Below are 57,671 nucleotides of genomic sequence, written 5' to 3'. Positions count from 1 at the left end.
AATGTCGAAGCTAACGGCATTTTCAATGCAGACTTCACCTTCACCGTTGCCGATGATGCCGAACTGGGCGTGGCCTACAATTTCATCATCACCGTTACATCAGGCAATTACGAACTCGAATACAGCGAAGTGCTTCCATTGGGCAATGTCACCGAAGGCTTTGAAACAGGCGATTTCAGCAGTTTCGACTGGAGCCTCAACGGTTACACGAATCCTTGGAGAGTGGTTTCCGAAAATCCATTTGAAGGCGATTATTGCGCCAAATCAGGCGACATCAATAGCAACCAGAAAGTGGAACTCAGCATCGAAATCACAACGGCCATGAACACCGAAATCAGTTTTTATAAAAAGGTGTCGTCGGAAGCCAATTACGACAAACTGTTTTTCTACATCGATGGTCAGGAAAAAGGCAACTGGTCAGGCGAAGTGGCATGGAGCCAAGAAACATACGCCATCACCGCAGGCACGCACGAATTGAAATGGAGTTATTCGAAAGATGTTGCCATGGACAGCGGCAGCGACTGCGCCTGGATTGACAATGTGGTCTTCCCACCAACTACAGTCATTACAAATGTTGAAGAAAATATCTGTAGCACAGTCGTTTATCCTAACCCGAACAAAGGCAACTTCAGTATCGAACTGCCTAATGAGGCTTGCGAGATTGCCATCTATAACAGCCTCGGCCAAATGGTTTACCAAGCCCAAGGCAATGGTCGCACCGAAATCAATTTGGAAGGCATTGAAAAAGGCATGTATTTCGTGACCATTTCCTCAAATTCAGTGAGCATGACACAAAAGATGATTGTGGAATAAGCCACTGATATTTCGATAATTAAAACGGGGCAAGACCTTTTGGTTTTGCCCCCGTTTTCTAAATTAAGTAATAACACATTAAATTTGATATGGACAGAAGAGAATTATATAATAGAATTAGTGAAATGATACCTGTAGAACACCCAAAAGAAAAAACATTTAAAGATGTTCTTGGGGAAGCACTTGGGCAATTTGAAAGTTGGATTTCTGAAGTTGATGAAGACGCAAATTTGACAAAAGAAAAACTTGGAAAAGCAATAGACAATATCAAAAACACGAACCAGAAAATTCTTAATACTGTTGATCTTGTATCTAAAGGCAAACATGCTGAGGCGTCAAGGAACATGTATTCAAATCTTTGTGCAAAACCTCTTTTTACAGAACCTATTAAAGAAGGAACTATTTTTTATCGAATGCGTACAAATGAAAAGAAAGAAAGATTTACAAGAAAAGACTTGTTCCATATTCCACTAAATAAGCGCGGCTTGGTTTCCACTCAACGGTATAGTATGCCTGGATACCCATGTTTATATCTCGGTAAGAGTCTTGCCGCATGTTGGGAAGAAATGAACAGACCGTCACTTGACAATTGCATGTTTAGTTGTTTTAAAACTGAAAAAAACATGAGAGTACTGTCTCTCCGTTTCCCAGATGCAAAAGAATGGGGAGAAGATGTATACTTGGATCAGAAATTAGAAATAATGCCTTTTATTATTGCATGTATGATAAAAGTAGATGACCCCAATAATATATATAAGGTGGAATACACTATTCCTCAATTGATTATGGAATGTCTTTTCCCTAGTGATGTTAAAATCAAAGGAGAACCTTTAATGGGAATTATTTATTCGTCAGTACATTTAAACAAAGATTTTAATTTTCCACGTTCAATATATGATAATATTGTTATTCCTGTCCAAATTGTTGACGGAAAAACAAAATATTGTCCCATGTTAAATGATTATTTTGAATGGACTGAACCGACGAGCGAAGAATTTGAAAGAATCAAATACGGAACTCTTATGGGATTGGGAAAAATAAATGAAAATGATCTTGATAAATATAACAATTCTCTTTTCGGATTACTTGAAGAAATAATTAGTGATGATAAAAATTACGAATTCGATAATCTTTCACTGTAAAATTTTGGAAATTCGTTGGAATTTAAAAACATAAGACCGTGTATCTCTAAATCTTTTCCATCAACTTCCTTTGCTTTTGCTTAATCCATAATGCAGTTTTTAATCAAAATTGCATTATTTTTAGTGCAATTTTTATAATATTTGCATATTATATCATGCAATTTATGTATTTTTGCAGCATAAAAACGTAAATATCATGCAAAGTCTATTCAAATCGTTTCGCGTCATGCTGGAATTGGCCCCGATGAAATTTTTCAGGTCGTTTCATGAAGCCATCAATTGGAACAGTCGGCTGATTGGCATTTTAGGGCCAAGAGGTGTCGGCAAATCAACTTTGATGCTGCAACATATAAAACGGGAAAATCCGATTGACGAGACACTATATGTGCAAGCTGATGATTTCTATTTCAGCACGCATCGTCTTTTTGATTTGGCTTACGAATTTTTTTCAAAAGGCGGTAAGTTCCTTTATATTGATGAAATCCACAAATACAAAGGTTGGTCATTGGAAATCAAACAGATATACGACCAACTACCAACCTTGCATATCGTTTATTCGGGCAGTTCAATATTGGATTTGGAGAAAGGCGGTGCCGATTTGAGCAGACGTGCTTTGGAATATCACATGCCAGGATTGTCATTTCGCGAGTATCTCAATCTTTCCCAAGGATGGAACCTGAAACCATCAAATTTAGATGAAATACTGCACGGAAATGTCGATTTTCCATACGGTGAGGAACGCCCTTTGAAATATTTCAAGGATTATCTTCGCATCGGTTATTATCCGTTTTTCAACGAACCGGAATTTCTGCAACGCCTGAAGCAAGTCGTCATGATAACCGTGGAAAATGATATTCCGAAATATGCTGAAATGACGATAGCATCGTCATCGAAGCTAAAGAAACTCATGTATATTCTGGCGCAAAACGTGCCGTACAAACCTAATTATTCCGAATTGGAGCGTGATTTGGACATCAGCCGCAACACTTTACCGGAATATGTGGAATATCTTGAAAAAGCGAAACTCATCACAGCCTTGCGGACAAAGGCTTCGGGGATAAAAATCTTGCAAAAGATAGAAAAACTGTACCTCAACAATACGAACATAGCTTACGCATTATCAGACACTTTGCCAGATATTGGCAATATGCGGGAAACACTCTTTTTAAGCCTTATGAAGGAAAAATATGAAGTTACAGCTTCCGCTGTTTCAGATTTTGAAATCAACGGCATAACATTTGAAATTGGCGGCAAAAACAAAACCAAAAGGCAAATCAAAGACACGCCCAACGCATTTGTCGTAAAAGACGACATCGAATATGCCTACGAAAACATCATTCCGCTGTGGATGTTTGGAATGGCGTATTGATGCTAATCCGTTGATGTTGAGGATGAATGCGAAAGCAAAAATTGATATATCTCTTCAATTTCGTAAAATTTTCATCGTCTGGTATTCCTCAAGTTGCTATATTTGCAAATCGAAAACTCTAAAAGACAACGCGCTATGGAAGAACAAAGGAAATGCTTGTATTGCGGTGAGCCGATTTTAGGCCGCTTGGATAAGAAATTCTGCTGCGACTCGTGCCGCAACAGCTACAACTACGAAAAGAATCACCAGCAGACCAATCTGGTCAGGAATATCAATGCCATTCTTTCGAGAAACTACAACATCTTGAAAGAACTGAATCCCAAGGGAAAGGCTTTCGTCAGCAAGCAACAGTTGGATGAAAAAGGCTTCGATTTCAAGTATTTCACGCATATCTACATCACAAAAACTGGTTCGGTCTATTATGTGGTTTACGACCAAGCATACGTGAAAAAGGAAAACGACAAGGATCATTTCATTCTCGTCGAAAACGCTGATTTGTAATTGTTTGAGATTTCTTAATTCAGCAAAACTTCCGCAGCCTTAATGGCTTCGGGTGTTATCTTGTCGTTGCTGAGCATCTTGGCAATTTCCGTGATGCGTTCTTCGGCTTGCAAAGTCTTGATGTTCGATTTGGTTTTTTCTCCGTTGTTGTCTTTGAAAATGAAGAAATGATGCAAGGCTTTGCTGGCCACCTGAGGCAAATGCGTGATGGCAATCAGTTGCAAGGAATGTCCCATCTGTTGCATGATGCTACCGATTTTTGCGGCCACTTCACCCGAAACGCCCGTGTCGATTTCATCGAAAATGAGCGTCGGAATGTAGTTGTATTGCGAGACCACACTCTTGATGGAAAGCATGAGCCTCGACAATTCGCCGCCCGAAGCAACGCGGTCAATGTCGTTGACTTCTATGCCTTTGTTGGCAGAGAAAAGGAAACGGATTTCATCGGTTCCGTTGGCGTTGAATGTGTCTGTCGGTTCCACGGCAACTTTGAAAACAGCATGCGGCATGGCTAACTGTCTGACTAAATCCGTGACGCGGTTCTCAAAATCGGTTGAGGCCTTTTGCCGTATGACATGAAGGTTGTCGGCTAATCTTCTAAGCTCTTTTTCGCTGGTTTGCAGTGCTTTTTCTGCTTTGGCAATTTCCTGGTCGATGTTTTCGTAGGCATTGACTTTTTCAGCCAATTCATTCTTGAAACGTATCAGCTCATTAAAATCGTTGATGCGGTGCTTCATCATGATGCGGTTGAGCAGGTCGAGGCGCTCTTGAAGGGTTTGCAGTTGCTCTTCGTCAAATTGGGTGTCGCCTTCCATGCGGTCGAGGTCGTAGGCAATGTCTTTCAGCTCGATTTTCAGGCTTTCGATGCGTTCGCTCATGCCTTGTGTGGCGGGCAGTAATTGCTCCAACCGGCTGAGTGAAGCCGATAAATCGCTGATTTGCGGCAGAATGGCAGTCTCCGAATTTTCCAATAAAGCATTGGCGCCGACTAACAGATTTTTGATTTCCTCGGAATTCTCCATCACTTGAAGCGTCTGTTCGATTTCGGCATATTCGCCTTCCTTGAGCTGCGCCTTTTCAAGTTCTTCGTATTGGAATTTGAGGAAATCGTTTTCAGCGGCATTCTTTTCCGCCATGTCTTTCAATTCCTGCAACTTCCGTTTGCAGGTGTTGAATTCGGAGTATTTTGATTTATAAGATGATAAGGTTTCTTGGTCTTGCGCGATTTCGTCCAACAGCCGCAACTGGAAGTTGGCATCGGTGAGTAGGAGAGAGTCGTGCTGCGAGTGAATATCGACAAGCAGGCTCCCGATTTCTTTCATAGTCTGCAACGAAACGGGTGTGTCGTTGATGAATGCACGCGTTTTTTTCGTAGGACTCAGTTCCCTGCGAAAACTACATTCCGTTTCAAAATCGAGGTCGTTTTCTTCAAAAAGCGGTTTGAGCGAGTCGTCGTTCAGTGAAAATGATGCTTCCACAACGCATTTCTTATCCTTGTCGTAAAGCACATTGGTGTCGGCACGGTCGCCGAGGACAAATCCCAAAGCGCCTAAAAGAATAGATTTTCCTGCGCCGGTTTCGCCTGTGATGACGCTAAAACCTTCTGAAAAATCAACGGAAAGGCTTTCGATAAGGGCGTAATTGCTGATGTGAAGCTGCTGTAACATTACCTTTTGGGTTTGGGACTATTGCTTTTTAGTTTTCAGAATAGATGTTCAAAAAGTTCAAATAGCATTATTCTTTAAACTTTCAACGATTAAACAAATAAACTTCAAACGATTCAACCATTCAATGACTAGTACTTGCCGTTGTTTTGCAGGATAGCGTCGTAGGCCGTTGATTGCGATGGGTCGATTTCCTTCAGGAGGTTGACGACACGGGTTTTTTCCTGCTGTGGGGCTTGCGAGTAAACGTTGATGATTTCATCACGTTTGGTGTCCATGAGCAGTTGCAAATAATAGCAGGTAGGATAGGTCGTGTGGATGGTTTGCAAATATTCCAATGACTTGGTAATGGCAGCGCGTCCATCTTCCGGCTTTTCTGACATGACATCCAAACCAAGACGGTGGTATTCGTAAAGGAACTGACGCAGAGGCTGATACACGCTGTTTGTCATGTTTTCGCACAGCCAGTAGCGGTTTTGGCGGTTCTTTGTGGAGACCCAACCGGCTTCATCGGTGTTTTGTGCCATATTGACCACATTTTCAGCAATCTTGTAGAAGTTTTCGCCGCCGTAAAGCGAGAAGGTGTCGAATTCGTAGCCGAGCATCATGTAAATGTAGAAACCGATGGTCTCGGTGAGATCGGAATTGAACGAAGTAGTGCTGAAATCCAAAGCTTCGCCATCCATGTAGCTGAACAGGAAATGCGAGTCGATGTAATTGAAAATCGGGGTGGTGTAGGTGGCTTTGTAGGTTGGTCTTCTCAACACAATGTTGAGGTCGCCGGAAAAGTTGTCGTCGACTTTTTCCTTGATGTTGATGGCGATGCTGCACTCAATCTTTTCGTTGGTCTTGAAATTGATGTCGGTCCAGCGGGTGTTGTTGATGAACTCGTACAAAGCGGTTTGCAGACTTTCGAAAACGGATTTGTCGGTGCCTGCAATCTGGTTGGAGTTGATGCGGATTTCGCACTTAATTTCTTGGGCCTTAATGGATTGAACGGCAAACAAGCCGACAAAAAGTATGACGAATCTGATAAGTCTTGTCTTCATTTTTAAATGTTTTGAAAGAAAACGCAAATATAGTGTTTTTCTTGTGTGTGGGTTCCTTTTTCTTGGGCAAAAACTAAGAGTTTTTTTATGTGAATTGTTTTCAAGATAATAGCATTTCAAATTGTTTTCTTATTTTTGCGGAATGAAGAAACAGACAATATTTCATGGCAGTTATGTGGCGGTTGAAAAACCTCTGATTGTGAAAAGCCGTTTTGCAAAGGATTTCGGCGAGGGCTTTTATTGTACGATGATTGAAAAACAGGCTGTGCGTTGGGCGAACCGCTATGAAACGCCTGTGTTATCGAAATATGAATATGAACCAAATCCAAATTTGGATGTTCTTGAATTTGATGAATTATCGGACGAATGGCTCGATTTCATGGCTGATTGTCGTGCGGGAAAGACTCATAATCATGATATTGTAATTGGAGCAATGGCTGATGACCAGATTTATAATTATGTTTCGGATTTTATCAGTGGGGTCATTTCAAGGGAACAGTTTTGGGTTTTGGCAAAATTCAGATATCCGACGCATCAGATTTGTTTTTGCACCGAAAAAGGATTGGAAACTTTGACTTTCATTTCATCGGAGGAATGTGCTTATGAAGAATGAAAAGACATCTGAACAATTGAGAAACTTGTTTTATCTTTGCTCGCTGATAGAATACATAGGGCGGATGACCAAGAATCCTCGTTCGGTAGTCGTCAATGCTATAGGAGAAAAGAAATTAAGGCATATCTATGATTTTGCTGATGTTTATCATTGCGAAAACATTGAAAAAATCGCTACTGAATTAATTGAAAGACATGATATTGCGGTTGGTCAATATGACAATACTGTCAATTTGGGTGATATTAGTCTGCCGACATTTTGGGATATGGGAAAGGTCTACAGCCGTCTTATTGGTTCGATTGCCGAAGAAAGCGGAATGGATTCAATCAAAGTGCTGATTTCTGTATATGATTCTTGGCTTGCACTGAAAATTGACAATTACCGCAGTTCAATGTATTACGAGAACAACAGTTATTTGACTTGTTCGTACAAGGCAGGACATGCCTTGTGATTTTTTTTCGTAGATAACAAAAAACACCGTCACTTTTCCAATGGCGGTGCTTCTTTTGAGTTTATCAGAGTGACTTAGAATTCGTCCTGAACTTCCTTGTGAGGGTTGCGGAAATAAATTTCGTCGTGCAGGAATTCGTGAACGGCAATCAAAGTGGGTTTCGGAAGACGTTCGTAGAATTTTGCGATTTCGATTTGTTCCCTGTTTTCAAACACTTCTTCCAGGCTGTCGTTGGTGTTGGTCGAGAACTCTTCAATCTTTTGCGTGAGTTCTTCCTTCATTTCGGCAGCAATCTCGTCTGCTCTTTTCGACATGATGGCAACGGTTTCGTAGATGTTGCCTGTTCCGCGATAGAACTGGTCTTTTTGACGGGTTACAACCGTCGTTTCGGTTTTAATTTTTCTGAAATCCATTGTTTCGTTTATTGTATGTTTTCTAATTTCTTTCTTGCTTTCTCCGAGATGCCTTCCAACTGCTGAACGTACTTGCTTTCGGGATAGAGGTACGAAAGCGTGTTGTACCTTTCGATGCAGGCTTCGTAACGCTCGCGCTGTTTTTCGGCAACGCTGTTTTCGGCATAGTCGTAGTAGGTTTTGGCCATATCGTAAAGAATTTCCTCACGGTGTTTCGTGTTCGGATAATTCTTCAGCAGGTTCTCAAATGAGGTGATGGCAGCGTTGTAACTCTCCATTTTATAGAAAAGCTGGCACATGTTGTAGTCTTTTTCCTCCAGTTTGTCGTTGAGGTTTTCCAACAGCTGCTTGGCGCGGTCGAGGCTGTCGCTTTCTGGGTATCTCTCGGTGAATGATTTCAATTGCTTAATTGCCGTGTGGGTATTGGTCTGGTCAAGACTTGCAACAGGCGAAAGCAGATAGCTGCAATAGGCACTCATGTAAGCGGCTTTTTCGGCATCAACAGAAAACGGGTAGGTCTGCACAAATTTATTGTAATAATAGGATGCAATTTCGTAATCGTCTTGCTGATAGTAGCATTGCGCGGTGAGGAAGGTGATGTCTTCTCCTTTGGGAGTGTTGCGGAACGAGGCCTGTAGCAGGTCGAAAAGCTGAAGTGCCCGGTTGTAATCTTGCCTGTCGTAAAAGTCCTTTGCCATCTCGTATTTCATTTCACTGTCCGTGCTTTTAATGATTCGGGTGAACTGATTGCAGGATGTGCAGACAGTTGCGCATAAAAAAACCAATATCAGGAGTCTATTTTTCAACATGGCTGCAAAATTATACTTTTTTATCGTATGCGTAACGTAATTTCTCCGCTTTTATTTCAAAAACAGAAAAATTTAGCTATGCTTCCACAATCCATTTGTCAATATTCTGACATGCAGTGCTGTAATTTACGCCGACTTTAATGATATTGCGACCATCGTTCAGGAAACGCTCGGCATATCCCTTTTCATTGATTTGCTGCAAGGCTTCTTCCGCCGACTTGTTGAACTTGAATTCAAAGATGTAGATATAATTCTTTGTTTTAACCGTCATGTCCATGCGGCCTTTGTTGGTATGGCTTTCTATTTCAACATAATAGCCACACAAGGCTGTGAGAATGTACATCACGCTTTGGAAATGGCGTTCCTGTTCGGGTTCAAGTTCGTAGGGACAGGCACTCAAAAAGGATTGCAGGCGATCCATGAAACCGTCGATGTCGCCCTCGCGCAACGAGCGCACGAAACGGCTGATTTCAAAGCCAGAGCCGACCTCGTCCACATTGGTATAGCTTGGAATGAGGAAACGTACAAAACCCTCACGCACTTCCCTGTTCGGGAAACCAAGTTTGTAGAGGCCAAACTCTTTGTCATAGCCTTTAATGGTCAGGTAGCCACTTTGGTAGATGACGGGCAAAGGGTTAGTCGAAGCAATGTCGACACTGTTCAGCACATCGCTCACAACTTCCTCGTTCTCGATACGGGAAAGGTTATATTGGTGAATTTTCAGCAATTCAACAAGATAGGTCGGCGTACCAGTCTCAAACCAATAGGCACCGATTTCACCTTTGGCGAAAGCATTGAATAGACTGAAAGGATTATAGACCCCAGGCAGGTTTCCATAGTGAAAGTGGTAGCCGTCATAATTCTCCCGAAGTTCGCTGTAGGTCTCCTCAACGGTCTTGTCTAACTTTGATGCAAGTTCCGAGATTTCCACTTGGAAATTTTCACTAAGCTCTGCTTCCGTAATGCCGCAAATATCGTAGTACGCAGCATCCATCGAAATGTCGCGCAAATTGTTCAAGTCGCTGAAAACACTCACCTTTCCGAATTTTGTCACGCCGGTGAGAAAGGCAAACCTAATGCATCCATCCATCGACTTCAAAGCTCCGTAGAAACCTTTCAAAGTGGCGCGGTAGACCTCTTGAAGTTCAGGATTTCCGATGGCCTGAAGCAATGGCTTGTCGTATTCATCCACCAGTATCACCACCTGACGGCCTGTCTTTTCGTAAGCACGTCGGATGATGCCCTCAAACCTTGTCGCAAGTGACTTTTCGTGTTCATCGCTGCCATAAAGAGATTCCCAGCGGCTAAGGCTTGTGTTTAACTTGTCATGAAGAACTATGGGGCCGTCATACTTTTCCGTATTCAAGTCCAAATGCAGCACGGGATATTCAGTCCAATCGTGTTCTAATTCCGCAATGGCGAGACCGTCGAACAGTTCGCGTTTTCCCAAGAAATACGATTCCAAAGTATTGAGGAACAGACTTTTCCCGAAACGGCGCGGACGCGACAGAAAGTAATACTTGCCTTCTGTTACCAATTTGTATAAAATGGCACTTTTATCCACATACTTGAATCCCTTGTTTCTCAAGTCTTCAAAACTCTGTATGCCAATCGGCAGTTTCTGTCCCATATCCGTGTCGGTTTAGTCGTTTGAAATGCAAAGTTATAAAATAATTGGTTTTTGGATGTAAATCTTTCAATTTCTTATTCAACAACAATCTTCTGAATCGAAGATGCAGTTTCGTTGGAAAGTCTCAGGAAATAAACGCCTTTTTGTAAGTTTTGGGTATCGATTTCTGCTTTTCCATTGAGAATTTCGCCAGAAATGATTTCCTGACCGAGACTATTATATAAGGTGTAATTCACATCGTTTTCGCACGTAATGGTAAAATTGCCTTTTGCTGGATTCGGGTAAACCGAAACGTTTTGCAAAGTGTTTTCGTTGATGCTAAGGCCGGGAATGCAGCTGATTTGTGCCGTCCAGCCCGTTCCATCTTGTAATCCGTCGGAAATGAAGCGGAAAGTCAATGCGCCTTCGGGATTTGTTGCGGTAACGGTGCCCGGACCGTGATTGCCGGAATAGCTGCCAATCAGTGGCGCATTGAGGCTTGTGCCATCGTAAACGAAGATTTTGTCGCAATTGGCCTCGGTTTTGAAGTTGATGAAATCGATTTCAAGTCTGGAGTTTTCCGAACTTGGCAAAAAGGTCATCGTGTAGTCTTCGCCATTTTGGTATGGATTTTCCGCCCCGCCTGAGTCGTAGAAAATGGCGTTGCAGGTGCTGATGGTGCCGTTGTGCATCAGGTAGGCTTCGGCAACGGTGATGTAAGCGTGTTTCGTGATGCTTTCGCTTTGTCCGTCGGCATTGGCGACGGTTAAGGTGACATCGTAATCGCCTGGTTCGCTGTAATATATTCCTGTTGGATTTTGCTCATTCGAGAAACTCGGTGTGCCGCCTTCGAACTGCCATTCCCAACTTGTGAGGTTGGCTCCCCAAGTCAAGTCGGTGAAGTCGATGCCTTGTCCGATGGCGACATTGGTCTGATTGGCTTCGAAATTCGGAATGATGTTTTCGCCTGCAAACAGTTTTATGTCTTGAATAATGGTTTCGTGGTCATTTACTGAGAGTGTGATGGTCTTTGGGTGATAGCCGTTGGCTGAATAAGTTACCTGATAGGTCCCGCCATTTATGGGACGATGGTAGTCACCGACTTCGTGTGAAGTGACGGATGAACCGTGGTGGTCGTGGTCTTCGATTGTGACTGTCGCTCCGACAATAGGTTGTCCCGTAAGGCTGTCAGTGACAGTGCCGTGAATGCCATAAAGGACTTCTTCGAGATAGGTTATGATGCTGTTGTGGTTGTAGTTCCAATATGTGGGCATCATGCTGCTGCTTGGCATCCAGGCCATTGAACATTCGATGGTAACTTCGCGACATTCCTGATAGTAATTCATGTAATCCTGTCGCCCGCCTGCCACTGGATACCATTCCACGCCATGAATAATACCATCATGAAATCCGTCCATATAGCTTGTGTCCCACTCATGGCAAAGGTCGGCATATTCGCGGCTCACCAACTGCCACCAGGCATCATCGGCAGTGAGTGGATGGTAGTTATCCCAAGGGTAATTCACCACTTCGTTGCCACCGTGAAAAGTGGCAGCCATGGTAAACTTATATTCATCTGCAAGTTGCATCATCATCAGCGTTTCTTCTTGATAGGGGTTGGCATCAGGATGAGGGCCGTCGACGAAATCGGGATAATTTCGGTTGAGGTTGACATTATTTCCGTTGTTTCTGGTTGCGCCAGACACGGTGTTGTCGCCGCCATGGTAAGTGCCGTCGGGATTTGTGCAAGGACAAATGAATAAATCTATGTTGTTGATTATGTTAAGAATGTGGTCATCATTGCTGGTGCAGAGTTCGTCGAGGAAACGCAACATGAGCATCATGCCTGTCACTTCGTCGCCGTGTATGGTCGAGGTGTAGAGAAATTTCGGCTTGCCTTCCGGTTGGCCGTTGTTGATGCGGCAAAACATGAGCTTGTGGCCGCTTTGCAGGGTGCCGAGTTCAAAATAGGTACAGCGGTCGGGGTGCTCGGTGGCAAAGTTCTGCATCATGGAGGCGTATTGGCCGTAAGTAGGGTAGGTGTCCCAATCGTAGGTGCTGCGTCCGTCCCACATTTTCACTTCGTTCTGCATCGATGGAGGCAAAAGCAGATTCGGCTGGTAGCCAAGTTTCAACAGATTGTCATATTGCTTTTGGTTGGCATAACAAATGATGTTTTCATTCTCAATTTTGGCAACGGAACAAATGCTGTTGATGAATTGAATTTCAGAATCTTGCTTGGCGTTGAGACTGAAAAAATATTCGCCTCGCTCACGCATCATGGTCTGAAGGTCCTGTTGCGCAAAGAGGTTGCCGCTGATGAGGATTAGAACGAATAGTTGTGTGATGAGACAGTTGATTTTCATTTTGTTATGCTTTTTTAAAGGGAAAAGGAACCCCAAATTTATGCAGGGATTCCTTTTCCGTGGTTTAATGTATTTTTATTCAATGACAATCTTCTGAACCGAAGATGCGGTTTCGTTGGAAAGTCTCAGGAAATAAACGCCTTTTTGTAAGTTTTGGGCATCGATTTCGGCTTTTCCATTGAGAATTTCGCCTGAAAGGATTTCCTGACCGAGACTATTAAATAAGGTGTAATCTGCATTGTTTTCGCAAGCAATGGTGAAATTGCCCTTTGCAGGGTTCGGGTAAACCGAAACATTCTGCAAAGTGTTTTCGTTGATGCCAAGGTCGCGGATTTCGATGGTGATTTCGCCTTCAACCGTGCTGATGCCATCGCTGACCGTTACCTTGTAGGTGGTTGGCAGTTCAGGCGTTGCGATTGGCTCTGCAATAAATGGGTCGCTGAGACTTTCGGCTGGTTCCCACGAATAGGTGTATTCGCCGCTGCCGCCTTGGGCGATGGCCATCAACTGACTGCTTTCGCCTTCGTTGATGACTTCCGGCTCGGCTTTGACTGTGAGGGTCAGTGGGTCTGCGAAGATGCAGGTGAGGGTGGCAACCCAACCGGATGAGGTGGTGTTTTGGTCGGAGGTGAACCTGAATGTCAGTGAACCTTCGGCGTTGGTGGCTGTGATGGTGCCTGGATTGTCGCTTCCTGTGTATTTCCCGATTTGGGTGGCACTGGTGCTTGAACCGTCATAGATGTAAAGGTAATCCCAACCACTTTCGGTGCCGAACTCGCTGAAGTTGACTTGCAGCACGGCGTTGTCGTTGCCAGGTTTGAAGGTCATGGTGTAGTCCTTGTTGTTGCCGTAGTTGCTATCGGGACCATTGTCATCATAAAACAGAGCGTTGCAGGTGGTGACAGTGCCGTTCTGCATGTTATAGGATTCCCTGACGTGGATGTAATCGCTCTTTGTGATGCTTTCGGTCTGGCCATCGGCATTGGTGACGGTCAAAGTGACGTTGAAATCGCCAACTTCGTTATAGGTGATGTTGGTAGGATTTTGTTCCGTAGAAGTGCTTGGGGTTGCGCCTTCGAACTGCCATTCCCAGTTGACGAGGTTTGCGCCCCAGGTCTTGTCGGTGAAATTGGTGTTGCCGTTCAACGAAACGTTTAAGTTTGTGGCTTCAAAGTCAGGGATGAGGCCTTCGCCTGCACGCAACTGAACGTTTTGGATGAGTGTTTCATGGTCTGCAACTGAAAGTGTGAAAGACTTTGTATAATAACCATTTGCGGTATAAGTTACGGTGTAAGTGCCGCCTTTGATTGGACGGTGATAGTAACCGGCTTCGTGTGTGGAAACGCTTGAACCATGATGGTCGTGACCATCAATAGTGATGGTGGCACCTTCAATTGGTTGGCCGGTAACGCTGTCGGTGACAATGCCGTGGATGCCGTACAATGCTTCATGCATGAATGTCAGCATGGCTTCCTTGTTATAGTTCCAGAAATTAGGCAGTTGGCTTGCGCTTGGTGTCTTGTCGTTGGAACATTCGATGGTCACTTCACGACATTCCTGATAGTAGTTCATGTAATCCTGACGGCTGCCGGTGATGGTGTACCATGCATAGCCGTTCGTAATGCCGTCGTCAAAACTGTCCATATAGTTTTGGTTGACTTCGTGGGTGAGGTCGGCATATTCGTGGCAGACAAATCTCCACCAGTCGTCATCGGCGCAATGTGGCTGGTAGGTGTCCCAAGGATAGTTCATGACTTCCGATCCGCCGTGGTAGTTTGCACCGATTGTGAAATGGTATTCTTCGGCCAAATCCATCATCCATTGGGCTTCATTTTCGTAATGGCTGGCACCGTCAGGGTGAGGGCCATCATCGAAGTCTGGGAAATGGCGGTTCAAGTCAACGTAATTGGCGTTGTAACGTGTTGCGCCACTCACGCTGTTGTTGCCGCCGTGATAGGTGCCGTCAGGGTTGGTGTCGGGACTGACGAAGATATCCAAATTGTCCATCAAAAACTTGACTTCGTCATCGTTTGAAGTCAACAGATAGTCGATGAGGCGGAGTTGCATGATCATGCCAGTGACTTCGTCGCCGTGCATGGTGGAGGTCATCAGTACGCGCGGCTTGCCGGTGGTTTCGCCATTGTTGAGGCGGCAAACCATGAGCTTGCGGCCGCTGTTCAAGATGCCTAATTCCATGTAGGTGCAATGGTCAGGATGGTCGGTGGCAAACTGCTGCATCATGGCTTCGTATTGTGGATAGGTGAGATAGGAATCCCATTCGTAGGTGCCACGGCTGTTCCACATTTCGACTTCATTCTGCATTGATGGAGGCAAAAGCAAAGTGGGCTGGTAACCGTGTTTCAAAAGGTTGTCGAATTGTTTTTGGTTGGCATAGCAAATGACGTTGTTGCCATTAATTTGGTCAACGGAGCAAAGGCTGTTGATGGTTTGAACTTCGCTAAGTTGCTGAACGTTAAGGCTGAAATAGTACTCGCCGCGTTCCTGCATGAGTTTGCTTAGGTCTTTTTGGGCATAAAGGTTGCCGCCCATAACGACTGCGACCAGAAGCAAGGTGAAAAAACGTAAAAATTTCATTGTATTAAAGTTTTGATAAATTGTTTTCGTATTCGTTGATGATGTCCTGCTCAACTTTTTCGCAGACTGGAACGAGTGGCAGACGCAAGATGTTTTCGCAAAGTCCCATGCGTTGCATCAGACATTTGATGCCCGAAGGATTGCCATCAGCAAAGATTAACTGATTCATTTTCAGCATACCGAAATGCAATCGGAGGGCTTCTTCTATCTTGCCTTCCTTTTGTGCATGCATCATCTGTGAAAAAGGTTTGGTGTAAGCATTTGCAGCCACCGAAATCACGCCTTGGACCCCCAAAGCCATCAGCGGCTGCGTGATGCCGTCGTCGCCCGAAAGGACATCGAAATCGGCGGGCTTGTCGCGCAGTATCTCCATGATTTGCTGCAAGTTGCCCGATGCTTCTTTTACTGCAATGATGTTCGGATGCTTGGCCAATTCAACGCAAGTGGCGGCTTGCAGGTTGACACCTACACGGCCTGGCACGTTGTAAAGCACTACGGGAACGGGACTTGCATCGGCAATGGCTTCGAAATGCGCCTTCATGCCGCGCTGGTTCGGCTTGTTATAAAACGGAACGACACTCAGAATGCCCGAAATGCCCGTGAAATCCTGTGCTTTAAAGGCATCAATGACGGCTTGCGTGTTGTTGCCGCCCATGCCCAAAAGTATGGGAAGCCGGTTGCCGTTTGCTTCAAGTATGGTCTTGATAACCAGATTTTTCTCTTCGGCAGAAAGGGTAGGGGCTTCGGATGTCGTGCCTAAGACGACCAAAAAGTCTGCACCATTGTCAATGACATGATGAACTATCTTTGTCAATGATTCTGCGTCAACGGAATGGTCTGAATGAAAGGGAGTTATAAGGGCAATGCCCATGCCTTTGAATGGATTGTTTTTCATTGTGAAATGTTATTTTGGATTGCCGGCCAATGCGGTCAGGTAGTTGTGAAGGACCTGGATGTTCGACACAAGGCTGGCGTTTTTTGTGTTTTCGATCACTAAATCGTAAATCTTGATGTGTTCGCTTTGTCTGAAACTGACTCGGAAATCGGTCTTGGGCAAAATGCAAAGATAATCGCTTATGTCAGTGAGGTTTGTGGCCATGTTGACAATGATGTTCGATGAGGGTAGCTTTTTCAGGTATTCGTGTTTTTCGGGTTTCAGGACGCTCATGAAACCGAAATCTTTTGGCGTGATTTCGGTGTATAAATCGCTCTGCAACATGTTGTCCGACATTTGTTCGCACAAAATGATAAACCCACAGCGGCTTGAACCGAAAAGGCTTTTAACGGTGTTCTCGATATTCTTCAGGGTGGTCTTGTCACGCTCTTCAAGAATAATGATGACAGAGTTAACTTTCAGCATATTAGGCAGTTTCACCGGATCTTTTATCTCCGTGAAACGTTCCAAAGCCTTGTGCAATGCCCTGTATCTGATTTTGTCAATTATCTTCATGCCGCAAATGTAGCGTTTTTTATTTGAATGTCGGCTCAAATACTTAATTAAATAAGGTGTGTTGTTATTTGAGTTCGTTTTTAGTTAATGATTGTCAAATAAAAAATCCCATCAAACAGCACAAAAAAGTGTATTTTATTCTTGCATTTATATTAAGATGGTAATGCAGGTATGCTTTATAATAATGCTTCTATTTCACTGGCATCCAGTCCTGTAGCTTGAATGATGGCATCTATGTGTAATCCCATCTGTTTTAGATTGACAGCGATAGCAAAAGCCTTTGCTTTTTCCCCCTCTGCTAATCCTTCGGCTCTTCCTTCGGCTCTTCCTTCGGCACGACCTTCTTCGAGACCTTTAGCTCTTCCCTCAGCGCGACCTTCATTCCGCTCGTGTTCCATCACGGCCATGTTGGTTCGGAAGGAATCAAGGCTGATTTGGTAGAAGTCGCGTTCCTCTGGCGTGAGGGCTGCCATGTCGGCAATGTTTTCCAATTTGTGGAAAATCGGTTTCTGCTCCTGAAATGGTATCTGTGTTTTCATCGTTTCCATGTGTGTAATGATATATAGCCAGTAATCCTTGAAACTTTTGCAGTTTTTCTCTTTCATTTTCTTGAAATCGGGCAATTCGATGAGCCAGAACTGCATCTTGTCGGAAAAACGTTGGTGTGTCTCGGTTTCCGCAATGGCGAAATGGCTGATTTGCTTCGGATGCTTTTCGTCACGGTGGAAGTTCATGAAGAACACGCCGTAGACGGGATGCAGGTTGAATTTCCATTCGCTGTCGCCTCTTTCGCCTTGCGTGGCGATGGCGCGTGCCAGGTAATAGTTAATACGGTCGGTGAAATAGTCCTGCCCTCGGTTCTGCATCTCGACAATGATTTCTTCGCCAGAGCTTAGCCTGCACCTCATATCATAAATTACGCCGCGCTCGTATTTCGTTTCGGGCTGCATCTCCTTGTCGATGAATGTGACCTGCACAATGGGTGATTCGGGTTCAATCAAGTCGTTGAGGAACTCACGCATGATTTCCTCGTCGCCGAATACCTTCTTGAAGCCGAAATCGGTGAGTGGGTTGATGTAGCGCCGTGTCTTTTCCTTGCCGTTTTCCATGTTTCGTCTATTTTTCGGCAAAGGTAAGTGAAAATGATGAAATGTGAAGGTGTTTTGGCGAAAAAAATCTATATTCAGCGAGAAAAACTTATCTTTGCAAGTTTTAATGAATATCATGCAGTTTCTCTATCCATACATGCTTTGGGGATTGTTGGCTTTGGCCATCCCGATTGCCGTTCATCTTTTCAATTTCAGGAAGCACAAGCTGGTGTATTTCAGCAATACGGCTTTGCTGAAAACCATACAGCAGGAAAATGCCAAGACGCGCAAACTGAAATATTTCGTCACTTTGTGCTTACGCTGCCTTTTCATTGCGGCGTTAGTGTTGGCTTTTGCGTTTCCTTTCAAGACTAATGAAAGAATTGAAACCGATGCCGAAAACAACCTGATTGGCATTTATTTAGACAATTCGATGAGTATGAAGTCGCAGTCGGCACGCACGACCTTGTTTGAGGATGCGCGTGAGTCGGCGCGTGATTTGGTGCGGAAACTCAATCCGTCGAACCGTTATGTGCTGATGAGCAACAGCTTTGAAGTTCAAAACGAGTATCCGATGAGCCAGGATGAAATGCTCGACCAGTTGGACCGTATGAGTCAGGAAGGCAATCCCGTGGCCATGGGCGAGGTGCTTGAACGTTTCGCAATGTTGCGCAAACAGCATGGTTTCTCATCGTCGACATTGTTCGTGTATTCTGATTTCCAAAGAAATACGTTTGACCTTTCGGTAGCAGAAGCAGATTCCTCTTTGCAGATTGTCGCTGTCCCGATGATGCCTGAGTTCCTGTCGAATATCTGCATCGATTCGGTTTGGCTCAGTTCGCCCATCATGCAGACCGGCTTGACCAACGAAATCAATGTGAGGGTGGCGAATCTAGGCGATAAGGCTGTGAAAGGCTTGCCAGTCAGTTTTATGATGGATGGCCATTCGGTGGCTTCGGCGACTGTGGATGTGGAGAAAAACAGCGAGGCTGATGTCGCCATGCAGTTTTTGGTGGAGCATAATGGCGACCGGAAATGTACGGTTTCTTTGACCGATCATCCCATTGTTTTTGACGACGATTATTATTTTGTGCTTCATGTGAAACCGAGTCTTTCGGTTGTCGAGATTGGGGAAGAGGAAAGTCCTTGCGCCTTGCTTTTCGATGATGACGATCAGTTTGACTACTTGCTCATGTCGCCTTCGGGAATCGATTTGAATGTCTTGTCGAAAGCGCAGTTCGTCATTGTGAACGAGACGGCTGAGTTGAACGAAACCCTGCAGCAGACCTTGCTGGATTGTGCTGGCGATGGCGCCAGCGTGGTGATGTTCCCGTGTTCGGAAAATCCGAAAAACAACACCTATTTCTATGAGCAATCGAGCTTGCGCCTTGGCGAACTGGACGAAAATCCGACTTCGGCGGAAAACCTTGCCGTTCAGCACGATTTCTTTGCCGACATGATTTTGGATTTACCTCAAAACGCCGATTTGCCAAAGGCAGCGAAACACATTCGCCTGCAACCGACTGCTCAAACGGATGCCTTGCTCACCTTGCAAAACGGCGATGCCTTGCTGTTGGGCAAGAGCTTGGACAAAGGTCAGGTTTATGCGTTCTCCACTTGCCTCGATACGGTTTGGAGCGATTTGGCCGACAATTCGCTGTTTGTTCCGATGATGGTGAAAATGGCATTGGTGGGCGGAAAGGTTGGCGACATAGCCTACACTTTGGGAAGAGATAAAATGTTGGCATTGAATGATGTGAGTCTTGAAGGCGACCGCGTTTTCACCTTGCGCAATGTGGAAAACGGCTTCGAGATGATGCCATCTTCCGAACTTCATGCCAACAAAATCAGCCTTTACCTGAATGATGATTTGCCGGAGGCTGGTTTTTACGAATTGTTGCAGAACGATTCGGTGAAAAGCGTTCTTGCTTGGAACGATAACCGCATTGAGTCGCGCATGGATTTTGTCGGCAAACTGGATGTCGAAAAAGCCTTCAGGCAGGCAGGATTGAATGTTGCTGCCGTTCTGGATGCTGCTGATTTCGCCACCAACGACCTTGTGAATGTCATGGCGCACCAGTCGTCCATTTGGAAATGGTTTGTGCTGATGGCATTGTTGGCGCTTTTGTGCGAGGTGATGGTGCTGAGGTTGTGGAAATAAATTTTTTCACCAAAAATTAAAAACAAACTGTGAAGGATAAAAAATAATTCCTATATTTGCCGCGTCGAACTGGGAGAAATCGGTTTGACCAGAGAAAGCGCATTCTTCGCTTTGTTCCTTACAGGTGAATCTGGACAATTCGCGTGAATTATAAGGAATGATGAGATGAGGCGGCTTTCACTGTTTAATGTTTGTGTATTTATATATACTCAGCATAAACAGTGGAGCTTTACCGTATCCATTATTTTGATAATTCATGGGAGTCCAGACCCAACCTGTAGAAATAAGGATAAGTTTGGGAGGCTCCGCTCTGTTTGTCATTGAATAACGCAGTTCCTTTGAGCCAAGGACGCAAAAAAACTATTAACAATGGAAAACGGAGAAAACAAAAAAGAAGAAATCCAATCAAGAAGAGAATTCTTTAAGCGTACAGCAAAGGCAGCTTTGCCTGTAGTTGGAGCAATTGTATTGTCAAATGTTCCAGAAATTGTCAAGGCAAATTCTGTTGTGAATACAACTTGTACATCTCAAGGTTGCACATCGAAATGCTGGAGTGGATGTTACAATGGATGTAATTTTCAGTGTAGGGAAAGTTGTAAAACTTGGTGTGCGGAAAACTGTCAGGGACAAATGAATGGAAAATGGGTGTCAGGTTGTTATGGATGTCAGGGCCTATGTTATACCAATTGTGGAGCAAACTGCTATGGTGGTTGTAGTGGATCTTGTAATGGCTATGCATATCAAAAGTATTAATTAATCTAAATTCTAACTAATGTAATTTATTGGCTCTAGTATATTATGAAACTTAAGAGAAGATCGATAATTATTGGTTCTGTGATAGTGGCATCCGCAATTTCATTATCATCATGCAGTAATGAACCTTTTGTGTCCAAAACAGAAACTGTTGAGAGTTATAATTCTAGACTTCGATTTGTAAGTGAAGTGTCAGAATACGAATCATTATATGAAAATCATTATGCTAGCACTTATTACAAATATGTGCTAATCGATGGAAATGCCACTTGTCCAGTGATAAAAAGTTATAACACAGAGTTTAAAACAGAATCCGACAATTATAATGGACCTATTCATGTGAATGACATTTGTATTGATTGTGGTTATACTTGGAAAGAACATAAACACAGAAGATAATAAGGAGTGTTTGTATTGTTGCAACTGCAAAAGTATAGTACGATTACAACTTATACAACGTGCATTTTATCGCATGTTTGCTATTACTTAAAATTAGAGAAGTAACTTTTGTTATTCAAATATCTATGTCTATCATTAAAGACAATCAACAATCTTGGCAGTCTGGTATGGCGAAGAACATCACCTTCATCGTCACCAAAGACTGCCAATTGGCCTGCAAATATTGCTATCTTGTAGGCAAGAATGTGAAGGAACGTATGCCTTGGGAGGTGGCCAAGACCTTCATTGACTATGTGCTTGACCATGAGACCGACCCTGATTTCGCATACGAGTCGGTGGTGTGGGATTTCATCGGCGGCGAGCCGTTCCTCGAAATTGAGCTTATCGACAAGATTTGCGATTACATCAAGATGGAACTCTTCCGTCGCAACCATCACTGGTTCAACAGTTACCGTTTTTCCTTCTCCACCAATGGTATCAATTATCATGAAAAAGCCGTGCAGGACTTCATCAAGAAGAACCGCGACCATCTCAGCATCGGCATCACAATCGACGGAACGGAGAAGAAGCACGACTTGAACCGAGTCTATAAAATTACCGAGAAAGGCTCGTACAAGGATGTGGTGAAGAACATTCCGCTTTGGCTGGAACAGTTCCCCGGTGGCGGTACCAAGGTCACCATCTCGTCGGCTGACATTCCGTATATCACCGAGAGTGTGCTGCATCTCTATGGTCTCGGCATTCACGAAGTGAATATCAACGTGGTGTTCGAGGACGTATGGCAGGAAGGCGATGACCTCCGTTTTGAAGAACAACTGATGCAGTTGGCAGATGCCATCATCGATGGCGACTATTATCAAGACTATGCCTGTTCGTTTTTCTCTGAACACATTGGCAAACCTATGGATGTCGTGCGTGACAATCAGAACTGGTGTGGCGCAGGCATGATGCTTTCTGTTGATGCCGCTGGGAATTTCTATCCTTGCACCCGCTTTGCTCAGTATTCGCTTCGCGACAAGGAGACTTGGGTCATCGGTAACATACACGATGGCATCGACAAGAACAAATTGCGTCCATTCCTTACCCTCGACCGCACGACGCAAAGCACCACAGAATGCATCAATTGCGAAGTGGCAAGCGGATGCGCATGGTGCCAAGGCGAGAACTTCGATGCGGCTGAAACGCACACGGTTTTCCAGCGTGCCACAGCCATTTGCAAGATGCACAAGGCAAGAGTCCGTGCTAACAACTACTATTGGAACAAGCTCTACCGTAAGCTCGAACTTGAAGACCTGCGCGAGCAATACGAAGCTAACAAACGTGAAGTAAAACCCGAAATCTGCTAAGCCATGCTACAATACCTTGTAATATTATTAGACGACACCAGCGTGCCGTACTGCCATGCCGGCAATCCGCTGAAAGAGCGTAACTTTATGCCGGTTGAAACCCTCAAGAAAGGCATTCTTTTTGGAATGAAGCATAATTTGATGATACAGTATGTTTTCCCGAATTATGCCTTGTCCGAGGAATACGCTTCTGTCATTGAAAGCATCGACAATGTAAAGATTTACCCTATCGGTCATAAACCGGTTACGGGCATTGAAAGCGAAAACGAAGCTGATGTGGAAGTGGCCGACACCATTCCGGAAAAAGTGGAAACAAAGAATTTGGTTCTTCGCTTGACTTTCAGCGAAATGCTGAAACAAAAGGACAGAATCGCCAAACTCTTTGCCAATGGCAAGCGTGTCAATCTCTGCATCACCGATGTGGAGCAATTCACCGATGAGCAGATTGAAACCTACAGGCAAGTGCTGAACGAATGGAGCAAAGCCCTGCTCGAACTTTACAAGCAGGGACAGTCGCCGCAGTTCAACCTTTTGACCGACAGGATGATGTTGGAAAAGATGCACAATTGCGAAGCTGGTATAAGCAACATCACCTTGGCACCGAACGGGAAGTTCTACCTTTGCCCGGCCTTCTATTATGATGAGCGGATGCAGGTGTTCAACCAGATGAATCATCACCAGCCATCGTCGGACACTTCGGTCGGCGACTTGGAAAAAGGTCTGGAGATTCATAATCCCCAGCTTTTGCAACTCGACCACGCGCCTTTGTGCCGCAACTGTGATGCCTACCAGTGTCGTCGTTGTGTGTGGCTCAACCGTAAGCTGACTTGGGACCTCAATACGCCTTCGCGTCAACAATGTATAATGGCACATCTTGAACGCAACGCCAGCCGAAACCTTTTGAACGAAATCCGCAACTTTGGTGAGTTCATGCCACAAATTGACATCAAGGAAATCAGCTACTTGGATCCGTTTGAGGTCAGGAAGGAATTCTAACAATTCAACGAATAAACAATTAACAAATCAACAATGAAGAAATTAGTGGGTCAGGTGACTCCTGAAGAAAAAAATGAGATTCAGCAACTCTTTGAAAGAAGAAACGGACTGAATGAATTGGCGAAAATCCTAAACGCCGACAATGCCGAACTTTACGAGAAATTAGTAAAGGATATGGGCGAAACAGGCACCAAGTTCCAAGGCTGGTGGGACCGGATGGCTCAGAAATACCAATGGGAATCGGCAGAGAACGGCAATTGGGAAATCAATTTTGAAACCAACGAAATTTATCTGGTATCATGACACTGTTATTTATCGGTACAACGGAACTGCTGCTCATTGCCGGCGTAGCTTTGCTTATCTTTGGAGGAAAGAAAGTGCCAGAGCTTATGAAAGGCTTGGGTAAGGGAGTGCAGAGCTTCAAGCAAGGTATGAACGAGCCTGTGGAAAATTCTGTAAAAGCAGAGCAATCGGAACAAGAAGAAAACGAAGAAAAAGTTGAAGAGCCAAAAGACGGACAATAAGGTGACGACAGACCCGAACATGATGACATTCGGCGGTCACCTTGATGTGCTCCGCCGGATGCTTTTCCGCATTTTCGCAGTGGTGATGGCCTTGACAATTGTCATTTTCTGCTTCAAGGACAAGACCTTTGAACTGTTGCTTGCACCGAGCCAATGGGACTTTGTCACTTATCGTTACATTGAAAAGTTTTTGCATCGCCTTGGTTCGGATTTCGTTTTCAGTCAGTTTCATATCAACTTGATAGCCACGGAATTGTCAAGCCAATTCATGACGCATATCACAACTGCACTATACTTGGGTCTACTTGGTGCGTCGCCCTACATTTTAATTGAGCTGTTCCGTTTCGTTACACCGGCCTTGTACGAAAACGAGAAGAAATATTCTGTGCAGGTTGCTGTTGTCATTTATGTGTTGTTCGTCGTCGGCGTATTGATGTCGTATTTTGTGTTGTTTCCCATTTCTTTCAGATTTTTAGGCACTTACAGCGTGTCGGGAATGGTTGAGAGCAATATTACCTTAAAATCCTACATCAGCACATTCACCACCTTGACTTTAGTCATGGGCTTGGTGTTTCAGCTGCCGGTCATCGCTTTCTTTTTAGGAAAACTGGAAATCGTGACTTCAGAAATGCTGGCAAATTACCGACAATATGCGCTGATTGTCATTATGGTTGTCGCAGCCATCATCACTCCACCCGATTTGATGACCTTAATTTTAGTCACAATTCCACTCTACTTGCTTTATGAGGTGAGCATTGTTGTTCTGAAGAGGATGGAAAGGCGGAAAAATAGGCATAATTGAATGCCGAATGTGAAGGGTTATAGAAATTTCAAGATGCGAAAAATGCAAAATTCGAGTTATCGCCATGTGAAAACTGAAAATACTCGGCGATAACTCGATTTTTTTGCGTTTTTGCTATCTGTAGCATTATTCAAAATGTAAAGTTATCGGCAAAATTTCCTATCTTTGCATCTTTAAACCGTATTTTCGGCAAAAACAGAAGTTTTTATATGGATATGGAAGATAACGAAGAATTGGAAAATGGCGGTGAAGGTGCCGTTCAGGATGCTGACAGTCAGGAAAAAGAGTTTCGTGTGGTTCCCATCAAGGGAATGTTCGAGAACTGGTTTCTTGATTATGCCTCGTATGTCATCCTTGAGCGTGCCGTGCCGGCCATCGAGGATGGCTTGAAGCCCGTGCAGCGCCGCATCCTCCATTCGATGGACGAATTGGACGATGGACGTTTCAACAAGGTGGCCAACATTGTGGGTAACACCATGAAATACCACCCTCACGGCGATGCTTCCATTGGCGATGCTTTGGTGCAACTCGCTCAGAAAGACCTGCTTATCGACATGCAGGGTAACTTCGGCAATATCCTTACGGGCGACGATGCCGCCGCTCCGCGTTATATCGAAGCCCGCCTTTCGAAGTTTGCCAAAGAGGTGGTTTTCAATCATAAGACTACCGATTGGACGCGCTCCTACGATAACCGCAATGCCGAGCCTGTCTCGCTTCCTGTCAAGTTCCCGCTGCTTTTGGCGCAAGGCACCGAAGGCATTGCCGTGGGCTTGGCTTCCAAATTTTTGCCGCACAATTTCAATGAACTGATTGATGCATCCATTGCCTACCTCAAGGATGAGCCTTTCGTTCTTTATCCCGATTTCCCGACGGGCGGCCTGATGGATGTCACCAACTATAACGACGGTCTACGTGGCGGTCGCGTCAGAATACGTGCCCGAATTTCGCAATTGGATAAGAAAACGCTGGTAATCAACGAAATTCCATACGGAACGACGACAGGCAGCGTGATTGACAGCATTGTGAAAGGTAATGACAAGGGCAAAATCAAGATTAAGAAAATCGACGACAATACGGCTGAAAACTGCGAAATCGTCATATATCTCAATCCTGGCGTTTCGCCCGACCAGACCATCGACGCGCTGTATGCCTTCACCGATTGCGAGGTTTCAGTTTCGCCCAATGCCTGCGTCATCGTCAACGACCATCCAGCATTTTTGGGCGTGTCGGAAATCCTGCGCCTCAGCACCGACCGCACCATGGAACTGCTGAGTTTGGAACTTTGCATTCTGATAGGCGAATTGGAAGACAGCTGGCACTGGATTTCGCTTGAGAAAATTTTCTTCGAGAAAGGCATCTATAAGGAGTTGGAAAAGAAAGATTACGAAACTTGGGACGACCAACTCACTGGCATTGAACGTCGTTTCGACCCATACCGCAAGCTGCTGAAACGCGATGTGACGCGCGACGATGTGGAGAAACTCTGCGAAAAGCCGGTCCGAAAGATTTCGAAGTTCGACCTCAAGAAAGCCGACGAGCAGTTGTCCGACATCGAGGGCCGCATGGAGGAAGCCAAATACAACCTCGACCATATTGTTGACTATACCATCGATTATCTCCTGCACATCAAGGAGAAATATGGCAAGGGACGCGAACGCAAGACAGAAATCCGCAATTTCGACAATATTTCGGCTGCTGCCGTGGCTGCCAACAACGAAAAACTCTACGTCAACAAGGAAGATGGTTTCGTTTGCACGGGCGATGGCCTAAAGCGCGAAAAAGAGAAGGAAAAATACGAATTTGTCAGCGATTGCTCTGATATTGACGATATTATCGTGTTCCGCGAAAACGGCACTTACCTTGTTACGAAATTGCAGCCCAAGTTGTTTGTGGGTCAAAAACTGATTCATGTCGGCGTGTTCCGCAAAAACGATGACCGAATGACCTACAACGCGGTGTATCGTGACGGCAAGAGCGGTCCGTATTTCGTGAAACGTTTCTCGGTGACGGGGGTCACACGCGATAAGGAATACGACCTCACCCAAGGCAAACCGAACTCAAAGGTGATGTATTTCTCGGCCAATCCGAATGGCGAGGCGGAAGTCATCAAGGTGGTCATTAAGCTGATGAATCAGAAAACCAAAGTCACAGATTATAGCTTCGCTGACTTGGCCGTGAAGGGTAGGGGAAGCCGTGGCAATCAGCTCACCAAATACGGCATCAAGGAGATTTCGAAGCGCGAAGACGGTGTCTCGACCTTGACGGCACGCGACATTTGGTATGATGACACGGTGCGCCGCCTCAATGCCGACAAGCGCGGCAAATACATTGGCGCCTTCGAGGGCGACGACCGCATTTTGCAGATTTGCGCCAACGGCGATTTCAAGCTCTGCGGCTTCGACCTCAGCACGCATTTCGACGACGACCTGATTGACATCCGCAAGTTCGACCCCGAAGAAATCTTCTCCGTCGTTTACATTGAAGGCGAAACGCAGAAGATGTATCTCAAGCGTTTCTGCATCGAAAACGAGACCAAACTCAACCAGCGCATTTCGTTTATCGGCGAGAATGAAAACGCCAAATATCTCGATATGTCAACCGACATCATTCCGCGTCTGCTGCTCAGTTACAAGGTGAGCGAGGCCGGCAACAGTTTCCCCGACGATGAAATCAACGTGGAAGAGTTTATCGGCATAAAGAGCTATAAGGCGAAAGGCAAACGCTTGTCGACGCGAGAGATAGAAAGCTTCTCGTGGTTGGAACCGATTGAACCCGAAACGCCTGACGATGAACCTGAAAGCAATGATGAAGGCGATGAGCCGGAAACCCAGGAAACGGAAGCACCGGTTGTCAATCCGGCAGATGTGCCTTTGGAAATCAACGACACCCTTGACGATGACCGCAAGTCGGGCGATGGCGAACAGATGGAATTGAATTTGTTTTGAATATTCAAAAAATGAAACACACCTTATTATATATAATGTTTGCGGCAACGCTTTTCCTCTCAAGTTGCACGATTGAAAAACGTTATGCCAATTCGTTTGTCGAACAGAGCAAAGGAGCGCAAGTTGCTGTTTATTTTCCTGAATCTGCGAGTGTTACAAGTCAACTGAATATCGCTTTAAACCGCTATTCTACGGTTTTGGACGGCTTCAGTCAGGATGAGTTTCTCGACATCATGTATAATGCCTACGCCGAGCGTTTGCGCGATTACAATCTGAATGTCTACATTCCTGAAAACTCGGATGATGTACCAGTCGATTCCTTGCATTGGTTGGTGACGCTTTCGAGGGTCGAGATTACAGAGAAAATCATTGAGTATGAGGATGTGATGTTCTACAATAGCCATGAAAACTTTTACAAGCACAACCTGAATGCAGTGAATGTTGCCTCATGGTTTGAACTGAACAATGGCGACTGGCTGCCAGTCCAGTATGGCGAACACAGCCTTTTGGATGGCTTCAGCTCCAAAGCAGACGAAGGCTCGCTCCAAGCGTTGAATTACACTTATTCAATTGATACACTGAAAATTGAAGATGTCTACAATTATGCAGCCTATTTGGGAAAACTTTATGCAGGTTACACCTACGATAGCTTTATGAACCATTATATTTCCGATGAGCTGAAGAAACGTGCTGGCGAGCCGGCGCTGTTCCTGCGTTACGACCCTTACCGCAAGATGTATGTCTATCTATACATGGATGATGACGATAAGTTTATTGAAATGGAAAATCAGTAGTGTTTAACAGCTTGATAAACAAATGATTCTGATTAATTAGTATCGTTTCCCTTATCAGGATAAGATTTAATTGTTGAGGACGTATTTTTCGACAAAGAAAAACACTAATTTTGCCCGTTATTTTCGAAACGATGGCTACAAGAAACTTCAAAGGAAAACCAGTTGATATTCTGACGGATTTGCCGCCGAGAATATTTGATTTGTTGCCTCGTTATCTTGAAAAATACAGCTGGCGCGACTGCATGTATGCCGGTAAGGAGCATGGCGAATGGGTGAAATATGATGGCAAGACATTCTGTGCCTTGACCGATGCCATAAGTTTGGGGTTGCTCCATGTTGGTGTTCAGAAAGGCGACAGGGTGGCGATAGTGGCCAACAACAGTCCGCAATGGAACATGATTGACTTTGCCATTCAGCAACTTGGCGCCATTACGGTTCCGATTTACGCCACCATCAGCCATAACGATTATGACTATATCCTCAATCATGCCGAAGTAAAGGCTATCTTCATTGAAGGATCGAAAATCTATTTGAAAATCAAGGATTTGTTAGAAAAACTGCCGAGTCTGGAGCTGGTTTATTCGATTCATCCTGTTGAAGGACTGAAATCATTGGATGAGTTGGTTGCTTCAGGTAAGGAAAACACAAACCTGAAAGACAGGCTTAAAGAATTGGAAGCCAGCGTTCTGACCGATGATGTCGCTACCATTATCTACACTTCGGGAACTACCGGCCATCCTAAGGGTGTCATGCTTTCGCATCGCAACATTTTAACGGATATTCAGTTCTATTGTCCTCACTATCCCATTGATTATACGCATACTACGGTCAGTTATCTGCCATTGTCGCATATTTATGAACGCTCGGTGCTTTACGGTCATGTTTATCTTGGCTCACCGATTTATTATGTCGAAAACGTCGGTACCATTATGCGCGACATTCAGGATGTGAAACCTGAGCATTTTTCGACGGTGCCGCGCGTCATCGAAAAGGTTTATTCCGGCTTGATGCACAAAGGTGCGAAACTGAAAGGCTTCAAGAAAAAAGTCTTTTTCTGGGCTTTTGATTTGGCTGGCCGTTACGATGTGTCGAAACGCAACAACAATTGGTTTTACCTGCTGAAACTCGCAATAGCCGACCGATTGGTTTTCAAGGAAGTAAGGAATGCTTTCGGCGGGAAAATGAAACTTATCATTTCGGGCGGTGCGGCCATGCAACCGCGTTTGGTGCGGGTCTTCGGCGCTATGAGGTTGCCTGTCGTTGAAGGCTATGGCCTGACGGAAACATCGCCGGTGATGTGTACCAATAGTTTGGTGACGGGCGTCATAAAGGATGGTGTGGTCGGTGTGCCATGCGGTGATCTCGATGTGAGGATTGACGAGGAAAACGGCGAGATTTTAGTGAAAGGCTCAACCGTGATGAAAGGCTATTACAAAGACCCGGAACAGACGCGCTTGGCTATCGACAAAAACGGCTTTTTCCATACGGGCGACAGGGGCGAATTCGATGAAGACGGCATGTTGAAAATCACGGGCAGAATCAAGGAAATCTTTAAGGATTCGATGGGAAAATTCATTTCCCCGGCCTTGATTGAAAACAAGTTTGCCGAATCGAATTGGATTGGCAACATGATGGTTGTCGGTGAAAACCAGAAATTTGCTGGTGCATTGATTGTCCCGAATTTCGAACAGCTCAGGCATTGGTGCAGGGAAAACAACATCGTTTATACGACCGATTCGGAAATGACCGAAAACAAGACTGTAATTAAGCGTTTCCGCGAAGAAGTGGATGGGTATAATAAGTTTTTCGGTGATTTTGAACAAATCAGGCGCTTCAAACTGCTCGACCACGAATGGACAGTTGATTCGGGTGAATTGACACCAAGCCTGAAAATTCGCCGTAAGGTGATAGCTGAACGCTATAAGGAAATCATTGACAGACTTTTCGCCGAATAAGGTTTGATTGCTCCCTGAGCTTGTCGAAGGGCGCATTGATAATTTCTGTGTAATCTGTAGAATTTGTAGTTTGTTGAAAATCAGCGTAATCAGCGGTTTTTCTTGTCTCCACGTATCGCGCGTATCTTTTTATCAATTTATCGTCAGTCCATCTGTGTTAATTTATGCGCAAGGCGCATTAATAATTTCCATGTAATCTGTAAAATCTGTAGTTTGTTGAAAATCTGCGTAATCAGCGGTTTTTCTTGTCTCCACGTATCGCGCGTATCTTTTTATCAATTTATCGTCAGTCCATCTGTGTTAATTTATGCGCAAGGCGCATTAATAATTTCTGTGTAATCTGTAAAATCTGTAGTTTGTTGAAAATCTGCGTAATCAGCGGTTTTTCTTGTTTCCACGTATCGCGCGTATCTTTTTATCAATTTATCGTCAGTCCATCTGTGTTAATTTATGCGCAAGGCGCATTAATAATTTCTGTGTAATCTGTAAAATCTGTAGTTTGTTGAAAATCAGTGTGATTTGTGTAATCTGTGGTTCGAAAAAGCCTCTGCGGAAGTCAGCGGCATCTGCGGGAGAAAGAAATCATGTTCCGCCAAGGCGTGAGAAAGTAAATGCGGAGTAAATTTTCCGAGTAAATTATGAGTAAATTTTTTTCATGCACCAGCCATCTGTGGAATTCAATGTGCTTGCGCATTCTTAAAATCCGCGTAATCCGCGAAATCTGCGGTTTTTAAATTATATTCCATAAAATACTGTTTCCCAATTATTTACAAGGATTTACTTATAATTACTTATAAATTTTATAAATCATTGCCATTCAAATTGTTGCAACAAAACACTTATAATTGCTTATAAAATTTTCTGCCATAAAATGTTGACAAGGTTTAAATAAGCGATAAATTTGCAAGATGTAATTCATAAAAACAAACTATCATGCTCAAATCTTTGTCTCTTTTGGCTGTTTTTCTTTTAGCTTCGGCTTATGCACAGTCACAAAATTTCATTCATGGCGTTTGCCTGAATCAGGATAAGAAACCGATTGAAAACGTCGGCGTTTACTGCCACGATTCTCTGCTGATGTCGATTACTGACGAGTCGGGTGCTTTCTTGATTCGCTCGGCCAAGGCTGGCGACACGGTGAAATTTGTCCACCTTTCGTTTGAACCCGTAAAACGCATCTTGAAACAAAGTGATTTTTCCGATAAGGCGTTGAATATCACGATGAATTACCGCTCCAATGAGTTGCCATCGGTCGATATTGTGGCCAATGCGCCTCATGTCGTTTTTGACAATCCTGTCCAGTCTGTCGTCGATTTCGAGTTCAATAGCGATGGCATTTACCTGATTGCCTGGCGCAAATTGAATTGCAGCCTACTGCATTTGTCCTACGATTTCGACACCCTGCACGAAATGAAACTTTCTTCCAGCATGAAGCATCTGTACCGCGACAAAAGGAATTACATGATGATTTACGGCGACAACGACCGTGCTTATCAGATTCATTGTTTCGGTTCAGGAAAGCCGAAATCGAATATGGAACTGATAAACCGTATGACGGTGAATAAGTTAAGGAATGAATATGCCTCGATTTTGGCCGCTTCCGATACTCTTTTGATTACGGGTCGATTCTTTTTCTATAACAAGCAAATGGGACTTTATTGCCATGATTTAAAGGGCGATAGTCTCGACATGTTGCGTTTCGTCATTGATGAAGAGGCGAGCGATGACATTGAACTGATTTTGCGCACGGGCGGATTGAGAAGTTTGCATGGCATTTCGCTGTTTACGCGTCCAATCTATAATCCTGTCTTTTGTGTTGATAATCAATTGTATCTGCTTTCGTTTACGGAACATAAAACCTTTGTCTACGACCATGCAGGCAGATTTGTCGCCGAATATCCGCTGACTTGCCATTTGCTGAAAAACTGGAATGGAAAGCTGAATCCCGACCGCAGTTGGAAGGAAAAAGTCTTGGTTGATGAGGCACGCAAGGAGTTTTATGCCCTGTTTGTCAAAGATGGCGCGACGATTCTGAAACGTATTGATTTAGAGCATGGAACGGCCACAGAAGCCTTCAATTTGAGCGGTTATCCTTTTGCCGAAAAAATCAGGGTTCACGATGGGAAAGTGTATTTCCTTTATCCTACTGGAACGAACCGCCGCAAGTGCCTTTATGAAGTGAAAATGAATTGATTGAAACTAATTGAATATGAAAAGATTCTACTTTTTATTCCTATTCTTCCTCCCGTTTGCGGCCTTTGCCCAAACTCCTATGAAAATCTATGGCAATCTCGGCCTTGAGAATGTGAACATCTCGGTGCTGAACACGCAATATGGCACTTCTACCGATGCCCGAGGCAATTATTCGCTTCTGCTTTTCGCCAAGGACAAACCCGTTGACTTGCTCTATTCCAGCATCGGCTATTGCGATACGGTGGTGAGCCTGATTCCGAGGCAGTTGCAGCAGGATTCGTTGCGCGTGAGTTTCCGAATGCGCGAAAAGGAATACGACCTGCCCGAAGCGGGCGTTGTGGCAAACCGCGATTTCTACCGCACCGAGCGCGGGCGAAGGATTGCCGACGTTGCTTTCGCCGATGACTGGATTCTGGTCTTGGAAAATCGAAAAGACAAGTCGGATTTGATGGTTCTGAATGCTGATGGCGAAACGGTTTCGCAGGCGCAATTCGACAGCCTTTACACCAAAATTCACATCGATTGTTTCGGCGATTATATTTTGGTGGGTGAGAATTTTTGTCAGCAGATTTATTTTGATGATGTCAGTAATCCGTTGCCAGTGAGTCATTTCTCTCGAAAATCGTTTGATGAGAAACTGCAAAACCTGCTCTTTGAATTTCACGATGCCTACATTTTCAAAAGCCAGACTTATCAGCTTGATTGGCTCGTCCACAAAGATCATAATCAGAGCCAGACCTATTTCTGCGTGATGAAAAACGACACTTTGCACGAAAAGAAAATGCTGGTTCAGTTTTACGATGCTGAGGCAATGAAGGTGTGCCAGTCGGTGCTTTCGGAGATTATTTCAATTTATAATCAGGTTGTGCCGGAAAATGAGAATGTGTTTGTGTTAGGAACTTGGAAGGGAAGCCTTACGCAATTGGCTGAACCAAAGCTGGATTTGATGAAATGGATAGGTTGGTATGAAAATGTAGCTGCGGCAGAATATCACACTACGGCCTTGAAATTCGCTCATAATATGCAGTTTATTGATTTGGAGAAATATCAGATTGTTGAGGTCGGAAAGGATTTCGAACCTCGTCCAGCCCGAGAGCTGAAGGTTTTGTCGGGCAAGGAGTTTTTCGAGAATCAGTTCCTTGAAGATGAAGCTTTGGGAAAGAAATACGGCTTGTTTATCCAAAACGGAATCAGTTATGTAGGGCTTTACAATCCCGAAACGGGCAGCCTCGGCGGAATCCAGAAAGCCAGCAACTCCATTTATCCCGATGTCTTCAAGATAAACGGCGGCTACGCCTACAGCGTGCATTTCGACAAAGAAAGGCAAATTGGAATTATCAATAGGGTGAAACTAAACTGATTGGGGAAATTTTTGGCTGTTATGGAAACATTTGCAAGTAAAGCAAAAACGTTTTTTTAAAAATGAAAAACACAAACATTTCCGTATTTTTGGACTTTTTGCGCTAAAACATTTCGGTATTTTTGGACTTTTTGCGCTAAAACATTTCCGTATTTTTGGACTTTTTGCATAAAAACATTTTGGTAATTGAAATAAACGCATTACTTTTGCACCGAAAATCAAGTGCATTTTTGTAATGGAACGGATATTTAAACGTAAGTTGTATGATCGTCTTCTCGAATGGAAACGAGTGCAAAACGGCAAGACGGCTATCTTGGTCGAAGGTGCGCGGCGTGTAGGAAAATCGACGCTTGTCGAACAGTTTGCCAAAAACGAGTATGAATCGTATATCCTTATCGACTTTAACGAGGCTTCGAATGAAGTGAAGTCATTGTTCAATGATTTGATGAACAAAGATTTCATATTTCTTCAGCTTCAATCCTTGTATAATGTGGTCCTGAAGGAACGTAAGTCGGCCATCATTTTTGACGAAGTGCAGAATTGCCCATTGGCACGGCAAGCCATAAAATACCTCGTCAAGGACGGACGTTATGACTATATCGAGACAGGGTCGCTTATCAGCATCAAGAAGAACACAAGCCAGATAACCTTGCCAAGCGAAGAAGAGCGGGTCACGCTATACCCTATGGATTACGAGGAATTCCGCTGGGCTTTGGGTGATGAAGCCACCATGCCATTGCTTCGCATGTTTTACGAAAAAAGCCTGCCGCTCGACAAGGCGCATCGCGACAAAATGCGCGACTTCAGGTTGTATATGCTGGTCGGGGGAATGCCGCAAGCCGTCAATGCTTATTTGGAAACAAACAATTTCAGCATGGTGGATAGGGCTAAGCGTGGCATTATACAAATTTATTTGGACGATTTTCAGAAACTCGATCCGGCCGGGCGTATGGAAACGCTTTTCAAGGAGATACCGTCGCAGTTGAGCCAGACAAATAACCGTTTCAAGCCATACGCCATACTCGGCGATGTGAATGAGGAAAAACTGCTGGAACTGATGCGGAATCTTGAAGATAGCAAGACGGTGCTTTTCTCCTACCATTCCAACGACCCCAATGTCGGCATGTCGCTGACTAAGGATATTTCCAAATTCAAAATATTCTGTGCTGATACCGGCCTGTTTGTGACGCTTGCTTTCTGGGATAAAGACATAACGGAAAATGTCATTTACCAGAAGTTGTTGAACGACAAACTCAGCACCAACCTCGGTTATGTGTATGAGAATGTCGTTGCCCAGATGCTGGCTGCATCAGGCAACAAACTGTTCTATTACACATGGGCCAAAGATGCCACGCACAATTATGAGATAGATTTCCTTCTTTCGCGTGGCGCGAAGCTGCAACCTGTCGAAGTGAAGTCGTCGGGATACAACAGCCACGCATCGCTTGATGCATTTTGTGAGAAGTTTTCCCATATAGTTGACAAGCGCTATTTGATTTACACAAAGGATTTGAAGCAAGACGGACAAACGCTTCTCGTTCCCGTTTATTTGACATCGTTTTTGTGATGTCTTTTTCTTGTGTTTGATTTTGTGTAAAATATTGATTTATAATAAGTAATATAAAATCAAGTGTTTCGATACTGGGCTAAAACTTGAAAAAAAATGCAGTTTTAGCCCAGTATCTCGCATTTTATTTCTATTTTTGCTGGGGTTAAATGAATGGAAAATGAAGAAAATCGTTGGCAGAACGGATGAAATCAACAGCCTTTCGGAGTACATGGCTTCGGGGCAGGCTGAATTTGTCGCATTGTATGGCCGCCGTAGGGTGGGGAAGACTTTTCTGGTGACATCCTATTTCGATGACAAGTTTGCGTTTGATACCACAGGCGTCATTGGCGGCGACAAGAAAGAGGAACTGAAGGCATTCTGCACATCTTTAGCGTTTTACGGCTACGATGGCAAGCAGCCGAAATCGTGGATGGATGCTTTTGCAGCCTTGAGGACTTTGCTCGAAAAACGCCGCAAAAAAGGCCGTTGCGTGGTTTTCATCGACGAACTGCCTTGCTTCGACACGCCGAAATCGGGGTTTGTCCATGCTTTCGATTATTTCTGGAACAGCTGGGCGTCGCGGCAGGACAATTTCTTCCTGATAGTTTGCGGTTCGGCAACTTCGTGGATGGTGAGGAATATCATTGATAATCACGGCGGCTTGCACAACCGCATCACTCACGAACTGCACTTGCATCCCTTTACGCTGAAAGAGACCGAAATATATCTGAAATCCAGAAAGTTCCGTTGGAACAGAATGATGGTTTTGCAGTGCTACATGATGTTTGGCGGCGTGCCGTATTATCTGAGTCTGCTGAACGCAAATTTGGGTTTTGCCGAAAATGTCGACAAGTTGTTTTTCTCGCCCGATGCTGAATTGCGCAGGGAATACCATAGGCTTTACAAGTCGCTGTATAGGAATCCCGACCGTTATATGGAAGTCGTGGAACTGCTTTCCGAAAGTAAAAAAGGCTTGACGCGAAGCGAAATCGCTGAAAAACTGAAGGTTAAAAATAACGGCCATTTGTCGGATATGCTGGAGGATTTGGTGAATTGCGATTTCGTGAGGCGGTATAATGTCACCGAAAAGCGCGTCAAATCGAATGGCGGCATTTACCAGCTGATGGACTTTTACACGCTGTTCTATCACGCTTTCGTGAAGCGGAACAAGACCGACCAGTCGTATTGGAGCCATACCATGGGCCGTCCGATTCAGAACACTTGGTTCGGCCTGACTTACGAGAAAGTCTGCATGGCACATATTCCGCAGTTGCTGAATGCCTTGCATCTCGACAAGATACATGTGGAATACTATTCGTGGAGAAGCCGTGAGGCGGAAGAAGGTGCGCAAATCGACTTGATTCTCGACCGCGCCGATGACATGATTGACATTTGCGAAGTGAAATATTCGCAGAACGAATATGTGCTGACGAAACAGGAAAGCGAAAGGATTGCCAACAGGGTGGGTGCTTTTCAGTGTGAAACGCAAACGCAAAAGGGTGTGCAAGTCACAATGATTACTACAAAAGGATTGAAGAAAAATTCGTGTTTTTATTTTGTTCAAAATGTTGTAAATCTTGAAGATATGTTTGTTTAAGTGCTTCGATACTGGGCTAAAACTTGAAAAAATCATATAGTTTTAGCCTAGTATCGCAACATTTCTTGCTTGCAACCTTGCATTCCATTTCATTCAAAAACAATTATTCTTGCATTTACCCCATCGTTTCACAAAATTCTAAATTTATGGAAGAAATACTTCGCGTGGAGCATCTCTGCAAGACCTTTGAACTCTCACGCAAACAACAGAAAACAGAAGGTACGACACGCACGAAGACCGTTGCCGTCAACGATGTGTCGTTTTCGGCCTTCTGGGACCTAATGGTGCTGGCAAGACTACCACTTTGCGCATGTTGGCCACCCTCATCGCTCCCGACAGCGGCAACGCTTTCATCAACGGTTATTCGGTGGTCGCCGAACCTGAAAAATGTGTGCGCAAATCGGCTTTCTCACCTCGGAACTGAAACTCGATGATTTCTTCACCCTCAATTGCCTCTTCGATTTCTTCTCGCAGCTCTATGGCATCGACCCGATGTATTTTTAGCGGACACCGTAATTTCTTTTGCCAAAAACACAAATATTGTTGAAAAAGGAGTAAATTTGCAACCCAAATGTAAATGAATCAAATCAAAAAAAGTTATCGTATGAAAAAGTTTTACTTGTTAATTGCAATGGTGCTTTTCAGCTTCATCAGCCTGAAGGCACAGATTGAAACACCTGAAAATCTTCACGTTTCACCGACAGGTTGGGCCCAATGGGTCAGCAACGCAAATCCCGAGCAGCCCGAATATGGCGAGACGTTTTCTTACTCTTTCAACTTGAGCATTGCCGGCTGGACCTTGATTGACGGCAACAACGATGGCAGAACCTGGCAGGTCGGTTTTGACCCATTTGGCGGAGTAGGTGCTTATTGCGCCACATCCTCGTCGTCTGATGGATATGAGTCATATCACACTGACGATTTCTTGGTTTCAAAACAGGTGATGATTGGCAAAAAATCAGTCCTGACTTACGAAATTACAAGCCATTGGAGCAATCCTCGCGACCATTATGGCGTTGCAATTTCAACGGCAAGTCCCACCAATCCCAATGATTTCACTGTCATTTTCGATGAAAAGGCAGCCTACGGTTGGCAAACCAAGACCATTGACCTTAGCGCATACGCAGGCCGTTATGTCTACATTGCCTTTCGCCATTACGATGCCAACGGATTTAAGCTTGACCTGAAAAACGTGGAACTCGGTAATACGGCAAAGAGAAATTTCATCGGCTTCAACATCAAACTTGACGATGAACTTGTTGCGCAGAATGTTGCTGACTGCCATTATCAGTTCGAAACAAGCAATCTTGTTGAAGGCCAGACCTATATGACTTCTGTTCAGACTGTTTTCGATGAAGGTCAAAGCGATTGGGCAAACTACATGTGGATCTATTCAGCCTGCGACAATTACGAAGGCCATGAATATGTTGAAGTTGAAAACTTGGGTGGTCAGGTTATCGTCACTTGGGAAGCAGAAGAAGAACTTGATGGAACGTATCTGAATTACGACGATGGCACCAATGAGGAAGGCCTTGGCCTGATGGCGGGCACCCCGATTTATTGGGCAATCTATATTCCGGCCGAGAGCCTTGCACCATACGATAATTACAGAGCCACAAAAGTTGCCATGTTCGATTATGAAGGTCATCGCGGCAGGGTCATGATTTATCAAGGCGATGAAACGACACCAGAGAACTTGCTTTACAAGCAGGATTATGCGACTACAGGTTGCGGCCAATACATTGACATCCCGTTAGATGAATATGTTGCAATCGACAACACGAAAGGCCTTTGGTTTGTAATGGTCAGTTTGACAGGTGATTATCCGGCTCCTATCGGACCAAACACTGGCGACCCATACGGACGACTCTATTCTGACAACGGCACCGATTGGTACGATTTGGCCAACAACGGCATGGATAATTCATTCAACTTGCGCGGCTACATTGAGGAAAACAACGGCGTTCTCGGAACGATGGTTTTCAAAAACGAAGTCTGCCTGACCCCGAAACCGATTCTCGGCAACGTATTTGTCGACAATGAGGCAAAAGACGAATATGAATATTGCATCAGAAAAGTCTATTCATTCGATGCCAACGATCCTGACAGATTTGCAATGTCGTGCCCGACCTGCACAACGATTACGGATGTAGTTGAGGCTGAAGGAAATGCCATCAGCATTTATCCAAATCCGGCATCGGAAACCATTACCATCGAAGGCATTGATGTTGAAAACGTCAAGGTTTACAACTTGCTCGGCCAGCTTGTCGAAACCATGGAATCGACACAGCGTATCGACGTAAGCAATTACACATCAGGAATCTACACGATGGTCATCAACGGAACCGAGACCGTGAGATTTGCAGTAAAATAAGCCTTTAGGTTTTGTATTGTATTGAAAATCAGGTGTGATTCGGCGCAGAATCACACCTGATTTTTTATCTGTATTTCATGAATCTGCAAAAAATGATACTTCCGATTGATAAGGCGATTGTGCCCGCCACCCACACCCACCAAGGTGGTTTCTTGCTTGGCTCTGCAATGCGGTCGTCAACCTTCTCAACACGGCTTTCAACGCTTAATGTATCTGTTGAGGCAGCCAGTTCGCGTCTGGTGACTGTGTGATTCGTTTCACTGCTGATGGTGGCCTTAGTGGCCTTTACTTTCACCTGTGGCGAAGGGTTGTCGTCCACGACGATTTCCACACTGTCGCTGATGGCGCAGCCGTGAATGTTGCAGAAAGTGGCGTAGAGGTGGTAGCTGCCCTTTGCCGTTGCGGGCAGTTCGATGGAGCAGTGTCGCTCGAAGCGGTGCGGCATGCGCTGTGCCCCGAGGTCCGACAGGTAGGTCATCGTGTCGGGGTTGTAGAGCAGCCAGACGAGGCGGTCGGTGGCGTCGCTCATGATGAGCCGGGTGTTGTCGTTCCAGCTGAGCTGCAGCGTGCGCCCCTCGAGGGTAAAGGCGCCGCCTTCCATGGCGCAGAGCGGCCCCTGGGTGAGCGCCATCTTCGAGGCGTCGATGCCGACCTTGCCGCCTTCGGTGGTGCAGGCCTGGCGGATGCTGCTGCTGAAAGCGGCCTTCGGCAAGCCCTTGACGGGGAAGGCGCGGAAATAGTCTTTCAGCGGCGTGAGCCATTGCTGCATGGCGGTGAACTTGGCCTGCTGCAGCAGCTGGGCAGGACTTTGCGGTTTCTTTTGCTTCGGGGCGAGTGTGTGCACGCACTGCTGTCCGTCCCTGACGTAGTAGACCAGATGGCCTACGCGGCCTATGACAAGGCCATTCATTACTTTTGCCATTTTTAAGTAAGGTTTTAGTGAATAATTGCGTTAAGGGACTCTTATGCGCTATATGATTCCCACCCGGGCGGGTGGCAGCAAATCCGGCATCCCGATGACTGGCTTTGCCGATGCAAAGATAATGAAAACAAGCGACATGGGCAATGCCATGGCCGTGTTTTTTTATCGTTTTTTTGTGCCAATAGGTGAAAAAGTGCCAAGATTAAATAAGTAGGTGATTAAAATTAGTTTACATATTGAAAACGAGGCATCGAGGTCGCGGGAATGCGAGATTACGAGGCATTCCGGCATCCCGAAGCCTCGCAGTCTCGAAATCCCGTGTCCTTTATAATGTAGTTTAATTTTGAATAGTTACTTATCATATTGATGACCAAAAGTTTTCTATCTTTGCGGCTTGAAGAAACAGCAGTTAAAAATAAGTCAAGCAAATAAAAAGTTGCCCCCGACACGTATCAGGGGTTTGTAAAATGAAAAGACATTTCAAGACATTAGCAATGGTTATGACCTGCATGGCAATGGCGCTGTGCGTATCATGCAAGAAAGACAATGACGATCCGAGTGACGATCACGCATACGTTGACCTCGGCCTGCCGAGTGGGCTTCTGTGGGCGACGTGCAACGTCGGCGCGGACAGCCCAGAAGACTACGGCGACTACTTCGCCTGGGGCGAGACGACCACAAAGAGTTCTTACAGCTGGGACACCTACCAGTGGTGTAACGGCAGTTACGATAATCTCACGAAGTACAACTCGGATCCTGACTACGGCACTGTTGACGACAGAACCGTGCTTGAACCAGCAGACGACGCGGCTTTCGTGAACTGGGGCGGTGACTGGCGAATGCCGACAGTTGACGAGTTGGAAGAACTGGAAGACAACTGCACATGGGAATGGACGGCTCAGGACGGAAAGGACGGCTATCGCGTCACAGGTTCCAATGGCAACAGCATCTTCTTGCCTGCCGCCGGCTGCTACTACGGTGACAGCATCAGCTACGTCGGCTCCTGCGGCTTCTACTGGTCGAGTTCGCATGGCGACGGCTATCCGTTCGCGTCGTATGACTTGGGCTTCGATTCTGGCTACCTTGGCACGAACGACTTCGACCGTTACTATGGACACTCCGTCCGTCCGGTCTACCAGCCTCGGAATTAACCCGAGTCTGCCCTAAATGCACGGAATGTTTGTCCACAGGATTTCCATAATACGTGGTCATTATCAACCCTCAATCGGGCAAATCAATCTAATTGTTGGTTGTTCGCTAATTAGTGGACAACCAACAGCTTTTTCAACATGAATTTCCGTGAATTAGCCACGAATTATCATAAATTGGCTTTGTGTCATTATCTTTCTAAGAAATGAAAACAAGCGACATGGGCAATGCCAAGGCCGTGTTTTTTGCACACCGTCCGGCATTTTTTTGAGGGTTTTCTCCGCTGCGCAGCGAAGCGGAGTGGGAGGGAAGCGGCAGGAGACTGGATGCGGAGGCAGCCTTGGTACGGCCTTGGTATAGTGCGCACCTCGGCATGGCGATTTTGTCATTTTGTCATTTGTCAAAAAATCACAATAAGCGATTTCGATGTCCCAATCGCTTTTCGCCTACTTATTATACCTAATTAATAGTATTATTAATTATTTTGTTAATAGGTGACAAATGGCGAAGAGGTTGAATTTGCTTATTGTGACAAAATGACAAATGATTTTTTGACAAAATGAATTTTGTTATATTATTGATAATGAGTTTGTTGGTTAATAATGGCATTGTAATTTTGTCACAGCTAAGTTGAAAGTTTTGTTGGCAAATTTCATCACTTCAGGCCGATGAAGTCGCTCAGAGGACGGATTTTGGCGCGGTAGGTGTTGAGGCGTTGGCGCAAATCGATGTCTTTTGCAAAAGGAATCTCCTTGCTGTTGTCGAAAAGTAGGACGATGTAGTAGGGTGCGTGTTCGAGCGAGAAGCCGTGCTGTTCGAGGGTCTCGCGCGTCCAAATCTGGAAGCAGCCTTTGGTTTTGAGGCGGAACATGCTGGCATTGCTGCCTCCTGTGTGCAGCACGATGTAGTTCATGCGTTTGAAACCCGGTGTGACTTGCAGCGAGCCTTGTGAATCGCCGGCGCGCAGGTAGCAGATGCCTTTTTCAATCATCAGAAGGCGCAGGTCTTTGCGGGCGTGGTTGACGAGGACTGTAGTTTCTTCGGGATTTTCCTTCATTTTGCGAAGCATTTTGGCGGCAGTCTTCGGGTCGTCGATTCCCTCACGGCGGCGTTGGCCCAGCTGTAGGTATTCTTCGCTTTGGTCGATGCCGGTGAAATTGCGGCCGAGCAGGTTGGCGGCGATGCCTGTGGTGCAGCTCCCGGCGAAAGGATCGAGGATGTGGTCGCCCTCGTGGGTGCAGGCCAGAATGATGCGGTAGAGCAGGTGCAGGGGTTTCTGAGTGGGGTGCTTGCCGCAGCGTTTCTCCCAAAGGCCCACCGAGGGAAGACGCCATACGTCGGGCATGTGACGCCCTCCGTTGAGGGATTTGAGCAAATCGTAATTGAAAAAATGTCCTTTCTCTTTGCATTTCCTAGCCCAAATGAGGTATTCGGCAGAAAAGTTGAAGCGTTGTTTTGTGAAAGTTACAGGCGGGTCGGATTTTTGCCAGACGATAATGTTGAGGATTTTGAAATCTAATTCATCGAGGCAACGTGCCACTTGAAAGATGTTGTGATAGGTTCCTGAGATCCATATAGTTCCGTTGTCTTTGAGCGTGTCGCGGCAAGGTTTCAGCCAGCGCATGTTGAAATTGTAAACTTCCTGTTGTGAAGTCATGGTGTCCCATTCGCCTTTGTCGAAGGTTCTGACATAACCGCTGCGTGTGGTGATGGTAAAGCCTTTGGATAAAAAATAAGGCGGGTCGGCAAAGACCATGTCGAACTGCTGTTTTAGTTGCGGCATGATGGTAGTACAATCGCCGTGGTGGAGGTGAAATGAAAGTTGCGAATTATGGTTTCTCATATTTTTTATGCTAACGGTTTGTATCGATAAGTGTTTATCTTTTCAGAGAAATCGTCTGGCGATAGTCTTTTAAGCAATGACACGATTTCGTCGAAATTCAATCCGAGGTCTTTTATCGTATCACTTTCGTCGAACAGACCGATTGTTTTGTCGATAGTTATTGAAGCAATGTTGGCATTGTCAGTTATGGCTTTGAATCTAAAAAATTCAATAACATCAGAGTGAACGACAGGAGCTATCATCATTACGCGATAAGGAACCTCATATTTTTGTTCTTCACTTTTCATGTGTCTCACTATGTTTGCCGTTTCACTGTTTAATTGTTGACTTTTACTGGTAATCATTGTCGGCTCAAGGATATAAGAAGCATTGCTGTTGTGGAAAATAATGTCTCCTTTTCCTCCTGGAGCACAATGAAGGGGAATTCCGTCTTCATCGTAAATGATGTTTGAAATCAGGCCTTTTAATCCATATTTCTTGCCGAAATATAAAGCCAACAAGTATTCTAATCTTAAAGGTTCTGAAATTGAATCCAATTCAGATTTCTTGTCAAGATGATTAGCAAGTATTAATAGTTCTCTGCTGATGAAAGAAAAATCGTATTTATCAACGGCTTTCTGTAGAGACTTTGAATAGAATTGCCGGTCAAGGAACTCTTCTTTTTCTTCTAACGAATAAGATTCGTTCAATGTGATTCCAAGGATTTTTGTTTTTTCATTAACGATTTTTTCCCTAAGTGTAAGATTGTTTTCCCATGGGATAATTTGGTTGTTTAAGAAATCGTAATAATCTTTGGTGGAGCAGAAATCTTCAAATTTGTAATCTCTGTATGCTGCTAGAATAGTCTCGACTTTTGCTCTGTTATAGTTGGAAAAGTCAATATAGCGGTAGGAGAAAGAACCTCTTCGAACAACTAATCCTGTCATTTCAAATTTGCGTAACACTTCGTCAGGATAATCGTTTATCACATGTTTGAAGTCCATGGGAAGAATGTCTTCGTTTTCAAGATAACTTTCAAGATAATGTTTGTTTGCTTCAAATCTGAATTGCTTACGGTATTCGATGATTTTATCTGCGCATGATAGATAGTCACAGTCTTTCATGGTTAGGACAAAAGCCCCGAATTCATGGAATAAAAGTCCTTTACCAATGTTTCTGCTGTTCATTTTTTCCCATCTTCTGTTCACTTCATCAATGACAAACAATGTGTTTAGAAAGGGACGTGATTCGTTGAATATTGAAGACCTTATTATACTTTTTGCATGAGTGCCTAACATTGCTTTAGTATATACGATTGTCGGGTCTTTTATGTTGTCAATCAGTTCCTTGCCAAGTGGTGTAAGCGTGATTTTGGGGGTTCTGGTTGGATTTTCAAACATGAGGAAACCTTGGTCTTTAAGGGCTCTTAGTTGTGTCATAACCCTTCCTGCATCTCCACAAGCCTGAGGATTGTTGCGTATGGCACTTTTAATTTCCTCCATGGTTAATTCTTCGCCGTTTTCCCATTTCAAACGAATGGAGTCTGGAACATTTGAAAGGTGGTAAGTACCATTCCTAACCAACTCGTAATAGTATTTGAGTTTTGTGTATTCATCGAAAACCATTCCATTGAAAGGTTCGAATATTTGAAGGAATTCCCTGTTCCTTTTGGGATTTCGTATTGTCGTGTTGAAGCAAAACACTTTATAACCAGAACGATTGCCTGCTGTTCCCATGTTGTTTTTGTTTAGTAATTGGTTATTAAGACTTCTATTGAATCCGTCACATTCTTTTTTTGGTAGTTGGCATTCCTATATTGCCGTTTCAAAAGATGAGTGTTGTATTTTTTTGCCCATTCTTTTAGCGGGAGATTTTCTTTTCCATTAGAGAGCATCACATTCGACATTGCGAAAAGTGAATTTCTGGCGTGTAAATCATCGATCAAGGAAAACAATTGTTCATCATCTTGTGACGACCAAGAACTGTTATATGGAGCTGTTGTGATTGAATATGGAGGGTCGAAGTAATAAAATGCTTCTGTGTCTTGATATAGTCTTTTGTCGGTAAAATCAAGGGTAGAGAAGGAAATGTTTTTTGTTTTGATTCCGTCAACAAAGGAAATCATATTGTTGTAAATGGAATTTGAAAAATCCACCTTCCCCACAGGAACATTAAAGATACCATCCGCATTAAAACGCAAGTAATGGTTGAACCCATAAATCAATAATGCAACAAGTTTTCTAATGTCTTTATCTTTGTTATAATCATCTTTGAGTTTGTTGTAACCTTGTTTGTTGTATAAAGACAGTCCTTCGTGTTTATGTTCTATGTAGAAACCTTTGGGTTTGGTTCTTGAATAGGTCAAGCCATATTGGGCAATGATTGTTTCCATATCGGCAATAATGCTTTTTGAACAATGTCCGTAGAAATATTTAAGGACTTGTATTGTGAATGGATTGTTGTCGTTGCAATATATATTGACACATGATGCATTTGCTCCAACAACTCCACTTCCACAAAACACATCTACCATCGAATTGTAGTTCTTAGGAAACAAAGGGATGATTTCTTTCAAAAGTTTGTTCTTGTTTCCTGGATAGCTTATCGGATTTGTTATCATAGCCTTGACAGTGCTTTTTCGTAGTAATCGGTCTCAATTTCGCTTCCAATAAAACTTCTGTTGAGTTGCTTGCAAGCCACAGCGGTTGTTCCTGACCCGAAAAAAGGGTCAAATATGCAGTCGCCCTCGTTTGAGTGTATCTTTATTAGTTCAGAAAAAACCTCAAGACTTTTCTGAGTAGGATGCAACCTCTTGTTTTTGCCAAGAATGACTCCTGATTTAAATACAGGCCTAATGTAAGGCATGTCCGATGGTTTGTTGAAAGTCCATTTCTTTTTTCCCTTGACAGCCCATAGAGCCACTTCAATATCCATTACATATCGACTGTTTACATTTCTTGGCATAGGATTGCTTTTTTCCCATCTTATCAAGTCTTTGATTAGGAATCCATTGGATTCAAGTGTCTCGACAAGATATGAAAGGTTTTTCCAGTCATTGAATATGATGATAGATCCTCCTTCTTTCACCAATGGAGCACAGAGACTAATCCATTCCTTTTGGTTGAAATTATAATCCCATTCGCCATAATCCATGCCTGCTCTGCCCATGTTGGAAAAACCAAGTTGGTGAGTCCTGCTCACGCAATATGGTGGGTCGGTCAGAATAAGGTCGACAGAACTCTTGCTATCGACCATTTTTGCGACTAAATCTTTGTAGTCACAGTTGTAGAGATTGATACCAGATATTGTATTTCCCATAATCTACGCTTTGTTAGCGTGAACTGATTACATCGGAAAGGCGAGGAGGGGCAGTGCAAAAAAAAGCGTGGACGAAATCTTATCCACGCTCTGGGCACTTGGCCTCGCCCTCTACTAGATAAGTCCCGCCCACACTATTGCGTAGGCATTTACTGAACTTATCCGGAAGTAGAATTCATCAAACGGCCAAGTTTTCAGAGCATTCCGAATAAATAGCAAACGCTATGGTTAATAATTATATGTCAGTCAATTAGATTTTGTCTTTCGTTTTGTCGTGTTTTGATTTTGTGTTGATATATGATTTTGTTGGGTTTTATATCTCGGGGTTTTGCAGCATGAAGAATTCCTTTTGCCTTTCTATCTCGCGTTTCAGTTCTTCCTTGGTGGGCAGGTATAGCTGATATTTTGCAGCATATAACTGTTCGTTTTTTGCCAATGAAGAGTATTTAGCCACATCATAATTTGTGTCGGCGCACAGAATGATTCCGATGGTAGGGTTGTCGTCTTCCGATTTCTTCAGCGTGTCATACATTTGCAGGTACATATCCATCTGCCCGACATCCTGATAACTGATTTTTTCTGTCTTTAAGTCAATTAAAATGAAACATTTTAGCAGGTAGTTGTAGAAAACGAGGTCTATGTAATAATCTGTTTCATCAGTCCGGATATGTTGCTGACGCGCAACAAAAGCATACCCTTTCCCAAGCTCCATCAGGAATTTCTGTATGTTGCTAATGATGGCCGATTCGAGTTGTGTCTCTGAAAAATCGCTGTTTGGTGCAAGCCCTAAGAACTCGGCTACAATAGGGTTTTTGATAAATTCAAGTTTGTCTTGCTGGTAAGGCTTAGTCAACTGCTGCATTTCGGAAGTCACGTTTTCTTTCTTCTGTGAAAGCAACAGCCTGTGGTAATATTGCGAGCTGATGTTGCGTTCCAATGTGCGCACGCTCCAGGTCTGGTCGGCAGCTTCCTTAAGATACCAATCTCTTTCTTCTTGATTTTCAATTTTCAGCAAAGACCTAATGTGCGACCATGTGAGATTCTGCACACGCGTGTGCAGAATCGTGTCGTCGTTGTATCTGGGGAAGACAAGGAAAAACTGTTTGAAATACCAAAGGTTGCGAGTGCCAAAGCCTTTGCCATAGGCATTTGTCAATTCCTGTGATAGCATATCGATGATTTGCTTTCCATAGTCGGCGCGGTTGTTTCCATGCTGCTCCTCTTTCACGATGCGTTCGCCGATATGCCAGTAAGTCTCTATCATCACCGCATTGACCGAGGCATAGGCTTGCAGCCGTCCGCGCTCCACAATCTGCTTGATGTCGGCAATGAACTGGAAACTGCTGTCGTCATGAATTATGTTGTTATCGTTTTCCATTGGGTTATCCGTCTTTCGTGTCATTAGCAAACGCTATGGTTAATAATTATATGTCAGTCAAATGAGTGTTTTTTTCTTGTTAATTGATTGGTTGTTAATGAAATGTTTTATTTATCATTCAAGTTTTCTTCGATTTCCTGTATTGTCGGTATCATTCCCTCAACTTTACTTGGATACAGCTTCTCCAATTCAAAATCTGATATTCCTAATGGCTGGCTACTTGACTCCAGTGCGTATTGAGCTAATAGTTTGTCCTTGCTTTTGCAAATGAGTAATCCGATTGTAGGGTTGTCGTCGTCTCGTTTTACGATATGGTTCACCGATGCAACATAGCCACCTAATTGTCCGACATCCTGAAAATCGAAATCGCCCATCTTCACCTCGATGACGATGTAACACCTAAGATTCAGATGATAAAAGAGAAGGTCTATGAATTTTTCCTTCTGCCCGATTTGCAAACGGTATTCCTTGCCAACGTATGCAAAACCCGTTCCCAATTCAATCAGGAAATCTGTGATGTTTTTCAACAGTTGGGACTTGAATCGAGCCTCGTTGTATTTCCCTGTAATGTCGGCAAATGCAAAATTATACGGGTCTTTGGTGATTTCTTGGGCAAGGTCGCTCATGGGTTCGGGCAAGGTCGCCTTGAAATTGGTTAAGGCTTTTCCTTCTCTTTCGTACAGACCAGTGTCAATCCAGTTAAGAAGCATTGCACGGCTCCAACCGTTTTCAATGGTTTTTCTGACAAAAAACAAAGCCTTGCAGACATCGCCTTTCGCATAATCCATAATCACGCAATGATGTCCCCAAGGAATTTGGAAAACTCCAACAAGTTGTTGGAATTTTTCCGAACGGTCTATCTCTCCAAGCAAACTCAGTCTGTCTAAACCATTTAATTCGCTCAACGGCTCCATCCCAATTTTTCCAACAGCTTGTTGGAAAACTGTTCCAGCCTGATTATAAAGCTGATAAAACTTTTTGCAATAGTAAATGTTCGATTTCGACAAACCATCGACACCAGGTAACGCCATGCGCAAATCCTTGCTGAGTTGCATTATTACACTTTCGCCCCACCGTTCTTCAACATGCATTTCCACAAGGTCGCGCCCCAGAAACCAATTAAAGAATAGCTTTTCGGAATTAACCTTGACAGCAGCTTTTATCTGACTGCTCCTATACCGAGCAGCCAAAGCTTCAACCCATTCTTGGTATTCTTTATCTAATATGTTGATGCTTTTACTCATTATGCTCCCAACGCTATGCTTAATAATTATATGTCAGTCGGTTGACTTGCCGGCAGACGGAATCTGTCGCCTTTGTTCGCTCAACAAAAATAGGAATAATTCATTTATGACGGCTTTTTTTTAGCGGCATCTGGAAAATTTGTAAATGGCACATCCTAAATGACATCTCGATATGACCCAACGTGACGCCATTATTGCTGCGCTCAAGGAACAGCTTTCGGTGAAAAACTGCGTCACCTTGGAACAAATTGAGGCAAAGCTCATGGCGTTGCCCGACTGGCAGACGGTGGATAAACGCATCGACAATCTGAGACTTTCCGGAATGTTTGGCGAGACTGATCTGGCAAGGGTGGAAGCCAATGTGATGAAAGCGTTCAAGGCCATGCAGGCAGACGCCATGAAAGGTGTCACCATCAATCAGGACAACAGCAACTGCAATATTTTCACGGGCAATGTCAACGGTGCCCAGTTCCAGCAACCTTTGAATCCAATGCAATAGACTTATGGATGAAGAAAAGAAGCCTACGGTAATTCTGCATCAGGAGAATCACAACTGCAATATCTTCCAAGGCAATATCTTTGGCGGCGTGTTCCCATTGCCGGGCAGCACGGTGAATTATTGCCAGGGAGGTGAAAGAAATGAAAATCTACAGTCATCCGCAAGTGAAGATTCCTTGAGCAGAGAGGACCGCATTTGCCATTGCGTGGAACAGCTCATCGACGAGGATGTCATCCGAAAAAAGGGAGACTTGGCCGCTGTTCGTCAGGTGCTGTTGGATAAAGAGTATTATGATGATATCCAGACGACAAAATTCGTGCAACTGCTGAAAAAGGGCTGTTCCCCGAAAGTCCATGACAGGCCGCCGCCGCTTATCTATCACTCCCGAAGTTCTCCGTTCCCGACCGCAGGGCGGGAATCTTTATTTAGGTCTGAAGCGGCAGGCATGAAGAAGCAAAGATTAATGAAAGATTCGTGTCAGATTAGTTTCCCAAAACACAAAACCAAACCAAATTTCCCCTACCTTTGCCGCCCAAATTGCGTAAACAAAAAACAATTACATACCAAATGAAGAAAACATTTCTCATTCTCGCAACCCTGCTGTGCAGCTGCTTCGCGCTGAAGGCGCAAGAACTTATGCCGCTTAACGCGTATTCGCCAGTGGGCGAATTGGGAACAATCGGCGGACGTGAGGCCATAGTGGTCGATCTCGGCGGCAGCATCGGCAAGGTGGCCGTCGCTACAAAAAACATTGGAGCAACCGACGACAACCCATACGGCACCGAATTTAATTCAGAAGAAGCCTTCGACACCAGTGTGACCGGCCTGACCGACGGATGGTATGTGCCCTCAGCGGCTGAGCTTGAAGCCCTGATGGGCCACCTGCAAGCTAACCAAGCGTTCACAGGACTCGAATGGAACGTCACCCAGACATCGGCTTTGCAGTTCCCCGGCTACAAATCGGACGAGGACATACTGGAAATGTACATAGGCTCTTATGCCTCGTCCGACAAACGGCAAGAAGGCGGAAACTAGTATTTCTCTGATTTGGAGTTTCAAATAACAGCAGCTTATGACCTCGACCCCACTATAATCATATATATTAACCAAGAAGTTGACCAAGCCACATTTCAATGCGTTATCCGCCCTTTCCACCAGTTGCTGCCAGACAACGAAATCTTGTACACCTCGGCAAACCACGAGGTGGTGATACCGTATGCTTCCGATGTCTTCGGTGCCAACATCCAAAGCAATGTGTATGATGCCGAGTTAGACCAGGGCGTCATTGTTTTTGACAGAGCTGTTACAAGCATTGGAGACAATGCGTTCTTTAATTGCACCAGTTTGACTTCAATCATCATTCCTAACTCCGTGACAAGCATTGGAAACTATGCGCTCGAACTTTGCACCGGCATAACTTCAATCAACATTCCAAGCTCGGTGACAAGCATTGGATGGTGTGCGTTCGACTATTGCACCAGCTTAACTTCAATCGCCATTCCTGAAAATGTGACGTTTATTGACGGCTTTGCATTCGACAATTGTTCGAGCCTGACTTCAATCAACATTCCTGACAACGTGACAAGCATTGAGAAATATACATTCAACGACTGCTCCAGCCTTACTTCAATCGCCATTCCAAGCACAGTGACGCGCATTGGCGAATATGCATTCGGCGGCTGTTCGGGTCTGACTTCAATAAGACTCCCGAATGGTCTGTTGAGCTTGGAGTCCTTTTCTTTTAATAATTGCACAGGCTTGACCTCAATAACCATTCCAAGCAGCGTGACAAGCATTGGGGACGGCATCCTGTCATCATGTACGTCTTTGCAATCCGTTGCCGTAGAAAGCGGCAATACTGTTTACGACAGCCGCGACAACTGCAATGCCATCATTGAAACAGCAACCAACACCATGATTGCAGGTTTCACATTTTCCGATTTCCCGACGTCGGTCACAACCATCGGCAATTATGCGTTCTTCAATTGCAAAGGCCTGACTTCGATGACGATTCCAAGCACTGTGACGAAGCTGGGAGACCACGCATTCTCTGGTTGCAGCAATCTGGCTTCGATGACGATTCCAAGCACTGTGACGAAGCTGGGAGACTACGCATTTTCTGGTTGCAGGAACCTTGCTTCAATAACGATACCAAGCAGCGTGGAAAGCATTGGAAGTGATGCATTCTCCTACTGCTCAAGCCTGACTTCAATAAGCCTTCCTAACAGCCTGTTAAGTTTAGGAAACCATTCTTTTAGTAATTGCACAGGCTTGACCTCGATAACTATCCCGAATGGCAGCATCGGCAACTGGGCATTTCATGGGTGCTCAGGATTGGAATCGGTAATACTGCAAGACGGCGTGACAAGCATTGGTGACTTTGCTTTTTATGAATGTGCGAGTTTGTCATCAGTAGATATTCCGGGCAGCGTGGCAAGCATTGGAATATATGCATTTCAGGATTGCAGAAGTCTGACTTCCATCACCATTCCGAATGGCAGCATTGGCAAGTGGGCATTTTATGGATGTTCGGAATTGGAATCGGTAATGCTGCAAAACGGTGTGACAGGCATTGGTGACTTTGCATTTGAGTATTGCACAAAATTGCCCTCCATCACCATTCCGGGCAGCGTGGAAAGCATTGGAATGGCTGCTTTTAATGGGTGTTCAGGATTGGAATCGGTAATACTGCAAGACGGCGTGAAAAGCATTGGGGAAGCTGCATTTTACGATTGCACAAAATTGCCCTCCGTCACCATTCCAAGCAGCGTGGAAAGCATTGGCGGATCAGCCTTTGAGAAGTGCAACTTCGCCAACATCATTTCCAAATCTCAAAACGCACCAACCCTGGCTTCAAAAATTCCAAATGCCTCAAACAATGTTTATATTCCTACAGGTGCATTGCAATCATACCAAAACAATTGGGGCAGGTTTGGCTATAACTTCATTGAACAAGACAGAGAAGTTTGCACCTTCAACGGCAACTCAAGCAACGCTTGGAGTGATGCAAGCAACTGGGAGGAAAACGCAGTGCCTACCAAAAACTGCCCAAGTGTGTTCATCAATGCCGACTGTCAGGTGGATGCTGATGCCGAAGTTGGAGCGATTATCGTTGCCGTAGGCATGACGCTCACCGTCGATACCGAAAAAACCTTGAAGCCCGACGGCGTTACCCTTGAAAACGGTGTGCAATTAGTCAACAACGGAACGGTTAACTGCAACGCCATCACCCTTGAAGACGGTGCGCAATTATTCAACAACGGAACGGTTAACAGCAGCAAGCTCACTGTGAAGAAAGACATTACAGGCTATGGCACAGGCGCCGGCAACTGGTATCTGGTTTCACCGCCTGTGGATAAAGACGGTTATTATTGGTATCCAAATATGCTAACCTCCCCGGAAGGATACGACCTTTACCGCTTCGACCAAGCGGGCGACAGCCAAGGCAACGAATGGCTCAACTATAAGGCCAGATATTTCGAACTTGAGAACCAGCGCGGTTACCTCTATGCCAGCAAGAACAACAGGACGATTGTTTTCAGTGGAGTTTTTGCCGCCACCGACACCAAGACATTGGCTTACGATGCAAATGCAGACTTCCCAGGCTTCAACCTGGTGGGCAACCCTTACCCTTGCAACGCCACCATTTCGGGCGAAAACCTGCGTAGCGACAACTATTTCTATATGATGAACGCCCTCGGCACCAACCTTGAGGTCGTTGCCAATCCGGTGCTGGCTCCTTGCACGGGCATCTTCGCCGTGGCGGCCAACAGCGATGCCACCGTCACCTTCACACAAGCAAACACCACCGGCATCGATGTGACCCGTGGCGAGAAGAGCAGCTTGCAGGACATCCGCGTGGAACTCCTTGCCAACGGCAAGGTCATCGACCGCGCCTATCTGAACATGAACGGCGAATCGCTGCCGAAATTCAGGTTGCAGGATAATGCCTCCGGAATTTGTTTCTATCAGAATAAGGAAGAACTGGCCGTTGCTTCGACAAGCTCAACGAGCGGCGCTTCGACAGAATCCGCTTCGACAGGCTCAGCGGGCCGTACGAAAATGCCGCTCAACTTCAAGGCGGCTAAGAATGGCAGCTACACCATCACCGTCAACACCGAAAACGTGGATGCTGAATATCTCCACCTCATCGACAACCTCACGGGTGCCGATGTCGACCTGCTTGCCGCCGCCGCTTCGACATGCTCAGCGAGCACGACAGGCTCAGCGAGCTACAGCTTTGAAGCCAAGACTGACGACTATGCTTCGCGCTTCAAACTGGTGTTCGGCGTAAAGGACGATGCCGCTTCGGTAGGCTCAGCGGGCGATTTTGCCTTCATCAGCAACGGTGAAATCATCATCATCAACGAAGGCCGCGCCACCCTGCAGGTCATCGACGTGATGGGACGCATCGTCAGCAACGAGGAAATCAACGGCAACTGCCGCATCAGCACCAACGGCATGACCGCAGGCGTGTATGTCCTTAACCTCAACGGCATGACGCAGAAGATTGTGGTTGAATAATAAATGATAATGGCTATGTCACAAAACCTTCAAAACTATAGCAAAACTTTGTTCAAGGTAAGGAAGCGGCCAACCGGCACGCTTCCAACGGCGACCCGGTTGGGCGCCGTTACAACCCATGAAAGATAGGTTTTGGAAATGTTTTGAAAGTTTTGTGATACAACTAAGGTTGAACAAATAAACACGCAATAAAAATAAAAATGAAAAAGTTAGTTTTAACATTTGCAATCATTTTCGGCATGACAATCGGTGCATCGGCACAGTATTTCGGCGACAACGGCCAGCCTAACGGCGGCGGTCTCTTTGGCCGCGGCGAGACCCGCGATGCTGACAACGGCGGCAACGTGAGTGCTCCGCTTTTGCCCGGACACGGACAAACCACCAACCAGAATGCAGAGACGCCCCTTGGCAGCGGCGCCCTGCTGCTCATCGGCTTCGGCGCAGCCTACGCCTTGAGCAAGAGAAGCAAGAAGTAAATTTCTTGATTTATTTATATTAAGTGAAAAGCCTTGGCCGTATGGTCAGGGCTTTTTCGGCATGAATTGCCGTGCAAACGGCCACGGAAGATTCTGTGATTTCGATTAGGGAACGCAAGTTTCACAATCAGGAAAGCAATTGACGTTTAATTGTCGATAATTGTCTTCCAATAACATTCTATTCCTGCTTTTCCCCTTTTCCCAAGACAATTGACTATGTCGAAAAGAATATCCACCGACACGAAGTGAGATAATCTTCGATTTCATCGTCAATTTGGGTCAAATATGCGGCGAAGCTTTTTCTTTCCGAATAATAAAACTTGTTTTTGAGACGGATTTTTTTGGGAACGTAAAGACGCACGGCCGTGCGTCTCTACATGCCAACAGATTGTGACTCGGCAAAAATCTTACCTGTTATTTCCGCCGTATGTTTGTTTGACAACAATAACAACTTATGTGGAATAATATATACGAAAGAAATTGCATAATCAAAACATAAAGTTGTATTTTTTGCACTTGAATTGTAGACGATTTTTCATAACCGTCGCGTTGCACGAATCAGATAACAGGTTCTGCTGGTTTGTGCGATAAAATCGGATAAAAGGGACCTACTTAATTTAAAAAATCACTTTATGAACAAATTAAAACTGTTTGCAGTTGCGTTAGCTGTTTCGGCGTTGGTATTTACGTCGTGCAAAAAAGACCCCGTTGATCCCACTTCATCTGAAACGATGTATGTCATGGGTACTTACAAAAACGAATCATTTCTAATGACCAATGATCAGATACACTATTTCCAGAGAACAGACGATAAGGTATTTGCTGCCCTTGATATGGTTGTCCGCGATAATGGTGATGTCTTTGTAGCAGGAGAATTAGATAGTTATGGCTTTGACGCACTTCCACAATCTGCATTGTACAAAAACAATGAGGAGTGCAGCGAATACACATTTGATGCTTCGACGTTTTGCGGCATAGCATTCAAGGATAATGGCGATTTTGTCCTTACCGGACTTCAATGGGGCCAACCGGCAGTGTGGGATGGTACAAACGTTCAGTATTTGCCCATCGTATCAGGAACCGAAATAAGTGTGTGGGATATCTCATCCATTGAATATGTCGATGGGAACGAATTCATTGTCGGCGCATATATGAATCGCGAGGGTGCACATACTCCCGTAGCATGGATGAATCGCCAACTTGTTGAAGTGGGGCAGATGGACAATGCTTCGACAATGGCTTTCGCTGGAACATTAACCAATGGTACAAATTTCAAATTGGCTGGTTTTCATGCGGAAACAGATGGAACTTTTAAAGCTTTCGAATACAATAGTCAGCAACAGAGTTTCACCCAGATACCTTACCAATGGTCAGGGTCAAATACCAGCATGGTTTACGGTCTTGTCAATTCTTCAAAATGGAATGATGCCTCCGGTAGTATTTATTCGTTGGTGACCGAGTATTATTCACATAATCACATTAACCCCATAACAGGAGAAATCGGTGCTGTCGATACCATCAGTGGAGGTTCCTATATTTTGAAAGATGGCCAAGTGATGCCTCAAACGGTATACCAATATCCTAAGGAGAACACACTCGCTTCAATCATTGACATGTCGGTGAACTCAAAGGGTCAAATCGTAACGGTCGGAACCCTTTATGACAAGGAGTATCATGGTGTAAGACCTGCCTATTGGGTGGATGGCGAGTGCCACATTATCAATCCGGAGCGTGTCATTGATGATGGTGTAGCTTCGAAAGTCATCATTAAAAGCATTAAGAAATAAGAGTGCGAAACTATGTCAAAAAAACCAAAAGCATAATTTGATTATGCTTTTGGTTTTTTTTTGTGCCATCATTTTTCTCTCGTGAGCATTCGACTAGAAAAACAAACATGAAGTTGAAAAGAATCAAAGTCAATGCTTCTCATTAGAGAATTGCGCTCCTTAACCGCGAAGGTTTCGTGAGCCGCACTGCCACCTACTCGAAAATCACGGGTGACGAAGTGTTAGAGTATGCCACTCTCAACAGTGGCATTAACCAAGGTCAATTGGGAGCCGTGTGCATCCCAGATGTGCATGGCGGTGGCATAGCGTGTCGTGCATCGCATGGCACATCCTCGACTCCGGCTGTATGTACCATGTTGGCTAACGATGTTCATGCTAACTGTATTCTCTACTCTTCCTCATTTCCAGCGCTACCATGAACTCGATCAAGCAATACCCATTCTCTAGAGAAAAGAGTAGAGGTTGGTCGAGTTCACCTATGACCTTCATCGAGTTCATGGTAGAGGAAGGGTAGAGGAAGGGAGTTGTCACAGCAGGGCGAGCCGTTGGGTTGATGTCAATGGGTCATCCCTTGTATTAAGAAGGTTCCGCAGCGTTGCTTCTGTTTGGTTTCTGAACTCGCATCATGATATTCAGGCGTCTGGAAGACGCTACCTTGGTAACCATGTACGCCACAAGCGTGCGTAGCAGCGTCCCGCCAGGCACATCCCGACAGGCGCATCCGTCAGGCACATCCGCCAGGCAAACCATCCCTCACATATATATAATAAGGTGCCCTCCCGAAAAAGACCCGAGGCGAGTCCTTCCCGAACCGCCTTGGAACGGCATGAAAGCCATGAAACGCGTGCGGATTCCCGCCGGAAACGCGCGGA

Annotated in this window: 47 protein-coding genes (1 of these 47 running past the window's edge); 30 read left to right on the top strand and 17 right to left on the bottom strand. The window is 44.7% G+C overall.

Annotation, left to right across the window (positions count from 1 at the left end; genetic code table 11):
* The 4 genes from AC06MN_RS02865 to AC06MN_RS02850 all read left to right on the top strand — a co-directional run.
* Positions 1-813, top strand: the 3' portion of a protein-coding gene (locus tag AC06MN_RS02865) for a C25 family cysteine peptidase (RefSeq protein WP_475670844.1). Its footprint begins 2,589 nt before the window's first position; 813 of the gene's 3,402 nt are visible here — the last part of the coding sequence; the start codon falls outside the window, past its left edge; the stop codon is at positions 811-813.
* Positions 814-902: 89 nt separating this feature from the next.
* Positions 903-1,955, top strand: coding sequence for an RES domain-containing protein (locus AC06MN_RS02860; RefSeq protein ID WP_475670843.1), 1,053 nt, complete (start codon positions 903-905; stop codon positions 1,953-1,955).
* 196 nt (positions 1,956-2,151) lie between these two features.
* On the top strand, positions 2,152-3,324 hold the full coding sequence (locus AC06MN_RS02855; protein ID WP_475670842.1) for an ATP-binding protein: 1,173 nt from the start codon (positions 2,152-2,154) through the stop codon (positions 3,322-3,324).
* A 135-nt stretch (positions 3,325-3,459) separates the two neighbouring features.
* Entirely contained in the window at positions 3,460-3,825 is a 366-nt protein-coding gene (locus AC06MN_RS02850; protein WP_475670841.1) for a hypothetical protein, read from the top strand.
* Between the two features lie 14 nt (positions 3,826-3,839).
* Here AC06MN_RS02850 and recN read toward each other — a convergent pair whose 3' ends face one another.
* Both recN and porD read right to left on the bottom strand, forming a co-directional pair.
* Positions 3,840-5,492 (bottom strand): DNA repair protein RecN, encoded by a 1,653-nt coding sequence (gene recN / locus AC06MN_RS02845; RefSeq protein ID WP_475670840.1) that lies wholly within the window; start codon positions 5,490-5,492, stop codon positions 3,840-3,842.
* A 128-nt stretch (positions 5,493-5,620) separates the two neighbouring features.
* Entirely contained in the window at positions 5,621-6,538 is a 918-nt protein-coding gene (porD, locus tag AC06MN_RS02840; RefSeq protein ID WP_475670839.1) for a type IX secretion system protein PorD, read from the bottom strand.
* 142 nt (positions 6,539-6,680) lie between these two features.
* On the opposite strand from porD, the gene AC06MN_RS02835 reads away from it, so the two are divergent.
* Positions 6,681-7,151, top strand: a complete 471-nt coding sequence (locus tag AC06MN_RS02835; protein ID WP_475670838.1) for a DUF3990 domain-containing protein — start codon at positions 6,681-6,683, stop codon at positions 7,149-7,151.
* 64 nt (positions 7,152-7,215) lie between these two features.
* Positions 7,216-7,602, top strand: coding sequence for a hypothetical protein (locus AC06MN_RS02830; protein WP_475670837.1), 387 nt, complete (start codon positions 7,216-7,218; stop codon positions 7,600-7,602).
* Between the two features lie 74 nt (positions 7,603-7,676).
* Here AC06MN_RS02830 and AC06MN_RS02825 read toward each other — a convergent pair whose 3' ends face one another.
* The 8 genes from AC06MN_RS02825 to AC06MN_RS02790 form a co-directional block, all read right to left on the bottom strand.
* A complete protein-coding gene (locus AC06MN_RS02825) occupies positions 7,677-8,015 on the bottom strand; it encodes a DNA-directed RNA polymerase subunit omega (protein WP_475670836.1) in 339 nt (112 codons plus the stop codon).
* A gap of 8 nt (positions 8,016-8,023) precedes the next feature.
* Positions 8,024-8,824 carry an outer membrane protein assembly factor BamD gene (locus AC06MN_RS02820; RefSeq protein ID WP_475670835.1) on the bottom strand — a complete coding sequence of 267 codons (801 nt, stop codon included), beginning with the start codon at positions 8,822-8,824 and terminating at the stop codon, positions 8,024-8,026.
* A gap of 76 nt (positions 8,825-8,900) precedes the next feature.
* The gene (locus AC06MN_RS02815; protein WP_475670834.1) at positions 8,901-10,454 is read right to left on the bottom strand and encodes an ATP-binding protein; all 1,554 of its coding nucleotides are present in this window, start codon (positions 10,452-10,454) and stop codon (positions 8,901-8,903) included.
* A 74-nt stretch (positions 10,455-10,528) separates the two neighbouring features.
* On the bottom strand, positions 10,529-12,799 hold the full coding sequence (locus tag AC06MN_RS02810) for a M14 family zinc carboxypeptidase (protein WP_475670833.1): 2,271 nt from the start codon (positions 12,797-12,799) through the stop codon (positions 10,529-10,531).
* 75 nt (positions 12,800-12,874) lie between these two features.
* Positions 12,875-15,394, bottom strand: coding sequence for a M14 family zinc carboxypeptidase (locus AC06MN_RS02805; protein ID WP_475670832.1), 2,520 nt, complete (start codon positions 15,392-15,394; stop codon positions 12,875-12,877).
* A gap of 4 nt (positions 15,395-15,398) precedes the next feature.
* Positions 15,399-16,289, bottom strand: a complete 891-nt coding sequence (gene dapA, locus AC06MN_RS02800) for a 4-hydroxy-tetrahydrodipicolinate synthase (protein ID WP_475670831.1) — start codon at positions 16,287-16,289, stop codon at positions 15,399-15,401.
* A gap of 9 nt (positions 16,290-16,298) precedes the next feature.
* A complete protein-coding gene (locus AC06MN_RS02795) occupies positions 16,299-16,844 on the bottom strand; it encodes a DUF6913 domain-containing protein (RefSeq protein WP_475670830.1) in 546 nt (181 codons plus the stop codon).
* A gap of 176 nt (positions 16,845-17,020) precedes the next feature.
* Positions 17,021-17,953 (bottom strand): Rpn family recombination-promoting nuclease/putative transposase, encoded by a 933-nt coding sequence (locus AC06MN_RS02790; protein ID WP_475670829.1) that lies wholly within the window; start codon positions 17,951-17,953, stop codon positions 17,021-17,023.
* A gap of 94 nt (positions 17,954-18,047) precedes the next feature.
* Between AC06MN_RS02790 and AC06MN_RS02785 the strand changes: the two genes are divergently transcribed.
* From AC06MN_RS02785 to AC06MN_RS02710, 16 genes are all read left to right on the top strand, one after another.
* Positions 18,048-20,093, top strand: a complete 2,046-nt coding sequence (locus AC06MN_RS02785) for a vWA domain-containing protein (RefSeq protein ID WP_475670828.1) — start codon at positions 18,048-18,050, stop codon at positions 20,091-20,093.
* A gap of 369 nt (positions 20,094-20,462) precedes the next feature.
* A complete protein-coding gene (locus AC06MN_RS02780) occupies positions 20,463-20,846 on the top strand; it encodes a hypothetical protein (RefSeq protein ID WP_475670827.1) in 384 nt (127 codons plus the stop codon).
* A gap of 524 nt (positions 20,847-21,370) precedes the next feature.
* A complete protein-coding gene (locus AC06MN_RS02775; protein ID WP_475670826.1) occupies positions 21,371-22,591 on the top strand; it encodes a radical SAM peptide maturase, CXXX-repeat target family in 1,221 nt (406 codons plus the stop codon).
* Positions 22,592-22,594: 3 nt separating this feature from the next.
* On the top strand, positions 22,595-23,587 hold the full coding sequence (locus AC06MN_RS02770) for a CXXX repeat peptide maturase (RefSeq protein ID WP_475670825.1): 993 nt from the start codon (positions 22,595-22,597) through the stop codon (positions 23,585-23,587).
* 33 nt (positions 23,588-23,620) lie between these two features.
* Positions 23,621-23,890 (top strand): CXXX repeat peptide modification system protein, encoded by a 270-nt coding sequence (locus tag AC06MN_RS02765; RefSeq protein WP_475670824.1) that lies wholly within the window; start codon positions 23,621-23,623, stop codon positions 23,888-23,890.
* The gene (locus AC06MN_RS02760; RefSeq protein ID WP_475670823.1) at positions 23,887-24,111 is read left to right on the top strand and encodes a Sec-independent protein translocase subunit TatA/TatB; all 225 of its coding nucleotides are present in this window, start codon (positions 23,887-23,889) and stop codon (positions 24,109-24,111) included. The genes AC06MN_RS02765 and AC06MN_RS02760 overlap by 4 nt, the downstream gene beginning before the upstream one ends.
* Complete coding sequence (gene tatC / locus AC06MN_RS02755; RefSeq protein ID WP_475670822.1) at positions 24,086-24,913, top strand: twin-arginine translocase subunit TatC; 828 nt, start codon at positions 24,086-24,088, stop codon at positions 24,911-24,913. The genes AC06MN_RS02760 and tatC overlap by 26 nt, the downstream gene beginning before the upstream one ends.
* 209 nt (positions 24,914-25,122) lie before the next feature.
* Positions 25,123-27,858 carry a DNA gyrase/topoisomerase IV subunit A gene (locus AC06MN_RS02750; protein ID WP_475670821.1) on the top strand — a complete coding sequence of 912 codons (2,736 nt, stop codon included), beginning with the start codon at positions 25,123-25,125 and terminating at the stop codon, positions 27,856-27,858.
* Between the two features lie 11 nt (positions 27,859-27,869).
* The gene (locus AC06MN_RS02745; RefSeq protein WP_475670820.1) at positions 27,870-28,652 is read left to right on the top strand and encodes a Mu transposase C-terminal domain-containing protein; all 783 of its coding nucleotides are present in this window, start codon (positions 27,870-27,872) and stop codon (positions 28,650-28,652) included.
* A gap of 131 nt (positions 28,653-28,783) precedes the next feature.
* Positions 28,784-30,607, top strand: a complete 1,824-nt coding sequence (locus tag AC06MN_RS02740) for an AMP-dependent synthetase/ligase (protein WP_475670819.1) — start codon at positions 28,784-28,786, stop codon at positions 30,605-30,607.
* 933 nt (positions 30,608-31,540) lie between these two features.
* Complete coding sequence (locus AC06MN_RS02735; RefSeq protein ID WP_475670818.1) at positions 31,541-32,800, top strand: peptidase associated/transthyretin-like domain-containing protein; 1,260 nt, start codon at positions 31,541-31,543, stop codon at positions 32,798-32,800.
* Positions 32,801-32,816: 16 nt separating this feature from the next.
* Entirely contained in the window at positions 32,817-34,160 is a 1,344-nt protein-coding gene (locus AC06MN_RS02730; protein ID WP_475670817.1) for a peptidase associated/transthyretin-like domain-containing protein, read from the top strand.
* A 235-nt stretch (positions 34,161-34,395) separates the two neighbouring features.
* Positions 34,396-35,727, top strand: coding sequence for an ATP-binding protein (locus AC06MN_RS02725; protein ID WP_475670816.1), 1,332 nt, complete (start codon positions 34,396-34,398; stop codon positions 35,725-35,727).
* 160 nt (positions 35,728-35,887) lie between these two features.
* On the top strand, positions 35,888-37,306 hold the full coding sequence (locus tag AC06MN_RS02720; protein WP_475670815.1) for an AAA family ATPase: 1,419 nt from the start codon (positions 35,888-35,890) through the stop codon (positions 37,304-37,306).
* A gap of 146 nt (positions 37,307-37,452) precedes the next feature.
* Positions 37,453-37,740: a hypothetical protein gene (locus tag AC06MN_RS02715; RefSeq protein ID WP_475670814.1), complete on the top strand. Its 288-nt coding sequence runs from the start codon at positions 37,453-37,455 to the stop codon at positions 37,738-37,740.
* 170 nt (positions 37,741-37,910) lie between these two features.
* Entirely contained in the window at positions 37,911-39,680 is a 1,770-nt protein-coding gene (locus AC06MN_RS02710; protein ID WP_475670813.1) for a T9SS type A sorting domain-containing protein, read from the top strand.
* Positions 39,681-39,744: 64 nt separating this feature from the next.
* On the opposite strand, the gene AC06MN_RS02705 is transcribed toward AC06MN_RS02710, so the two are convergent.
* A complete protein-coding gene (locus tag AC06MN_RS02705; protein WP_475670812.1) occupies positions 39,745-40,602 on the bottom strand; it encodes a DUF6266 family protein in 858 nt (285 codons plus the stop codon).
* A 785-nt stretch (positions 40,603-41,387) separates the two neighbouring features.
* Between AC06MN_RS02705 and AC06MN_RS02700 the strand changes: the two genes are divergently transcribed.
* Entirely contained in the window at positions 41,388-41,753 is a 366-nt protein-coding gene (locus AC06MN_RS02700) for an Lcl C-terminal domain-containing protein (protein ID WP_475670811.1), read from the top strand.
* Between the two features lie 653 nt (positions 41,754-42,406).
* Here AC06MN_RS02700 and AC06MN_RS02695 read toward each other — a convergent pair.
* The 6 genes from AC06MN_RS02695 to AC06MN_RS02670 all read right to left on the bottom strand — a co-directional run bounded on the left by AC06MN_RS02695 (position 42,407) and on the right by AC06MN_RS02670 (position 49,513).
* Positions 42,407-43,594 (bottom strand): DNA-methyltransferase, encoded by a 1,188-nt coding sequence (locus AC06MN_RS02695; RefSeq protein ID WP_475670810.1) that lies wholly within the window; start codon positions 43,592-43,594, stop codon positions 42,407-42,409.
* A 5-nt stretch (positions 43,595-43,599) separates the two neighbouring features.
* A complete protein-coding gene (locus AC06MN_RS02690) occupies positions 43,600-45,309 on the bottom strand; it encodes an AlwI family type II restriction endonuclease (protein ID WP_475670809.1) in 1,710 nt (569 codons plus the stop codon).
* Between the two features lie 11 nt (positions 45,310-45,320).
* The gene (locus AC06MN_RS02685; RefSeq protein WP_475670808.1) at positions 45,321-46,193 is read right to left on the bottom strand and encodes a DNA adenine methylase; all 873 of its coding nucleotides are present in this window, start codon (positions 46,191-46,193) and stop codon (positions 45,321-45,323) included.
* Entirely contained in the window at positions 46,190-46,891 is a 702-nt protein-coding gene (locus AC06MN_RS02680) for a DNA-methyltransferase (RefSeq protein ID WP_475670807.1), read from the bottom strand. The genes AC06MN_RS02685 and AC06MN_RS02680 overlap by 4 nt, the downstream gene beginning before the upstream one ends.
* 313 nt (positions 46,892-47,204) lie before the next feature.
* Positions 47,205-48,269, bottom strand: coding sequence for a PDDEXK nuclease domain-containing protein (locus tag AC06MN_RS02675; RefSeq protein ID WP_475670862.1), 1,065 nt, complete (start codon positions 48,267-48,269; stop codon positions 47,205-47,207).
* 107 nt (positions 48,270-48,376) lie between these two features.
* The gene (locus AC06MN_RS02670) at positions 48,377-49,513 is read right to left on the bottom strand and encodes a PDDEXK nuclease domain-containing protein (RefSeq protein ID WP_475670806.1); all 1,137 of its coding nucleotides are present in this window, start codon (positions 49,511-49,513) and stop codon (positions 48,377-48,379) included.
* Positions 49,514-49,685: 172 nt separating this feature from the next.
* Here AC06MN_RS02670 and AC06MN_RS02665 point away from each other — a divergent pair, with 172 nt between their 5' ends.
* The 7 genes from AC06MN_RS02665 to AC06MN_RS02635 all read left to right on the top strand — a co-directional run.
* Positions 49,686-50,012: a hypothetical protein gene (locus tag AC06MN_RS02665; RefSeq protein WP_475670805.1), complete on the top strand. Its 327-nt coding sequence runs from the start codon at positions 49,686-49,688 to the stop codon at positions 50,010-50,012.
* Between the two features lie 4 nt (positions 50,013-50,016).
* Positions 50,017-50,583: a hypothetical protein gene (locus AC06MN_RS02660; protein WP_475670804.1), complete on the top strand. Its 567-nt coding sequence runs from the start codon at positions 50,017-50,019 to the stop codon at positions 50,581-50,583.
* Entirely contained in the window at positions 50,580-51,047 is a 468-nt protein-coding gene (locus tag AC06MN_RS02655) for a hypothetical protein (RefSeq protein WP_475670803.1), read from the top strand. The genes AC06MN_RS02660 and AC06MN_RS02655 overlap by 4 nt, the downstream gene beginning before the upstream one ends.
* Before the next feature lie 12 nt (positions 51,048-51,059).
* Positions 51,060-54,536, top strand: a complete 3,477-nt coding sequence (locus tag AC06MN_RS02650) for a leucine-rich repeat domain-containing protein (RefSeq protein ID WP_475670802.1) — start codon at positions 51,060-51,062, stop codon at positions 54,534-54,536.
* Between the two features lie 200 nt (positions 54,537-54,736).
* Positions 54,737-55,012, top strand: a complete 276-nt coding sequence (locus AC06MN_RS02645; protein WP_475670801.1) for a hypothetical protein — start codon at positions 54,737-54,739, stop codon at positions 55,010-55,012.
* Positions 55,013-55,644: 632 nt separating this feature from the next.
* Positions 55,645-56,799: a hypothetical protein gene (locus AC06MN_RS02640; protein ID WP_475670800.1), complete on the top strand. Its 1,155-nt coding sequence runs from the start codon at positions 55,645-55,647 to the stop codon at positions 56,797-56,799.
* Positions 56,800-57,424: 625 nt separating this feature from the next.
* On the top strand, positions 57,425-57,671 hold a 247-nt coding region (locus tag AC06MN_RS02635; RefSeq protein ID WP_475670799.1), incomplete at its 3' end, for a hypothetical protein.

The sequence above is a fragment of the Candidatus Limimorpha sp. genome (assembly GCF_056203535.1).
The sequence above is the reverse complement of the archived record's forward strand: the minus strand, read 5'-3'. Positions and strand labels throughout refer to the sequence as shown.

Coding starts and splice junctions, on each gene's coding strand:
- AC06MN_RS02860 (WP_475670843.1), top strand. CDS start 903: ATGGACAGAAGAGAATTATATAATAGAATTAGTGAAATGATACCTGTA.
- AC06MN_RS02855 (WP_475670842.1), top strand. CDS start 2,152: ATGCAAAGTCTATTCAAATCGTTTCGCGTCATGCTGGAATTGGCCCCG.
- AC06MN_RS02850 (WP_475670841.1), top strand. CDS start 3,460: ATGGAAGAACAAAGGAAATGCTTGTATTGCGGTGAGCCGATTTTAGGC.
- recN (WP_475670840.1), bottom strand. CDS start 5,492: ATGTTACAGCAGCTTCACATCAGCAATTACGCCCTTATCGAAAGCCTT.
- porD (WP_475670839.1), bottom strand. CDS start 6,538: ATGAAGACAAGACTTATCAGATTCGTCATACTTTTTGTCGGCTTGTTT.
- AC06MN_RS02835 (WP_475670838.1), top strand. CDS start 6,681: ATGAAGAAACAGACAATATTTCATGGCAGTTATGTGGCGGTTGAAAAA.
- AC06MN_RS02830 (WP_475670837.1), top strand. CDS start 7,216: ATGACCAAGAATCCTCGTTCGGTAGTCGTCAATGCTATAGGAGAAAAG.
- AC06MN_RS02825 (WP_475670836.1), bottom strand. CDS start 8,015: ATGGATTTCAGAAAAATTAAAACCGAAACGACGGTTGTAACCCGTCAA.
- AC06MN_RS02820 (WP_475670835.1), bottom strand. CDS start 8,824: ATGTTGAAAAATAGACTCCTGATATTGGTTTTTTTATGCGCAACTGTC.
- AC06MN_RS02815 (WP_475670834.1), bottom strand. CDS start 10,454: ATGGGACAGAAACTGCCGATTGGCATACAGAGTTTTGAAGACTTGAGA.
- AC06MN_RS02810 (WP_475670833.1), bottom strand. CDS start 12,799: ATGAAAATCAACTGTCTCATCACACAACTATTCGTTCTAATCCTCATC.
- AC06MN_RS02805 (WP_475670832.1), bottom strand. CDS start 15,394: ATGAAATTTTTACGTTTTTTCACCTTGCTTCTGGTCGCAGTCGTTATG.
- dapA (WP_475670831.1), bottom strand. CDS start 16,289: ATGAAAAACAATCCATTCAAAGGCATGGGCATTGCCCTTATAACTCCC.
- AC06MN_RS02795 (WP_475670830.1), bottom strand. CDS start 16,844: ATGAAGATAATTGACAAAATCAGATACAGGGCATTGCACAAGGCTTTG.
- AC06MN_RS02790 (WP_475670829.1), bottom strand. CDS start 17,953: ATGGAAAACGGCAAGGAAAAGACACGGCGCTACATCAACCCACTCACC.
- AC06MN_RS02780 (WP_475670827.1), top strand. CDS start 20,463: ATGGAAAACGGAGAAAACAAAAAAGAAGAAATCCAATCAAGAAGAGAA.
- AC06MN_RS02775 (WP_475670826.1), top strand. CDS start 21,371: ATGTCTATCATTAAAGACAATCAACAATCTTGGCAGTCTGGTATGGCG.
- AC06MN_RS02770 (WP_475670825.1), top strand. CDS start 22,595: ATGCTACAATACCTTGTAATATTATTAGACGACACCAGCGTGCCGTAC.
- AC06MN_RS02765 (WP_475670824.1), top strand. CDS start 23,621: ATGAAGAAATTAGTGGGTCAGGTGACTCCTGAAGAAAAAAATGAGATT.
- AC06MN_RS02760 (WP_475670823.1), top strand. CDS start 23,887: ATGACACTGTTATTTATCGGTACAACGGAACTGCTGCTCATTGCCGGC.
- AC06MN_RS02750 (WP_475670821.1), top strand. CDS start 25,123: ATGGATATGGAAGATAACGAAGAATTGGAAAATGGCGGTGAAGGTGCC.
- AC06MN_RS02745 (WP_475670820.1), top strand. CDS start 27,870: ATGAAACACACCTTATTATATATAATGTTTGCGGCAACGCTTTTCCTC.
- AC06MN_RS02740 (WP_475670819.1), top strand. CDS start 28,784: ATGGCTACAAGAAACTTCAAAGGAAAACCAGTTGATATTCTGACGGAT.
- AC06MN_RS02735 (WP_475670818.1), top strand. CDS start 31,541: ATGCTCAAATCTTTGTCTCTTTTGGCTGTTTTTCTTTTAGCTTCGGCT.
- AC06MN_RS02730 (WP_475670817.1), top strand. CDS start 32,817: ATGAAAAGATTCTACTTTTTATTCCTATTCTTCCTCCCGTTTGCGGCC.
- AC06MN_RS02725 (WP_475670816.1), top strand. CDS start 34,396: ATGGAACGGATATTTAAACGTAAGTTGTATGATCGTCTTCTCGAATGG.
- AC06MN_RS02720 (WP_475670815.1), top strand. CDS start 35,888: ATGAAGAAAATCGTTGGCAGAACGGATGAAATCAACAGCCTTTCGGAG.
- AC06MN_RS02715 (WP_475670814.1), top strand. CDS start 37,453: ATGGAAGAAATACTTCGCGTGGAGCATCTCTGCAAGACCTTTGAACTC.
- AC06MN_RS02710 (WP_475670813.1), top strand. CDS start 37,911: ATGAAAAAGTTTTACTTGTTAATTGCAATGGTGCTTTTCAGCTTCATC.
- AC06MN_RS02705 (WP_475670812.1), bottom strand. CDS start 40,602: ATGGCAAAAGTAATGAATGGCCTTGTCATAGGCCGCGTAGGCCATCTG.
- AC06MN_RS02695 (WP_475670810.1), bottom strand. CDS start 43,594: ATGAGAAACCATAATTCGCAACTTTCATTTCACCTCCACCACGGCGAT.
- AC06MN_RS02690 (WP_475670809.1), bottom strand. CDS start 45,309: ATGGGAACAGCAGGCAATCGTTCTGGTTATAAAGTGTTTTGCTTCAAC.
- AC06MN_RS02685 (WP_475670808.1), bottom strand. CDS start 46,193: ATGATAACAAATCCGATAAGCTATCCAGGAAACAAGAACAAACTTTTG.
- AC06MN_RS02680 (WP_475670807.1), bottom strand. CDS start 46,891: ATGGGAAATACAATATCTGGTATCAATCTCTACAACTGTGACTACAAA.
- AC06MN_RS02675 (WP_475670862.1), bottom strand. CDS start 48,269: ATGGAAAACGATAACAACATAATTCATGACGACAGCAGTTTCCAGTTC.
- AC06MN_RS02670 (WP_475670806.1), bottom strand. CDS start 49,513: ATGAGTAAAAGCATCAACATATTAGATAAAGAATACCAAGAATGGGTT.
- AC06MN_RS02665 (WP_475670805.1), top strand. CDS start 49,686: ATGACCCAACGTGACGCCATTATTGCTGCGCTCAAGGAACAGCTTTCG.
- AC06MN_RS02660 (WP_475670804.1), top strand. CDS start 50,017: ATGGATGAAGAAAAGAAGCCTACGGTAATTCTGCATCAGGAGAATCAC.
- AC06MN_RS02655 (WP_475670803.1), top strand. CDS start 50,580: ATGAAGAAAACATTTCTCATTCTCGCAACCCTGCTGTGCAGCTGCTTC.
- AC06MN_RS02645 (WP_475670801.1), top strand. CDS start 54,737: ATGAAAAAGTTAGTTTTAACATTTGCAATCATTTTCGGCATGACAATC.
- AC06MN_RS02640 (WP_475670800.1), top strand. CDS start 55,645: ATGAACAAATTAAAACTGTTTGCAGTTGCGTTAGCTGTTTCGGCGTTG.